Source organism: Enterovibrio norvegicus DSM 15893 (genome assembly GCF_900115495.1).
Classification (GTDB): domain Bacteria; phylum Pseudomonadota; class Gammaproteobacteria; order Enterobacterales; family Vibrionaceae; genus Enterovibrio; species Enterovibrio norvegicus.
The window spans coordinates 57,672-115,342 of sequence record NZ_FOWR01000008.1; the positions used below are offsets into that span (position 1 = coordinate 57,672).

Consider the following 57,671-nt stretch of genomic DNA (forward strand, 5'->3'; position numbering starts at 1 on the left):
ACACCAACCAAGCTGCCAACAGCGGCCGTTCGCAGGTTTCTCGCAACCGCACGCTCACCGAGCAGCTTTCCAGCAATATCAGTGAAGCGGTATCGAACACCCAGCAGTTGAACCATTACTCCAGTAACATTGGTTCAATTCTGCACGTGATCCAGGAAATCGCGGAGCAAACCAACTTGCTTGCCCTGAACGCAGCGATTGAAGCGGCACGTGCAGGCTCACATGGTCGAGGTTTCGCCGTGGTTGCTGATGAAGTGCGTGCCCTCGCGAACCGCACGCAGAGCTCGACAGAAGAAATTCAGCAGATGATCAATAACCTGCAAGGGAACGCATCGCGCATGGCAGAAACCATGAACGTGAGCCAGAAACAGATGGAAGAGTGTTTAACGCAAACCCGCCTGACAGATGAAACCTTGCAAGACATCGTGTCACGCATGGAAGCCATTCAAGAAATGGCAGTACATGTTGCACAAGCGACGGAAGAACAAATCAAGGTCAGTATCGACGTGGCTGAACACATCAACGGCATTGCGCACGTTGCGTATGAAGCGGAGAAAGAAGCGCGTGCTTCAGCGGCGAGCAGCGAATCTCTGGCTGACTTGGCGCAAGACCAGCAAAACCTGATTGCCAACTTCCGCGTGTGAGGACATGAACATGAAAAAATCGATACTTATGCCATTCGCGGCGGCAATGCTAGCCACTTCTGCTTTCGCTAGCGCACAAACCACGCTCGTGATTGATTCATGGCGTAGCGACGACGCGGTTTGGAATGAGAAAATCATTCCCGCGTTCAACAAGCATTACCCAAACATCAAAGTGGAATACCGCTCTCCGCCAGATTTAGATGCGTCTAAATGGAACAGCGACATGGAAGCCCGCTTTAAGAGCCAAACCGCCGGCGATTTGATTGCGTGCCGTCCGTTTGATGGGTCATTAGCGCTATTCAAACGTGGCATCTTTAAAGAAGTCACCGAAATGGAAGGCATGGAAAACTTCCCAAGCTTTGCGCAAGCACCTTGGCAAACCGACTCAGGCGCACAAACGTTCTGTTTGCCGATGGCGTCCGTGATCCATGGCTTTTTCTACAACAAAGATATCTTCAAAGAACTGGGCGTGAATGAGCCGGTGACAAATGCAGATTTCTATTGGGTGCTAGAAAAAGCCAAGCGCAGCGGTTACCTGCCCCTCGCCATGGGCACCAAAGACAAGTGGGAAGCGGCCACCATGGGCTTTCAAAACATAGGCCCAACCTATTGGAAAGGCGAAGATGGCCGTGGCGCTCTGCTTAACGGCGAAGAGCGCATGGACAGCAAACCTTACCGCGACACATTCCGCCAATTGGAAAAGTGGGCAAAGTACATGGGTGACGATTTCGACCAGCGCGGCTATAACGATGCCATCAGTCTTTTTGCAAATGGTAAAGCTGCGGTCTATCCCGCAGGATCATGGGACATCATGAGTTTCAACGGCAAGGTGAACATGGGGGTTTTCCCACCACCGGTCGAGAAAAAGGGGGACGCTTGTTATTTCAGTGACCATACCGATCTCGGCATGGGCATCAATGCCAATTCAAAGCACCCAGAAGCAGCAGAAGCCTTTCTGAAATGGATGACGACCGCAGAATTTGCAGAGTTGTTGACCAACGAGATCTCCGGTTTCTTCTCACTCTCAAACCATTTCTTTGACGTGAAAAACCCTATCGCGCAGGAAATGATGTCATGGCGTGATAAATGCGACTCCACCATTCGCTCTACTGCACAAGTGCTAACCCGCGGCAAGCCAGACCTTGAAATGGAAGTATGGGATACCACCACGTCCGTGATGGGTGGTTCCATGACACCCACACAAGCCGTGAACCAACTACAAAGTGGTTTAGAAAGCTGGTACCAGCCTCAAAAAGACAGCAAGAAATCTGCATCAAGCAGTGCCTTGTGCAATTGCTCACCCTTGATGCAATAACACATTAGCCTTTACCCAAAAAACGTCTAAGCCCGGCTCTCACGCCGGGCTTTCTTTTTTGCCAAGCATCGATACACATTCAACACCCATCAAGCGCACCGAACATCAAAAAGTGCGCGTTGAGATTCACCTACAACTTCCACCGCAAATTGTTACGTTTTGCCTCTTTCCCACAACAGATGACGCACGAAAATCCCCCTCCATTCACACCTTAATAACCACTAATTCCATATGGGAATATGATAGTTAGTTTTCATCTAGTCACTGCATACAAGTGTTGATCTCATTCACGTTTCGCTTTTCACAACGCCCTATAATCGCCGCGAATTCCCTCCTTACTCGATGAAGAAGTATGAACACAGAAGAAAACAAAGCAGGCCAAGCGCGCGTCGTCATCACGAGCGTACTTGCCGTTGCTGCACTGATTTTTGTTTCTCAGGCCCTGATCGGCACCCAAAAAATTGATCTTGGCTTCGCGACCATCTCTATCCTTCCAATGTTATTCGCGGTGATGTTCGGTATGGCACTTTCTGTCAACTGGACCAAGTCAAAAATCAAAGTATGGGGCAAAACCTTCACAGAAAAAGAAGAAGGTTTCTGCGGCAAGATGGTGGGCTACTGCCTACTTGTTCTGGGCACCCAATATGCGGGCATGATCATTCCTAACCTAGAAATGATTATCGACGCCGGTATTCCGCTTCTTTTCCAAGAGTTGGGTAACCTGCTTCCAATTTTGATTGCCGTTCCGCTGGCAGTGAAATTCCAATTCGGTCGTAAAGCCATCGGCGCATGTTCTTCTATCAGCCGTGAACCTTCCATTGCGGTTATCCAAGGTAAATTCGGTACGGGTAGCCCTGAGTATGTTGGCGTGCTGGCGATTTACCTGTGTGGTTCTGTTATCGGTACCTTGTGGTTCAGCGTACTGGGCAGTATCGCGCCGTTGACGGGCCTTCACCCATTGGCACTGGCTGCCGGTTCTGGCGTGGGCAGTGGTTCAATGCTAAGTGCGGCATCAGGCGCACTGGTATCCGGTCTTGAGCCAGAAATGGCAAAACAGGTACTGAGCATTGCAGCGGCATCCAACCTGCTTTCATCTGTACTTGGCGCATTGTCACTGACCTTCCTAGGTCTGCCACTTGCTGAACTCACTTACAAACTGTGCAACAAAGGTAAATAAGCCATGAAAGCCATTCTTACGGATATGAAGCTGGTCTCGCTTGCGATTGTACTGGCAGGTTTCACCCAATTTTTGACCAATGGCACCGCGCCGCTGGAGATGGTCGACAGCTTTATCGCAATGTCGGTTATCGTTTTCTTGTCACTGGTTGCGAAGAAGTTCCTTCCGTCTTCTCTGCCAACCTTTGCGTACGCGACCATCATCGGTATTTTGATTTGTCTGCCTGAAACAGCGGTTCGCACCTACTTCCTAGACTCTGTGGGTAAAATCCAGTTCTTATCCGTGTGTGTACCATTGCTCGCATTCGCAGGTTTGTCTGTGGGCGGCCAAATGGAAGAACTGAAGAAGATGTCTTGGAAAGTGATTGTCATCTTCCTGATTGTGGCAACAAGCTGTTTCTTCGGCGCGTCCATGATTGCGCAAATCGGTTTCCAAATGAAAGGGATTATCTAAATGTCTGACAAATACAGCCGCTTCAACCTAGACGGCAAACTGCTGGCGATGCACCAATTCAGCATCAAAACACGCCGTGATTTACACCAGATCCCAGAAGCATCGGGCGTAGAACTGAAAACCACGGCCTACTGTCAGGCATTGATGACTGAGATGGGTTACACCCTGACGACCTACGAGGGTTACACCGGTTTTATTGCTGATCTCACCATCAACGACAGTTGGGATCGCGTGGCGTTCCGTGCGGACATGGACGCACTGGAAATGGAAGACATGACAGAGAACGACTACCGCTCTCAACACGCGGGGTGTTCACACAACTGCGGTCATGACACCCACATGGCAATCATGCTGACCACGGCAAAATACTTGGCTGAAAACCAAGGCGAACTGAAACACAACGTGCGTTTCGCATTCCAAATGGCCGAAGAAGACATGCGCGTACCTGGTGCCAATAAAATGGTTGAGCTGGGTTGTATGGAAGGTGTGGCAGAAGTGTATGCACTGCATAACGACGCGGCGCTGGAATACGGCATGGTGAAGATCAACAACGGCATCATGTCGTCTTACGGTTCAGCATGGACGCTTGACGTGCACGGTGTTTCAGCGCACGGCTCTACGCCACAGAAAGGCCTCGATGCGATTCGCGAAGCCAGCCGTATCATCATGGACATGGACTACGTTGTTGCTAAACGCACCAACCCATTCAGCCCAGCGGTGTTTGGCTGTGGCATGTTCAATGGCGGCACCATTCCAAACGCGATCCCTGATTATGTGCAGGCGCGCGGTACCATTCGTGCGATGGACGCAGAAACGGATCAGATCCTGAAAGACAGCTTCAGCATGTTCGTGAAGGAAAGTGAAATCCGTGGCTTCAAGACCACCATGGAATGCGAAGGTTACCCTGCGGTCATCAACCACCCAGACGCGTACCAACGCGTGGTAGATGCAGCACGTGAAACCGTGCCAGCCGATCGCCTCGATCCAAACGGTAACCCAATGACGGGTTCTGAGGATTTCAGCTTGATGGTGAACGCGGCACAAAACAAAAAGGGCGCGATGTTCTTCCTTGGTAGTGGCAACAAAGAGGCGGACATTTGTAACTACCTGCACTCAAGTCCTTACTACGTGGATGACGACTTCCTGCTGATCGGCGCACAGATCTTCATTCGTATCGCTTGCCACTGAAGATTGTTTCCCTAAAAAACCAAACAACCTGAAGAGGCTGGATTCAGCAAGTTTGGGTATAAACACCAAAGGCCAGACGCTTTTCGCTCTGGCCTTTTCCTATTCTCAACAATTTCTTATACCTGAAGACATGGGAATCTGGACAATCCATCGTCTTTTCTTGTTTGTATCACTTTTGAGCTAGGCTCTAAATGGACGAACACAGTCTGATATTAAATAATCCGCCACCAAAACATATTTAAGTAAATTAGGGAAAAAGGATGACCTACTTCAGACATAAGAAAGGTGTATTTAAGCGCCAGAAGGGTTTTGCCCGCCGACGTGTGGCCTTCGTCATGCTTTTGGTCTCCGCACTTCTTATTACCGCCATTGCCGCCAGCACTGCGCTGCGCGCTTCTCCACCCACTTCAGCAGCAGTGACACCCTTGAATGTGCCGACACTCATTGACAGCAGAACGCAAAATGGCCCGATAGTCATCGATATTAAAGAAGGCGAGCACGCGTTTTACCCTGGGGTTAAGAGTAAAACCAGTGGCTACAATGGTGGATATCTCGGCCCAACAATAAAAATGTACAAAGGCGAAAGCACAGATATTTCATTCACCAACCATCTTGATGAACCAACGAACATTCACGGTCATGGCTTACACGTTGTAGGAAAAATTGATGGCGGGCCTCAAAACAAAATCCTACCCGGAGAAACATGGAACGTGACCATTCCGGTCTCGCAACAGGCATCGACCAACTGGTACCACCCTCACCTTAAAGGCTCCACTGCCAAGCAGGTTCATTCTGGACTGGCGGGTTTTTATCTGATTGAAGATGGTCATTCATTGTCTTTAGGTTTGCCAAACACCTATGGCATTGATGATATTCCATTGGTGATTCAGGACAGAAACTTTGTTGATGGAAAAATGACGCCATACCCCGCTGGTAACATGCCGGAAGACTTAAGAGAAGATACGCTTGTGGTCAATGGCACCATCAACCCCTATACGATGGTACCCAAATCTTTTGTCAGATTACGCTTACTCAACGGCTCCAACGCCCGCTCATATGAGTTCTATCTCGAAGGCGAACAACCTTTCTATAAAATAGCGACGGAAGGCGGATTACTCCCGTCGCCAGTGGAGATAACAACGCTGAAAATGGCGCCAGGAGAACGTAATGACATCGTCGTTGACATGTCAGTCATCGAAAACCAAAAGGTGTTAGCAAGGTTCCTGCCGATGAGCTACAACGGGTTCAACGCTGCTCTCATTCCATTCTCTGAAAGCCAACCTGTTCTTGAGCTAAGGGCTGATGGCTCTCTTGAAGCACTTGCATCCGAGCTGCCTACACAACTCAATACCATCACACCTTATCTTGAAAAGGATGTTGAGGTTGAACGCGTTTTTGAGCTGGATGACATGTCGATTAATGGTCAACAAATGAACATGAAGGTCATTAATCATGAATCCAAACTAGGGCAACTGGAAAAATGGACCATTGATTCAGGCAGACACCCCTTCCACATGCATGGCACGTCTTTTCTGATTCTGTCGATGAATGGAAACCCACCAGCCCCCGAAGACCAAGGCTGGAAAGACACCATTTATCCAAATGGTACCGCGGAAATTCTGCTGAAGTTCGACTATGAGGCTCCCGAACAATGGCCATACATGTACCACTGCCATATTCTGGAGCATGAGGATATGGGAATGATGGGACAATTTACCGTCAAATAACCTCGATTGAACAAGACAAGATAGGGGGAGCGATTCGCTCCCCTTTCTTTTTCTTTAAACCGACTTCACACACATGACGTGATACACGCCGTCATGCAGCTCAGTGCCTTCTGTTTCTTTCTCAAAGCCTGGGAATTCCTCATCCCACACTTCGAGCCCTTTCAGGTATTTAATCTGCGCACTGGTTTCGTCACCAAAGCTTTCGCCTGACATCAGCATTGGAATACCCGGTGGGTAAGGAATGACAGCATTCGCCGCTACACGCCCTTCAAGTTGATGCGAGGGCACCATTTCAACATTGTCAGCAACGATGGCTTGGAACGCTGCTCTCGGCGTGATGATGGCTTCAGGCAGGTTTTCATACGCTGCATTAAGCAACTCGCCCGGGTTGTGTTTTTGCAGGTATTTGAAGATCTTATCGCCTAAGTCTTTCATACCTAGGTCGCCATACACCTCAGGGAAATCCGCCACCAAATCAGGGAGTGACTCAGACAATGGCGTATTGGCATCATAATGACGCTTGAAACCCATTAAGGTGTTCACCAAGGTTGCCCACTTCCCTTTTGTTACACCCATTGAGAAGAGGAACATGACTTGGAAATCCGTGGTACGTGTTGGCACAATACCGAAGCGCCCAAGGTACAAAGTCACGAGTGCTGCTGGCACACCTGTGTCTAATAGGTTGCCATCATCCCCCATGCCCGGTGCAAGAATACTGACCTTGATTGGATCAAGCATACACCAGTCAGCAGGCATATCTTTGAAGCCATGCCAATCATCGTTTGGGTGCATTACCCATGCATCTTGGCTTTCACAAAGCAGGTCTGCCGGCGCATCTTCAAATGCGTAAGACTGGCCTGTTTCTGGGTCTTTGACTGATTCTGCATTCCACGGTTTGAAGAACCAATCTCCTGCATCATTGAACTCTCGGTTTAAGCGTCCCATCGCTTGACGGAAATCCACCGCTTCGCGGATCACTTCAAGTGTTAGCGAATGACCTCGGTTGCCATCCATCATCGACGCAGCAATGTCGTTCGATGCACAAATTGCGTACAAAGGTGACGTTGTCGCGTGCATCATGTACGCCTGATTAAAACGTTCGAAGCTGATCGCCCCTTTTCCGTTTCTTACATGAAGGAATGACGCTTGTGACAATGCGTTAAGTAGCTTGTGCGTGGAATGGGTGGCGAATACCGTCGGGCCATCAGGGTCTTCCACAGGTTCACCGCGCATGGCGTAATGATTTTCGTAAATGGGGTTAAAGCGTGCGTAACCGTACCATGCTTCATCAAAATGAATGCGGTCGCTGCTCTCTGCCAAAATGTCTTGCGCCTGCTTCGCGTTGTAACACAAGCCGTCATAGGTACAGTTCGTCAGTACCGAGTAAACCGCACGCTTGTGGGCATGATCTTTGGTTAATGCTGTGTCTTCTGCACGTTTTTGCAGAACAGGTTTGGCGAGTTGATCAGGATAAATCGGGCCAATGATGCCGTAGCGATTACGTGTCGGCAGCAGGTAAACCGGTCGTGCACCAGACAACATGAGCCCTTGTTCGATGGATTTGTGGCAATTGCGGTCACAAATCACAATGTCATCTTCGTTCATACAGGCAGACATGATGGTGCGGTTAGAGCCTGAGGTGCCTGTGACCAATGAGTAAGATTGATGCGCCCCAAAGACTTTGGCGGCATATTTCTCACTTTCACCAAACGCCCCTGTATGGTCGAGCAGTGAGCCTAGCGAACCACGCTCAATCCCCATGTCGGTGCGGAAAATACCTTCACCGTAGTAGTTGTAGAAGCGCTGTCCCGCTGGCGTTTTAGTGAAGCCCACGCCGCCTTGGTGTCCGGGTGCAGCCCATGAATATTCATGGATATCATCATATCGCATCAATGCTGCCATCAACGGAGGAAGCAATTTCGAACGATAGCGTGTCATCGCTGCAACGGCACGCCCTGCGATAAAGTCAGGGGTGTCTTCCATTATCCACGCGAACTCATCGACTTTCTCCATCATCTCACGGGTGACATGAAGGGTGATCTTTTTGCGCTCTGCCAATAGGAAAACAGGGACATTTTCTTGGCGTCGATTCAGCTTATCAATCAACACATAGAAGCGGTCGTTTTCCTCCGATTGCGAGCCACTCATGGCGGATGTCAGCATTAAACAATCGATAGCAGTATTCGTGAAAATGATCGAATAGCAATCATCAAAACTGGTCGCTACCGTCACGTTTGCACCACTCGCTTCAAGCTCTGATATGAGTCGTTCAATCGCGTTACCGACAATACCCTGTCGGTGGGCTTCCTCTAAAATTAAGACGTTGTATTTCTTTCCATATTTTTTCATAGCCCTGCTCCGGCACGGTTATTGTGAACAAGAAAAAGCGCTCTGAGTCCTGCATTTTCAGGCTGCTGGGTATATTCACCATAGAAGAGCACTCAGACAGAAAAAGTCGCAAAAAAGACATAAACGAAGAAAAACATCGTGAAAAAAATAGATAGTAAAAGTCTCAAAAACCAGACATCAGAAATGCATTATTTTTTATAGCACTCAATTTCATTTCCACATCCTTTCGCAACACTCACTTTAAAGTGCGCATGTCTTGGAAAAGAACCATTTCCCCTTAAGCGCAACATCTAAGTTCAATTCGACGACACGATACTTTTTCGATTTATCAGCCCTTGTACGCTCTCCACTTATAGAGTGAGTGCCTTGGGGGGTAAGTCTGTTTTCACTTAGGTTTTGGCGTTTTTATTTCGGCATGGTGCATGTACTAAAAAGCATGCAAAACGATGTGTTGCCGTTTAAGCAGGAAAAGGCCAAGCGAAGCGAAACCTACTGACATGACACCAGGATAAATGAGGTGGAGAATTAGCATGGCTTCAGAACAAAACAAAATGGGATTGGTTGGCCTCACGACCATAGTGACGGTCAACATGATGGGGTCAGGTATCATTATGCTGCCGGCCAGTTTGGCGCAAACAGGGGCAATTTCTCTGTTGTCATGGATCCTGACGGCGCTTGGGGCAATGTGTATCGCCTATGCCTTCGCAAAATGTGGGATGTACTGCAATAGAGATGGCGGCATGTCAGCGTATGCCGCAGAAGCACACGGTAAATCCTCGTTTTTTATCGCCTCTTATACCTACTACGTGTGTTTGGTGATCAGTGCCGTTGCCATTGCGGTGTCGGCTGCAGGTTATCTGGTTCCCTTTTTCCCTTGGATTAAGACCACACCGATACATACCTTTATCGCGGTGGTCGGCATTCTCGTCGTCACCATGGTCGCCAACTTTTGGGGGCCAAAAATCACAGGACAAATTTCTGCCATTACTGTCTGGGGGATCATTATTCCGGTGGTCGGTCTGTCGGTTGGTGGCTGGTTTTGGTTTCAACCAGAGTTGTTTTCAGAGGCGTGGAACCCCCATCAAGACACCACGGTCACGGCCATTTCTTCAGGGATTGCCTTAACGCTTTGGGCTTTCCTCGGCATTGAATCGGCGGGGGCAAACTCGGGGGCTGTTGAGAACCCCGAAAAGAACGTTCCCTTGGCCTGTATGCTCGCCACCAGCTTTACGGCGGTTGTGTACATCACCTCAACGTCTGTGATTCAAGGGATCATACCCAATGCGGAGCTGGCCAAATCTGATGCACCTTTTGGCCTTGTTTACACCTATATGTTCAATGAAACCGTCGGGCAAGTGATTACGGCGCTGGCGGTTATCGCCTGTATTGGTTCACTTCTAGGTTGGCAGTTCACCAATGCGCAAGTGTCTAAAGCTGCAGCAGACATTCGCCTGTTTCCGAAAGTCTTTGGTGATGTGAATAAATCCAATGCCCCCATCAAAGGCATGATGATCATGCTTGCCTTGGAACTCGGGTTGGCACTGATGACCATTTCGCCAAATCTGGTGAATCAATTCAACGTGCTGCTTAACCTTGCGGTGTTCATCAATATGGTGCCTTACATCCTATCCCTCACTGGCCTCGAAGTGATTCTGCGCAAGAAGAATGTGGGTAAGAAAGAGTACGAAACCAGCGCGGTGATCGGCACATTCGCGGTGGCTTACAGTATTTATGGCGTTTACGCCTGCGGGCAGTCTGCCGTTTTCTACGGCGCAATCGTGACCTTCATTGGCTACATTTTCTATGGTTTTGTCGCCGCACGAGACAACAACAATGGCGCTACCGCCTAGGAGGACAACATGTGCAACCATGCAGCACTTGATAGGTTGGTCTTTCGTTGTGTCTCTGTCGGCGCGAGTGTGTTGGTGCTCGCCATCAGCACGCCTGCATTTACGTCGGAAGAGATGGAAATCAATGAGGTCGTTGAGGTTGAAAATGTCAGCGAATCAAATCCCATGACGGCTATCGAGATCATTATTGGTAAGCGAATCCCTGAAACGGTCAAAAAGGGCGATCGCCCTCCCCATGTTTATCGGCCTCGCACGCCAATATTTCATCATCATCACCCAGAAAACACATCTGTCGAACCTGAAATCAGGAAACACTTACTGGTGGATCACCCTGAACTCAATAACAATCAGGGCCGTAAGGTCAGAACCCCAGTCAGTGTGAACGATACCAAGGTAGAGAGCGACTCAACCCCTTGAAACGGGGACGTCCGCATAAAAAACGCCAGCAGGAAAGCTGGCGTTTGTGTTTGGTCACTACATGTTTTGTGCGTCAGTAGACAGGCAGTTCTAAGCCATCAAACAGCTTATCGACTTTATCACTGCTGTTTTGCATCAACACATTTTCCATCAAGGTTTTCGTCAAATGCGGCGAAAACGACGTGAGGAAGTCATACATGTAATTCTGCAGCAGGATGTCTTTTGAGAAACAAATCCAGGCGTTAGATGGTGCAAACAGATGATCAAGATTGATGTACGTCAGGCCGCTGTTTTCAATATCTCGCGCCGCAAGCGTCGAAATAATGCCAATGCCGAAGCCCAATTGAACGTAACGCTTAATCACATCAGCATCCATCACGGTCATGAAGTAGTTCGGCGAAATACCAACACGCGCGAACGCTTCATCTTGCGTTTGTCGGCCCGTTGAACCCGGCTCATAACTCAGGATTGGGTATTCTGCCAATTGCTTGAGTGTCGGCATTTTCACGTCGGCCAATGGATGAGAATCAGGCACAACAAGGCCCAATGTCCAGAGGTATGCAGGCAATACGATCAAGTCGTTGTCTGCACCAATATCATGCGCAACAATAGAGAAATCTGAATGCCCTTTGCTGATCACTCCTTTGGTTTGGAGTGGTAACGTCGGCTGAAGATGGAAATTGATATTAGGATATTTCTGCGTGAAATAAGACACACTGTTTGGCAGCAAATAGCGCGCGATCGTGTGGGTGGTGTAAATATTGAGCGTCCCTACACTTGGGTCTAAATGCTCGTTGGCCAGCGCTTTGATTTTCTGTTCAAGCGCCAACATGCGCTCTACCTGCTCAAGGATACGTTCCCCAATTGGCGTAACGCCACTGAGGTTCTTACCGCGTCGCTCAAAAATCCGAACGCCTAATTCTTTTTCCAGCAAACCCACTTGCTTGCTGACGCCCGGTTGCGTTGTAAAAAGCGATTGCGAAGCCGCGGACACATTAAGATTGTTGTCCTTTATCGCTTTTAGGTATTTGAGCTGTTGAAGTTTCAATCCCTTACCTCACACATAGAATACAGCTATAGATCCTGAATTTATAAGAGCATTCCGCTTTAGACAAGTATAAGTGCGTGAAAATGACTGAAAGGATGCAATTATTGAATAAGCGAGCAATAGCGAAAGTGGTTGGCCGTGTCTTTGCTTACATCGCCATGCCCTGTCAATAAGGCTTGAGACAGACAAAAAATCCAACGTGCGATCACCTTAGATGTGTGGCAATCGGCGTTTATGTCTATTCGCGCGTCAACGCATCGCGAAGCTTGGCTTGGCTTGGCTTAAGAATAGGCGATCAGGCTTTGTCGAACACATCGAGAATGCTGTCGCTGGCTTCTTCAATCAAATCCAACACACGCTCAAATCCACGGCTTCCGCCAAAGTAAGGATCAGGGATCTCATTAAGGGCGACATCGCCATGACTGAGGAACAGAGACACTTTGTGTCGGTATTCAGGGGGGCAAATATCAATCAAATCGGCAAGGTTAGCTTTATCAGCCGCGAGCACGAGATCAAACGTCTCAAAGTCTTCGACAGCCACTTGTCGGGAGCGAATACCCGCGAAGCTATACCCTCTGGCCTCACCAGCTTGCTGACTGCGAGGATCAGGCTTGCTTCCCGTGTGATAGCCAATGGTGCCAGCCGAATCAATCTCTACGTCTATGCCCCTTTCAGCGGCTTTTGCCCGCAAGATAGCTTCACCTGTGGGTGAGCGACAAATGTTGCCCATACAAACAACGAGGATGCGAGGCGTGTTGTGTACAGCAGATTGGGATTGAAAGGACATTGGCTTTCCATGCAGCGATACAGTGAGTCCACACTCTAACGAAACACGCACTTTTGCGCAAAAAACATCCTTTAAATTGCCGACTTAACACAACACTCAGTGCCATGCGAAGTCGGCTATGTGCTCATTCTCAACCGCTACTTGCTGAAGTTATCATTCAAGAACGTGCCGAAGGTTTCCCAAGAGCGCGTGTCTGCGATCTCACGGTAGCGTGGCGATTCAAACACGGTGAACGCATGAGGTGCACCAGAGTAGACCTCAATCAGATAAGGCACTTTCGATCCTTCAAGCTGCTCAGACAGCATGGCAACGTCACCCATGGGAATACTGGTGTCTGCTCCGCCATGGGCGATAAAAATCGGCGCGGTATCTTCAGGGTAAGACTGTGCGTTAGGTGTTTTCAAACCACCGTGAAACGTTGCATAGCCCAACACACCGTCCCCTTTGCCAGAGCGGGCAAGTTCCAGTGTGGCTGCACCGCCAAAACAGTAACCGGCAACGACCACGTCATCCATCCCCATTTCTCTGGCTTTGTCTAAACCGGCGAGGATCAAGCTGCGCATCTTTTCTCTGTCTTTATACAGTTTGCCCACTTCCGCTTTTTTGGCGTTAGTGTCTGTTGGGCGGTTGCCCTTACCGTATAAATCGACTGCAAACGTGTTGTATCCCATTTCCGACAGCATGCTCACGCGCTTTTGCTCATAGCCAGTCAGACCATCCCAATCATGAATTAAGATCACTGAGCCTTTTGGTGTGCCTTGTGCCTTTGCGTAGTAGCCTTCCAATTCCATGCCATCTGCACTGTAATCCACGACTTGCCCTGCAAATGCATTAAATGACAACCCAAGAAGCGCTAATCCTAATCGTTTCATGTTCTTTCCCTCGTTTGCTTGTCGATGTTCATCGTGTCCGTTTTTGCTTTAGCAAGCCTTGAAGTGTAGTTACTCAATAGAGAAGCTTGCATGGTATTCCCATGGCTTTACGTAGCTTTACATAAAAGACGATGCGCGATGAATGCTTCCAAATAGAGAGAGTTTTGGTATGTTGTGATCCAATCTTCGAGGCTCACCATACCCTCCCGACTGAAATATACGCATTGGCACTGAAAAGGATCTGACATGAGCGACGAACGCTACAAAGCACGACAACAAAAAGTAAAAGAACAAGTGGATGAACGCGTCGCTGCCGCACAGGTCGAAAAAGGATTATTGCTGGTCATTACCGGCAATGGGAAAGGAAAGTCCACCGCAGGGTTTGGCGTCATTACTCGCGCGACGGGCCACGACCAGAAATGTGGCGTTGCTCAGTTTATTAAAGGCACGTGGGCGTGTGGTGAGCGCAATCTGCTGGAAAAATGCGGTGTTGAATTTCATGTCATGGCGACCGGTTTCACGTGGGACACGCAGGACAAAACCGGTGATACACAAGCCGCACAAGAGGTATGGCAAGAATGTAAACGCATGCTGGCAGACCCAAGCTATGACGTGGTGTTACTGGACGAAATGACCTACATGGTGACCTATGGCTACATTGCGCTGGATGAGGTTGTCACTGCGCTTGAAAATCGCCCCAGTGAGCAATCTGTTGTCATTACAGGGCGCGCAGCACACCGCACGCTGACTGACATGGCCGATACCGTGTCGGAAGTGCGCAATGTTAAGCATGCCTTTGAATCAGGCGTGAAAGTGCGTAAAGGCATCGACTGGTAATTGCTCCCGCAGATCCATTCGATAAAAAAACGCCCCGCTTTTTTGCGGGGTGTTTTTTTTTCTCGTCTTTGCCGTGTTATGGCTCGTCACGAAAACAATCATTTTCATTACACAGCATGGCGTCAATGTGCTGAGCGCCAAGCAATCGCAGCCAAAGTGCGGGAATGGTGCGAGGAAGAACAGGGCCTGGGTCAAGCTGAGTTGGCTCAGTAAGTGCCCAAACACCATTTTCTGATTGCATCGCCATAACGAAGCTAAACGGGTGATAGGTCGCCATGCCTAGGCGTAAGTCAGTGACAACCAAGTCATCATTTTGCTGCTCAAAGCTCACGAACCCCTTGGTGAATCGTTCCAAATCGATCAGCAATGGCGGCGGTGATGGAAACGGCCACTCCCCTCTCACCATCGGCATCCAATCAATCGCAGGGTCTTCATCCATCAAGGAGGCGAGCCCTTCCCAGTATTTGTCTCCGTCTAAGATAACAATGCGCCACAGCACGGTATTTAGTGGTGATGGCGCCATAAATACGGGCTGGCCTTCTAAATGCGTTCCCGCCACGTTTTCTTCAACACGATCTTTCATCATGCCAAGGGCGACCAAGGACCAAACCAGATACAAACTCGAGATCGTTAAACCCGCCGCACACAATTTGGCGGCTCGGCTACGCCAAATAAACGCAGCAAGAACAGGCACTAAAAGCGGTATGGTGTAAGCAGGATCAATAATGAACATGCTGGAAATGGCGACAGGTGGCACGGCAAAAGGCCAGAACAGTTGAGTGCCGTAGCTGGTAAAAGAGTCCAACAGTGGGTGCGTAATCAGCGACAGCCCAATCAATGCCATTAACTGCCAAAGCGGCCAATCTTTCGCGACAACACGTTTCCAAAGCACGGCAAGCACTGCTGCAAATGGCAGCAATACAAACAAAGAGTGACTAAAACCGCGATGCTTAACCATGTTTGAGATGGGGTCACCGTAGTCCAACAGAACATCGAGGTCAGGCAAGGTGCCAAGTGCCGCCCCAGCAAGCAATACTTTTGGTGTACAGCGTCTGCCTGCGACAGCACCTGCTACCGCTGCACCTAAAGCAGCTTGAGAAATTGAATCCATTAACGCGTTCCTTATTGCATCTCTATTGTATCTTTGCCGTGTCAGCCTATAGAAAGACACTCGCTGACAAAAGACTCGATTCTATCGATCAACATCAATTGTGAAAGTAATTCCCCGTTTTATTACAGAATTTTTCTGAAAGCGCCACAAAATTCCTAGGCATACCTCTCAGCATTAGTCCCTATTTTCTGTAGGTTTATAGGGAGACATGATGACGAAGAGGAGGGATCGTAAAGATGCCAGGAAAAGTTTCAGATTACATGACGCAAAAACTCATTACTGTTGCCCCACAAATCGGTGTCAGAGAGGCCTACTTCACCATGCGTGATGAGGAAATTCGCCACTTACCGGTGATGGATGGCGATGCACTCGTCGGCATTATCAGCGACCGCCAACTCCGCAGACCCAATTGGGCTGACGAATCCCCTGACATCGAACACCCCTATTTACTGTCCGACGATCTCACCGTGGGTGATGTGATGGAGCGAAGCGTCGTTACTTGCCGAACCTATGAAACCCTTTCCAAAGCAAACAAGGCCCTTTTAAGCGCCAATGTTGGCGCAATGCCTGTGCTTGATAAAACAGATACCCTTGTGGGCATTTTGTCCGCGGTGGATTTGCTCGGTGCGTTGCAAGACTTATTGAACAAAGAGAAGAGCCAGAAGAAACAGCGCGCGTAACCATCCCGTTCAATACATAAAGAAAAAGCCGCATTCAGCGGCTTTTTCATAAGTGAGTAACTCACTGCGCAAGCTTAGTTAAACAAGCCTTTGAGCAATTTGTCTGCCACTTGTTTTACGTTGTCGTCATCGGCTTTATCACCAAGCAGTTTCTTCAAACCACGCTCCGCTTCTTTACGTGCTTTCTCTTCCAATACTTTATTGTTTGAAAGCAGCGCTTTGACATCCAACTCGTACGTCGGTGCTTGCCATGTTCCGCCCAATGCGACAGGAATCGACACGTCGTTCAGCTCGTCAATGTCTTTACCGCCCTGTCCTTTACTGGTGCCCACAACCGATGTGACGATATCAAAGTCGATCGTTTCAGCAATCAGGTTTGTTGAACCTTCACCACGAACGCGAATCGCAGGCGCTTCGAGTTTCAAGTTACGCGTTGATGCATTGCCACCGCCCAGGTTAAAGGTCGCCGTAAGCGCGCTAAAGTCCGTTTTCTTGGTCTCTTCAACATACTCTGCACGCTTGCCTTTGAGCGTCGCTTTGGCTTCGCGGATCATTTCTGGAATGTTAATGCCATCCACAGAACCGTCTGCAAAGTTAATCGCGATCGTTCCCGTGATGCCTGCGCGCAAGCGCTTCTCAGACAGGCCAACACCGCTTAGGTTAGCGTCAATGTTACCTTTACCAGAAAGCATGTCTTCGTTCGCCGCCGCTTTAAGCAAAGGCTGAACATTGACGTTCTTAATCACTTTCTTCACTTGATAACGGGCAGGTGATGTGGTCGCATTCAACGAACCTGTCGCAGCGATGGTACCGTCATACAACTTCGCATCAAATTGCTTGAGCGTCGCTTTGCCTCGGTTTACCGCAAATGCCGTTGTCACGTCAGTCACTTCAACGTTATTCGCGATGAATTCTTCAATCAGGATTTTACCTGCAATGTCTAACCCTTTCAGGGCCGACAGATCAGGTTCAACATCGCTCAATGGGGCTTTCTTCGCAGGTACAGACGGTTTAGGTGCTTCGCCTTGTGATGCATTGTCATCAGAGGCAGGGGCTGACCCTTCTTTTCCGCCAAGGAACGCATCAACGTTAATCTTTTTGCTGTGAAGGTCAAAACGCACCGCAGGAATATCCGCCAATACAACAGATGCATTGCCATCAACCACAAGCTCATCCACGTTTGCAACAAGGTTCGCTAACGACACCTTCTGCACTGCGCCGTTATAGTCAACATCGCCTTTAAAGCCGACGTTCATTTTCGGACGAGGAAGCGCTGATCCCACCAATGCGGTTGCCACATCAATGCCTTTTACCGCAATTTGCTGCATGGTGTCATCAACCAACAATTCTGCGGTACCCGACGTATCAAACGCCAAGTCATTCGCTTTGCCTTTAACCGAAAAGCCAATGTTTGCAGGAATCGCAATACCCGCTTGGTCAGCGGTCACACTGACACTTTCAAGCGTCAGTTGCGGATCGTTCAAAGTGGCAGACACTGACAGTTTACGAAGCTGAGATTTAATGGCGTCTTTTGCCAGCATCGCTTCCGTTGTGCCACGGGCAGTAAATGCCATCGCGTTTTGCTTACCTTGCACATTGAATTCAATCGGCACCCAAAGGCCCGTTTCCAATTTACCTACATTCAGGTTCAATGTACTGATTTCACTCACTGTGCCAGCTTTGTCATCACGAACCGTTGCGCTTGCATCCACGAGATCCAACCCGCCAATCGCGATAGTCCATGCTGTTGCTGGATCAGCAGGCGTTGTGCCTTCTTGCGGTGTTTCTGATACTGGCGCTGTTGTGCCTGCGGCATCTGCTGGCGCGGCAGCTTCTTCGCCACCCGTTAGACCATCAAGGTTTGTGGTGCCGTTTGGCAGTGTTTGGATAAACACGTGCGCGCCATAAAGGCTAACAAGACCGATATCCAGAGTGTCTGACAGCAATGGCATCACGGAAACAGACATTTCCGCTTTATCCAAACTCACCAGATTCGGTTCCGCAAAACCTTCCGGGTTTTTAAATTGAAGCTTTTCGACAGACAAGCCAAGACTTGGCCAGAATCGCCAACTGATATCACCGTCGATGACCAATTCACGACCCGTCGTTTTCTTCACTTCTTCAGTGATCAGGGGCTTAAAGTCATTCGGGTTGATGACGGTGACAAGCACACCGATGGCAACCACAACGAGCAGTACCAAGCCAAGAAGTATGTAGAGGATTTTTTTCATAATAATGTGTCGTCCCTTTTTTAGAGCTTGCCTCTTCACCTTCGATGAGTGCCATGTTCTCAATGACATGAACGTCTCAAAGGCATAGCGCATATGAGGCGGTATAACGAGATGTGTGGAAGCCTAGCGAAATCTCTCTGCAATTGCTCTAGTAGACAATGCAGATTCAGCATAATTCCAACCTTCCTGCTGAACGTTGACGGAAAATCACTTTCGTCCGCTAGCGCCATTCATGGTTAATATTGTGTCGTTACCGTTGTATCTTTGTCGTTGTGTGGTTACACACCGTCATCTTCGATGCGTGATGCCACTGCACCTTGTTGGTTTTTGTATTTGGCATTTTCGCGCTTGTTATAAGGGCGATCAGCAGGCCCGCTCATTGTTTCAAAACTCAGCGCACCAATAGGCATACCTGGCCTTAACGCAAGGGGTAAACGCCCACTGTTGAAAAACTCTAATACGATACGGCCTTTCCAGCCAGGATCGATACGATGTGCGGTGACATGCACCATCAGCCCCAATCTCGCCAATGATGAACGGCCATCGAGCCAACCTACGATGTCATCCGGCAGCGTCACGATTTCCTGCGTAACAGCTAGCGCCAATTGCCCAGGGTGAAGGTAAAACGCTTCACCATCTGCAATGTGGATTTCTTCACTCATGATTTTATCGACTTGAGACGAGACTTCGTCTTTTGGCCCTGACAAATCAATATACGGTGCACCGTGATCACTGAAGACTCTAAATTTGTTCCCCAAGGTCACATCTGCTGTCACCCCAGAAATATCTTCATCGCTTGGACGCGGGTCGATCACTATCTTGCCTTCATCCAAATAATCGATGATGTGTTTATCGCTCAATCTCATCGCGCATTCCCTTTAGCAAGCTATTCAATGGTGTGACGTGTTCTCTGTCTTTGCAATTCTTAGCCCAAACACCCTTCTTCGAGGTTTCCAACCCTCATATTAAAGCCGTTGGACGTACACACGCACTCGCCCGAGCGAAACCTCAGGTGCTGGGTATTTTATCGAAGGACAGATAGAAAAAAAGCCGGACTCAGCCGGCTTTTTATTAATCTTTCAGTAGTTTGGCGATATGCGCCTTGAGAACATCAATCGCGATGCGGTTTTTACCGCCGCGAGGGACAATGATGTCTGCATACTGTTTGGATGGTTCAATGAACTGCATGAACATTGGGCGAACCGTGTTTTGGTACTGTTGAAGCACAGATTCCATTGTACGGCCACGCTCTGCTACATCGCGTTTAACACGACGAAGCAAACAGATATCTAGTGGCGTATCCATAAAGATACTCGCGTGCATCAAGTCACGTAGACGCGGGTCGGTAAGCAACAAAATACCTTCAAGGATGATCACCTTCTTCGGTGTCAACTTGGTGGTTTCCGTCATGCGGGTATGTTCGGCGTAGCTGTACTGAGGCACATCTACTGCCTTACCTTCCGTTAGCGCTTGAAGATGTTGGCAAAGTAAATCGTGGTCTAGCGCCTGCGGGTGGTCATAGTTCGTTTTGACACGCTCATCCATGCTGAGGTGACCTTGATCGCGATAGTAGCGGTCTTCCGTGATAACACCGATCTGGTGATCGCCAACTTTCTCTTTTAGTTCCTGATAAATCGTACTGGCGATCAGACTTTTACCGGATGCAGATGCGCCTGCGATACCGATAATGACACATTGGTTGTTGTCACTCATAAATGAATACCCGGAAATTTGGCGAGAAATAAACCGCCTGATTATAGGGAGTTGAGCTCTCAGGTGCCAACTAAAATTAGGAAAAGCGCCCATTTGAAACGCAAAGCGGACAAAGCTTCATCAATGTGACGTTACTTTATCCGCTTTTTCTCTGCGCTTCAGGCTTGTGACGTAGATCACCCTACTGTTGTAATGGAAATTTGAGCAGGTGCAGCCTCACCATTCCAGAACAATTTACTCGCCACACCCAACGCCATCTGGCGATAAATCACCGAATGCTCGCTATCGGGTTGACTCGCCACCGTCGGTGCGCCGGCATCAATGTCTTCACGAATGCGAATATGAAGCGGCACTTGACCTAGTAAAGACAATCCATATTGCGCAGCCATTTTTTGTGCGCCACCTTCACCAAAAATGGCTTCTTGGTGTCCGCATTGGCTACAAATATGGTAGCTCATGTTCTCCACCACACCGAGCACAGGAACCGCGACTTTCTCAAACATAGCGACACCTTTTATGGCATCAGCGAGCGCAAGATCTTGCGGTGTTGTCACAACGATCGCTGCCGTCACGGGAAATTGCTGCGCCAAGCTCAGCTGAATGTCACCTGTGCCCGGTGGCATGTCCACCACCAAATAATCCAAGTCAGGCCAGCGCGTTTCATTCACTAATTGCGCGAACGCTTTGGATGCCATTGGCCCTCGCCACACCATCGCATTTTCATCAGGCACGAGATACCCGATCGAGTTACTGAACAGCCCATGGGCTTCAATCGGTTCCATGGTTTTGCCATCGAGTGAATGCGGCTGCTTGCCTTTGGTTCCTAACATGAGTGGTAACGAAGGCCCGTAGATGTCGGCATCAAGCACGCCCACTTTCGCACCTTGTGCTCGCAATGCCAGCGCAAGGTTTACCGACGTGGTCGATTTGCCCACGCCCCCTTTTGCAGAACTCACGACAATCAGATTCTTCACGCCTTTCAATAACGCTTTGTCGCCCGCTTTTAACGGCACAACGCTTTGCGTTACTTTGAAACGAGGGAGCGAAATGTCTCGTTCAATCTGCACTTCAATCCACGCATCAAGCTCAGACGCCAGTTCACTGGCCGCAAACGGAAACGTCACGGTAAACGCCTTATCGCCAGATTGCGCCACCAGGCCATGTTGACTCGCCCAGTCACCAATAAGTGCAGGATGTTCAAATTGATTCAAGAAGGCTATCGCGGCAGATAAATCCGCATCCTTATTTTTACTACGACCAAATATCATGGTGAGCACCGTCTCCTCGTGCGAATACTATTGCTGTTTTACTTAGCCTAATGAAAATGACACCAATTCACACGGTTTTTACACGCTTTGAATAACCAAGTAACGAGAATCCATGAAAGTGAGTGATTCACACCACATGCTAGGCAATCCAGCGTCTATCAGGTAAGATTTGCGGCATTCTTCCGATTCATTCTGTCAAAAGCGAACGATCTAGATTATGGCTGCAAACCAACGAAAAATTCTGGTTACCTGTGCCCTGCCTTACGCAAATGGTTCTATTCATTTGGGTCATATGCTCGAGCATATTCAGGCAGACGTGTGGGTGCGTTATCAGCGCCTGCGTGGCAACACGGTTAACTTCATCTGTGCAGACGATGCGCACGGTACGCCGATCATGCTGAAAGCTCAGCAGTTGGGTATTGAACCGGAAGCCATGATTGCGGAAATGCAAAAAGAGCATGAAACAGATTTCGCAGGCTTCGATATCAGTTTTGACAACTACCACAGCACCCACAGTGATGAGAACCGTGAACTTGCGTCGCACATCTATACGCAACTAAAAAACAATGGTTTCATCAACAGCCGCAGCATTTCTCAACTGTTTGACCCAGAAAAAGAAATGTTCTTGCCAGACCGTTTCGTGAAAGGCACTTGCCCGAACTGTAAGTCTGAAGACCAATACGGCGACAACTGTGATAACTGTGGCGCAACCTACAGCCCTACCGAACTGATCAACCCTAAATCAGCGGTAAGCGGTGCGACGCCAGTCATGAAAGACTCCGTCCACTTCTTCTTTGACTTGCCACAATTCGCGGGCATGTTGAAAGACTGGACCACCTCTGGTGCGCTTCAAGAAGAAACCGCAAACAAAATGGCAGAGTGGTTCGAAACAGGTCTGCAACAGTGGGATATTTCTCGCGATGCCCCTTACTTTGGTTTCGAAATCCCAGGTGAGCCAGGCAAGTACTTCTACGTATGGCTAGATGCACCGATTGGCTACATGGGTTCATTCAAGAACTTCTGTGACAAAAACAGCCACGTTGATTTTGACGAATACTGGAAAAAAGATTCAACGACCGAGCTTTACCACTTCATCGGTAAAGACATCGTGTATTTCCACAGTCTGTTCTGGCCTGCAATGCTTGAAGGATCAGGTTTCCGCAAACCTACCAATGTGTTCGTTCATGGTTATGTGACCGTTAACGGTGCGAAAATGTCGAAATCAAAAGGCACTTTCGTTAAAGCAAGCACTTACCTGAAACACCTAGACCCTGAATGCCTGCGTTATTACTACGCGGCGAAGCTCAACAACCGCATCGACGATCTGGATTTGAATCTTGAAGATTTCGTTCAGCGTGTAAACTCTGACATCGTGAACAAGGTGGTTAACCTTGCATCACGTAACGCAGGTTTCATTGCGAAGCGTTTCGAAGGAAAACTGTCTGCTGAATGTGCAGAGCCTGCACTGTATGCAGAATTTGCTGACGCAGCAGATCGCATTGGTAACATGTTCGAGAAGCGCGAGTTTAGCCGTGCGATTCGTGAAATCATGGCGCTGGCAGACAAAGCCAACCAATACGTTGACGAAAAAGCCCCATGGGTTGTTGCAAAAGAAGAAGGCAAAGATGCTGAACTTCAATCGATCTGTTCAATGGGCATCAACCTGTTCCGAGTGTTAATGGCTTACCTAAAACCAGTAATGCCAGAACTAGCAAAACGCACAGAAGCGTTCTTGAATGAAACCCTAACGTGGGAAGGCATCGCGCAGCCGCTGACCGATCACACAGTTAGCCCGTTCAAAGCCTTGTTCAGCCGTATTGATCCTAAACACGTTGAAGCAATGGTTGAATCATCGAAAGAAGATGCAGCCGCTGAAAAAGCGCTGGCGGATAAAGCGAACGCAAACACGAGTCCATTGGCTGCAGAGCCAATCGCCGCAGAAATCGAATTCGACGACTTTGCAAAAGTTGATCTTCGTATCGCGAAAATCATTTCATGTGAAGAAGTGCCAAAAGCTAACAAGTTACTTAAGTTCCAGTTGGACATCGGCGGCGAAACACGCCAAGTGTTCTCTGGCATTAAATCCGCTTACAAAGCGGAAGACCTTGTTGGTAAGTACACCGTTGTTGTTGCTAACTTGAAGCCACGCAAAATGAAGTTCGGCATGTCTGAAGGCATGATCCTAGCGGCTGGCCCTGGTGGTAAAGACCTTTGGTTACTTGAGCCACATGAAGGCGCACAAGCGGGCATGCGTGTCATGTAATTTGGCACTCGCCAATACATAGCCTTATCGCGCTAACACCATTGAAAAGAGAGCTCCGGCTCTCTTTTTTATTGCTTGTTTTTCTCTCGCCTATTTCTCGTCATTTCTGCTTAACAGCCCCCTAACTTGCACCACGTTAGGTCATGTTTGCATCAACACGCATCACTGGTTGCATATGAATTTTGTAAACCATTGAAATGTCGTCTATAAAAATTGGCACAACCCCTGCAATTGTTATACAGGCTCTCTTATCGAGGAAAATGTTATGACAATGCTAACGTCCATCACGCCAAACTGGTTTCGTCAGTTCGCTAAAAGCTTTACGCGCTCACGTGATTTAAGGCAGGAGCACTACCGCTCTCAGATCTCTTCACTGCGCACGCTACTCTGGATGCTGCATGAACACAACTCACGCTTTGTACTTGCACCTCAGTCGCCAAAAGCATCAGAGGCGCGTTCAGACATCTATAAACATTGCCTAAAAATGCAACGTGAATGCGCCGCGCCTCAACGCCCGCTTTTTCGCGTGCTCAACAGCCGAATGGAGGACGCACTCGCAGCCTTGCCTAACCAATCAAAAGCCGCATGGTATGCGATTCATGCGCGTGCATCCGATCATCTCGTTTATATTATTGATGAAGTGACCCGTGCATATTTCAGCGAAAACATGGCGGACACATCTTACGAGGAGTATCAGGCGTTCTGGCAGATTTGGATTGATACCAAAGAAGCGCAACTGCGCTTTGAACAAGCCACCATGCGTTTTTCAGAAGGGAAGACGACAGCATGGCAATCGGTGAACCTTCAAAGCCGCATACTGCAAAAACGTATGCACCAGCTTTCGTTGATGACATCTTCAGAAGCATCAATGGCGTTTGAGCGCATCGACAGTCGCTTTGATTCCATCATTCACGCAGAAGATGGACAAATTCCCGCCGAATCTCTGACAAAGATCAGCACAGACCTGAGCGTAGTATTGCTTCACCTCTTCGACCAAGAGCTATCAATACGCACCGCCGCAACCAACGAATACAAAGTGACCAGGGTTGCTTTGGCTTCTCAATAGGATGGCCTAAGCCTCACAATGCATAGAGAGAATGCATCACGTTGAACACCAAATAGAAAAAGAAAAACCGCCAGTGACGGCGGTTTTTTTGTCTCAAACAATGTATTCCAAACACAAGGGCACTAGCCAGTTCGACGGAACTGCTTAACCAAGCGTTTTTGCTCTTGAAGGGCTTGATAGAGTGTTTCCGCTTCATCGACTGACTCACGGGCAATGTTGATCGTTTCTTGAGATACCTCAGAAACAGACTGGATATTGCCGTTCATTTCATTAGACACCGCGGCTTGCTCTTGAACAGCTGTCGCGATTTGGTGATTTCTATCATTGATGTCTGTCACCAACTCTTGAGAACGTCTCAACACCTCACCGGCTTGCTCAGCGCTTGATACACAATCAACAGACAATGCCGTGCCGCGTTCCATAGATTCAACCGCTTGCTTAGTGCCGTTCTGGATCTGCGAGATAACGTCTTGGATTTCAGAGGTTGATTCTTGAGTTCGTTGAGCCAGAGCCCGAACTTCATCAGCAACCACCGCAAAACCACGCCCTTGTTCACCGGCTCGTGCAGCCTCAATCGCGGCGTTCAACGCCAGCAAGTTAGTTTGCTCAGCAATACCTTGGATGACATCAGACACAGCACCAATGCGCTTACCGTGTTCTTCTAGTTCAGAAATAACACTCGATGCCGTATCCAATTGTTTAGCAAGGTGTTGAATGGCATCAACCGTTTTACCGACGGTTTCCATCCCTGCAAGGGTCGCTTCTTGGGCTTCCATCGCCGCGTCAGAGGCACTCTGTGTGTTCCCTGACATATCATTGGCAGTTGCAGACATTTGATTAATCGCTGCTGCAATTTGATCGGTTTCTGCATTTTGTCGGTCTAGGTTCGACGATGTACGTTGACCGTTCTCTTTCGCAAGGTTTGCAGCTGCAAGCACCTGATCACTGCCATCCATGATACGACCAACAACAGCATTCAATTCAGCTTCACGCATTTTCAGCGCCAACTCGATTTCAGACACATCATCAATTGCGCCGTTGTAGATGAATTCCATTAACGGGTTGTCATAAGCACTTCTTGCTCTCGACGTCACTCGCTCAAGACGACGCGTCAGCATGTATATCGCAACAATTGAAACGACAAGCTGTACGGCGACAGAGGCGATAAAACCACCGAAGAACCCTGCACCGCCAGCAAGTACAGCAGAAAGAACAAACCACATTGACGCACGCTGCCACAGTCGACTTCTTGGCATTTTCAAAGCTGATGGTGTCTTGCCGGCTAAAAGCTGCGGATACAATTTTTCTGCGCGGTCTACCGCTTTCCTGTCAGGAACCATACGCACTGATTGATACTCAACAATCTGTCCGTTCGATTTAATCGGTGATGCAAACGCATTTACCCAGTAGTGATCACCATTTTGGGAACGGTTTTTAACCATGCCCATCCACGACTTGCCGGACTTTATGAAGTCCCACATATTCTGGAATGCGGCTGGCGGCATAGACGGGTGACGGACCATGTTATGTGGCTGTCCAATCAATTCGTCGCGCGTGTAACCTGCTACTTCGCAGAATTCATCACTCACGTATTTGATGATCCCGCGTGTATCCGTCGTGGATAGTAAGTTGTAATCGACCGGAAATCGGATTTCCTTGTCCGTTACAGGATTATTGACTCGCATACGGCACTACCCTTTGTTTAGTGAGACATATTTCTTGTAATTAATACTAGACGAAATATTTCATCTGTAAGAGCAAGGTTCTGATTAATTAATCACTTACGTGCTAAAAATGAGATTTTCCTTTTTATTCAATAGAATAGCTGTCAATAACTTTATCAGTTGTGCATTGCCGCATCGATACAGCTCGCTAAGAGGACGGCGGCAAAAGCATCAGATTTTCTGCAATCTCTGAGGTTTAACGTGTGACGTAGATTTGACGTTTTACAGATAAAAGACATAAAAAAACCGGCCAATGAGGGCCGGTTTTCAATATCGTGTCTTACATGCTTAGCCGATGTGAGCAAGGCCACCCATGTACGGACGAAGTACTTCAGGCACTTCAATACGTCCATCTTCAAGCTGGTAGTTTTCTAGGATTGCTACCATAGTACGGCCAACAGCCAAACCAGAGCCGTTCAGCGTATGAAGAAGCTCAGGCTTCTTCTCTGATTTACGACGGAAGCGAGCTTGCATACGACGCGCTTGGAAGTCTGTCATGTTCGAACATGAAGAAATCTCGCGATACGTCGCTTGCGCTGGAACCCATACTTCTAGGTCATACGTTTTCGCTGCGCCGAAGCCCATGTCACCGGTACACAGGATCACTTTACGGTATGGCAGGTTCAGCAGTTGCAGAACTTTCTCAGCATGGCCCGTCAATTCTTCCAGTGCTGCCATTGAATCTTCTGGCTTCACGATTTGAACCAATTCAACTTTATCGAACTGGTGCATACGGATAAGACCGCGTGTATCACGACCGTAAGAACCCGCTTCTGAGCGGAAGCATGGTGTATGAGCAGTCATGCGAATTGGCAGATCAGCTTCATCGACGATGGTATCGCGAACCATGTTGGTCAACGGTACTTCAGCCGTTGGGATCAACGACATGCCAACGCCTTCTTCCGTCGCTGGTTGCGTGTGGAACAAATCCTCACCGAACTTCGGCAATTGACCTGTACCAAACAAGCTGTCAGCGTTCACCAAGTAAGGCACATACATTTCTGTGTAGCCGTGCTCAGTGGTGTGAAGATCTAGCATGAACTGTGCAATTGCACGGTGCAGACGCGCCATTTGGCCTTTCATCACGATGAAACGTGAACCAGACAATTTAACGGCGCTTGCGAAATCCAGGCCGCCAGAAAGCTCGCCAAGATCAACGTGGTCTTTCACGTCGAAATCGTAAGATTTAGGTTCACCCCAAACAGAGATTTCAACGTTTTCAGATTCGTCTTTACCAACCGGCACTGCATCATCAGCGACGTTTGGCACAGATTGAACAATGGCGTTCAATTCGTTTTGAAGATCAGCCAATTCTGCTTTTGCTTTGTTCAGCTCGTCGCCAAGGTTTTCAACTTCTGCCAGCAGTGGCTGGATGTCTTCGCCTTTCGCTTTCGCTTGACCGATGGACTTGGAACGAGAGTTACGCTCTGCTTGCAGCTCTTCTGTGCAAACTTGTAGCGATTTGCGTTTTTCTTCAAGGTCGCGAAGTGTATCGACGTCAAGCTTAAAGCCACGACGCGCCAGTTTTTCAGCTGTTGCGTCCAGCTCGGTACGAAGTAGTTTAGAATCCAGCATGTTAATCCTGTGAATCGTTATCTAACAGTGCCTGAAAAAGACTTAACGCTGCCACGCACTAATATGACAGCGCCAATATGAAAGGATCTGTACCCGCTAAATCGAGAGATATTTGTATCGCAGACAGTGGGTATTTATGGGTTTAAACAATACCCAAAATACCCCTTTTTTCCTAGCGTTTTTGAGGGCTATTTGCGTCCAATTGTTCAAGAAATGCCAACTTCTCAGCGATTTTAATTTCCAGTCCACGATTTACGGGTTCGTAATACCGCGTTCCTTTCATTTCAGCTGGGAAATAGCTTTCTCCTGCCGCATAAGCGTTTGGTTCGTCATGGGCATAGCGATACCCATCACCGTACCCCATTTCTTTCATCAATGTGGTCGGGGCGTTACGAAGATGGTTCGGCACGTCAAAATCAGGGTGCATCTGAGCATCACGTAAGGCTTGTTTCCATGCGGTATAAACAGCGTTGCTTTTGGGAGCACACGCGAGGTAAACCGTTGCCTGTGCGATGGCGCGTTCGCCTTCAGAAGGGCCAACACGTGTAAAGCAATCCCACGCGTTGATCGCGATTTCCATCGCACGGGGATCGGCATTCCCAATATCTTCGGAGGCAATGGCTAATAATCGTCTTGCCACATAAAGTGGATCACCACCTGCGGTGATAATGCGTGCATACCAATAAAGGGCAGCATCAGGGTCTGAACCACGCACTGATTTATGGAAGGCAGAAATCAAGTCGTACCAAAGATCGCCCTTGTTATCGAAGCGCGCGATTTTTTCACCCGCGACTTCCGCCAACAATTCGAGTGAAATGTTCTTCTGGCCTTTGCTATCTGGTTCTGCCATGTCTGACAGTAGCTCAAGATAGTTCAACGTCATGCGTGCATCACCAGACGTGAAGTTCGCCAGTTGTTCTTTGACACCCTCAAGGAAATGGAGCTTCTCCGCGCCAAGACCTCGAGTTTCATCCGTCAGCGCTTGCTCGATAACGTCAAGGATGTCGTCTTTGTCTAGCGATGTCAGCTTGTAAACACGCGCTCGAGACAACAGTGCGTTGTTTAATTCAAAGGAAGGGTTTTCTGTCGTCGCACCGATAAACGTGATGGTGCCATCTTCGATATGCGGCAAGAACGCGTCTTGCTGGCTTTTGTTGAAGCGATGCACCTCATCCACAAACAGGATAGTACGGCGTCCTACCAGCTGGTTCTCTCGCGCTTTTTCAATGGCAAGACGAATGTCTTTCACCCCTGAGGTAACCGCAGACACGCGTTCAATTTCCGCGTTCGAATAACCCGCAGCGACTTCCGCTAACGTGGTTTTCCCTGTTCCCGGTGGCCCCCATAAAATCATGGAATGCAGTTGGCCACTTTCTAACGCGCGTCGAAGCGGTTTGCCTTCACTCAACAGGTGTTTTTGTCCGATGTATTCGGCCAAGTTCGTTGGCCGCATACGCGCGGCCAATGGACGAAAGTCATCGGCGAAATCGAGACTTAAATTGCTCAAGAGGAAATACTCGTTTTACTGTCGTTGGTCGTCCAGCTCTACGCCTTCAGGAACAGTAAAGCTGAAAAGTGATGCGCTTGGCGACGCATTTTTGACATTGTCGAGGGCAAAACGGCTCATTTGGCCATCTTGTTCAACCACTGCAAAATCAGAAATGCGGCCATCAGGACGAACAGTCACAACGAACTCACCCAAGTTAGACGCTTGCTTTGGCGACAACACAAACTTGTCACCGTCTTGGCTCACATTGTAGTTCTGCCAATCCGCAGGGTCATTACGCGTTAGCAACACAAACGGGGTCTGAGACGTTGCATCGTCTAACCACATCGCGGTGACTTGCTCAATAAACGGACTGTAATACCACAAGGTTTTACCGTCTGAGATCAGTAGGTTCTCATCAGGCGTTACCGTTTCCCAGTTAAACAAGTTTGGACGCTTCATTGCGAGGGTGCCTTCACCTTCACTGATCACCTCGCCCTCAGGGCTGGTTACCGTTTGGTTGAACGCAGCGGTAAAGCTGTTCAGCTTATCAAGACGCGTATTCAACTCTTGCTGAGGAGACGCAAACACAGCAGGTGCAATCAGCAGCAGAGACAACAACATCTTCTTCATTCGTATCATTCCAATCAATCTCTCGAAGGAGGTGGCGGTGCCAACACTTCGCGATTTGAGTTATGCCCGGGTGGACTCACTATGCCCTGCACTTCGAGTTGTTCAACAATTCGTGCAGCGCGGTTATAACCAATTTTAAATCGGCGCTGTACGCCGGAGACTGACGCTCTGCGCGATTCAGTCACAAATTCAACGACCTGATCAAACAGCTGATCCAGCTCATCACCATCTGCACCTTCGGCGGCTTCGCCCGGTAACAGACCTTCAGAGCCTTGGTCGCCATTCGTAATGTCGGTGATGTACTGCGGCTTACCACGCGCTTTCCAGTTACTGACTACGCGGTGAACTTCGTCATCGTTTACAAACGCACCATGCACACGTGCAGGATGGTTAGAGCCATTCGGCATGAACAACATATCACCCATACCCAGCAGCGACTCTGCGCCACCTTGGTCAAGAATGGTGCGGGAGTCGGTTTTGGTGGATACCGTGAACGCCATTCGGGTTGGGATGTTCGCTTTGATCAAACCAGTAATTACATCAACCGATGGGCGTTGTGTTGCCAGTACAAGGTGAATACCTGCCGCACGCGCTTTTTGCGCCAAGCGAGCAATCAATTCTTCGACCTTCTTACCTACGACCATCATTAAGTCAGCAAATTCATCGACAATGACAACAATGTAGGGAAGTTTTTCTAAAACAGGGGCTGTTTCATCCATGCTGTCGCCCGGTTTCCAGAGCGGATCAGGAATAGGATGGTTCGCGTCATTGGCTTCTTTAACCTTGTCATTAAAGCCTGCGATGTTACGTACACCAAGGGCTGACATCAGTTTATAACGACGTTCCATTTCGGCCACACACCAACGTAGCGCGTTACCGGCATCTTTCATGTCGGTCACCACTTCGGTAAGAAGGTGTGGAATACCTTCATAAACCGACAATTCCAACATTTTCGGGTCAATCATGATGAAGCGAACATCTTCTGGGCCCGCTTTGTACAGCATGCTGACAATCATGACGTTTACGCCCACGGATTTACCCGAACCTGTCGTACCTGCCACCAGCATGTGCGGGGCTTTCGCTAGGTCTGTCACAACCGCTTCACCGGCGATGTCTTTACCCAGCACCACAGAAAGCGGCGACTTAGAGGTTTGGAAGCGTTCACTCGCGACGACTTCTGACATAAAGACGGTTTCACGGCTCGTGTTTGGAAGCTCAAGACCGATGTAAGGCTTACCAGGGATCACGTCTACAACGCGCACCGCACTGGTAGACAGCGAACGTGCGATGTCTTTCGACAAGCCCATGATGCGGCTTACTTTCACTCCAGGCGCAAGCTCTAGCTCGAAGCGTGTAATGACGGGACCAGGGAAGATACCTTTTACGGTGACCTTGATTTTGTAATCTTCAAGACGCGTTTCAATCAGCCTCGCTTGGTATTGCAACTCTTCGTCAGAAGCACGTGTCGCTGTTTTGCGCGCCGGATCGAGCAAATCCAACGTAGGTAGAGGCTCAGCCGGTTTTGGTAGGTTTGGCTCGTCTTTAATCAAAAATGGGTGTGTTGCACCTGCGGCATTTTTTTGTGCTTCACGAATGGTTTCGAGGAAAGGGTCTTCCTCATCAGGGATCACAGATTGTGCTTGGGCACGATCAAGCTCGGATAACCCATCGGTATTACCAATCGCAATCTCTCTCGCTTCAGCTTCACTTTGTGACTCTTCAACGACGTCCCATTCTGCTTGCGCGTCGACCGACTCGTTGTTTGCACTCTCTTTTGTCGTACGAACATCATCGTCGTCTTGCTCAAGTGTATCGTTCAACGCTGCGTTCTGAGAAACGCTTTGCGGCACGGCATCAACACTTGGTGCTAAATTCGGTGTGAAGCCTTCGTTTTCATCAATAGCGAACGGCGGTTCATCGCGATCATTCATTTCAAATGATGCTGCGGTATCACCTAGCACACTGTCGTCCGAGACTGGTCCTTGTTCAACCACCGACGAAGACGGTGACAGCAAGAAATCATCCTCAACCTGGGCATCGTCAAAGCTGATAGTCGGTTCTTTTCGTTCAGCGGATTCACCCGCCAATGCTGCACCAGAAACGGTGGCGGCAATGGCTGCTGTTACAGGTATCGGGCGCTCGGGGCTAAGCGACGTTGTCGAAGTAGCATGGATAATAGGCGCAGGCGCGCCCTCTTGCGGTTCAACGCGTTGCACCTTGTTCAGTGCCGTCAGATCGGCGAGTTCACGGCCATCCGTTTTGGTTTGTTGCACGAACAATGGATCGTCTTTATCGGCATCCGACAGTTCAACGCTTTCTGAGGTATCAACCGTTGAGCCAAGCATCTGCGGTTTATCGCCACGCACGCGGTTAACAACCCAAGTCGCCGCAAATAACGTCTTTTCGCCCAAGGTATCCACAATGGTCAACCATGAAATACCCGTGAACAGCGTGAAACCCGCTGCCCATAAGAACAGAAACACGAGCGTTGTTCCCAGAATATTAAACAGAGGCAGCGCGATGCCTGACAGCACATCCCCCACTACCCCACCGGATGAGAAATACCAAAAATCATCGAAATTCAGATCGGCAAGGCCACAACTGGTCAAGAACAACAGCACCACACCGAGGATGCGTGTGGCGAGGATGGTATAGTTTAAAGGTTCAGACTCTCCACGACGGCGGAAGAACACCCATCCACCGAGAACAAGCAACAGCGGAAGTGGGTACGCTAACGTGCCAAGAGAGAAAAAGAAGGTATCTGCCACCCAAGCACCAAATGTGCCTGCGGCGTTCTGAACAGGCCCATCCCACGCGGTTTGAGACCAAGATGGATCTGCTGAGTCATAACTGAGGAGAGAAACTAGGATAAACACGGCTGACAGCAAAGCGAGAATGAGCGCGGTTTCTTTCAAGCGCTGCCTTCCGTTTAATCGACGCGGGGTCTCTGTCTGTTTGTGCTCCTGACGCAAGGAAAACTCCATTATCACCTATCTATTTAATCTTATTCCGATCTGCGTATGTTGGCTTCGTTATTCTACGTTTTTGCCATCCCATACCATCGGTGAAGGGTTACGATTGTTTATGTTGGTGAATTGTTGAGTTACAAAGCATAAATCACTCAACACATCAGCCTTTTGCAAAAGTGTACACCAAACAAAAAAACAAACCGAGCAGCAAGCTACTCGGTTTGTAGAATATAACACTCTTCTAAGCCCAATGTGTCCGAGCGGTGTGAGGTTACTAACGCGTTTTAATGACCAAATGATTGGTCTGCTTAACCTCTTCCATCACCACGTAGGTACGGGTGTCATTAACACCTGGAAGACGAAGCAATGTTTCGCCTAACAACTTACGGTATGCAGACATATCAGAAACGCGGGTTTTCAAAAGGTAATCGAAGTCACCGGATACAAGGTGACACTCCTGAATGTCTTCTAACTGCTGAACGGCTTTGTTGAATTGCTCGAAAACATCCGGCGCACCACGGTTAAGCGTAATTTCAACGAAAACTAACAGAGAAGCGTCAAGGAACTGAGGGTTAAGTAACGCGGTATACCCGCTGATGTAACCTTGTCTCTCTAGACGTCTAACACGCTCTAGACACGGTGTTGGCGACAGGCCTACACGCTTCGACAACTCGACGTTAGATACACGCCCATCCTTTTGTAGCTCATTAAGAATATTTCTATCTATACGGTCCAATTCCTTGGAGGGTTTCTTTTTGGCGTCAACCATTTTTTATTCCACCTTCTTACGTCCTTGCAATGTTAAATGCCATTTTTCCTAACATAACTTTAATATTTAGCATCAAATCTGGCTTTTTGCGAACTATACTAGCTCTAAATACAACAATAACACAAAACACTAGCTAATAACTCTACAAAGAATCGAGGAATCAGGATGATCATTGGTGTACCTAAAGAAATCAAAAACCACGAGTACCGTGTAGGCATGGTCCCTGCTAGCGTTCGAGAACTCACTTCCCGTGGCCACTCAGTTAACGTCCAGTCACAGGCAGGCATGGGGATCGGCTTCAGCGACGATGACTATGTTCAAGCAGGCGCAACAATATTGCCCACGGCTGAAGACGTCTTCGCGATCGCCGAAATGATTGTAAAAGTTAAAGAGCCGCAGGCTGTTGAACGTGCCATGCTTCGCGAAGGGCAAATTTTGTTTACTTATTTGCACCTTGCACCAGATTTTCCACAGACACAAGACCTTATCAAGAGCAAAGCTGTCTGTATAGCCTATGAAACCGTAACAGATTCTAAGGGTAGATTGCCACTCCTTGCCCCTATGTCCGAAGTTGCTGGTCGAATGTCGATCCAAGCAGGTGCGCAGGCACTTGAAAAATCCCGTGGCGGTGCAGGAATGCTGCTAGGCGGCGTTCCTGGCGTTGAACCCGCGAAAATCGTCGTGTTGGGTGGTGGTGTAGTTGGTTCAAATGCTGCAAGAATGGCCGTTGGCATGCGTGCTGATGTAACCATCTTAGATCGCAACATTGATACACTGCGTGCCCTCGATGAAGAGTTCCAAGGACGCGCTAAAGTGCTCTACTCAACAGAAGAAATTCTCGAAAAGCACGTTCTCGCCGCAGATTTGGTCATCGGAGCAGTACTCATCCCTGGTGCGGCAGCACCAAAATTGGTAAACGCTGGTCATATCAAGCGTATGAAACCGGGCGCAGCCGTGGTGGATGTCGCCATTGATCAAGGCGGTTGTTTCGAAACGTCTCACGCTACCACCCACGCCGATCCAACCTACATCGTTGATGATGTTGTTCACTACTGTGTCGCAAACATGCCTGGCGCTGTAGCACGAACGTCTACTTTTGCCCTCAATAACGCGACACTTCCTTATATCGTTAAGCTGGCAAACCAAGGCTACCGCGAGGCATTATTAACTGACGATAACCTGCTAAATGGCTTGAACGTCATCGATGGGAAAGTGACCATTAAAGAGGTCGCAGAATCTTTCGACTTAGAATTTGTTGATCCGCGAGCGGCGCTTGCGTAGTAGATAAGTAATAAGTGATAACATTTTTAGATTAAGGGCACCGCACGGTGCCCTTTCTTTAGCTTCTTATTTTCCCTACAATCAGCTTCAATATAAATACAAAATCCACCCGGAGAAATAATGAGCAACGTAAAGCATGCAAGCCTTCTTATCTTAGGTTCTGGTCCTGCTGGTTACACCGCCGCAGTTTATGCTGCGCGGGCAAACCTTAACCCGGTAATGGTAACGGGTATTCAACAGGGCGGTCAGCTAACGACCACGACTGATGTTGAGAACTGGCCGGGTGATGCAGAAGGACTAACAGGCCCTGCATTGATGGATCGCATGAAAGAACATGCAGAGAAGTTCGACACAGAAATCCTGTTCGACCACATCAACGAAACCGACCTGACGCAACGTCCTTTTCGTTTGAAAGGTGATAACGGCGAATACACATGTGATGCATTGATCATTGCTACTGGCGCGTCTGCACAATACTTAGGTATGGAATCAGAAGAAAACTTCAAAGGTCGCGGCGTATCAGCGTGTGCGACATGTGATGGTTTCTTCTACCGCAACCAAAAAGTGGCGGTTATCGGTGGTGGTAACACCGCAGTAGAAGAAGCATTGTACCTTGCAAACATTGCCTCTGAAGTTCACCTTATCCACCGTCGTGACACATTCCGTGCTGAGAAAATTTTGATCAGCCGTCTAATGGACAAAGTAGAGAACGGCAACATCGTTCTGCACACAGATCGTGTTCTTGATGAAGTGCTGGGTGACGACATGGGCGTGACAGGCGTTCGTATTAAAGACACGCAATCTGATGCGACAGAAGAAGTCGACGTAATGGGTCTGTTCGTGGCGATTGGTCACAAACCAAATACTGGCATTTTTGAAGGCCAACTCGACATGCACAATGGTTACATTAAAGTGCAGTCAGGCCTTGAAGGTAACGCGACACAAACCAGCATTGAAGGTGTCTTCGCGGCGGGTGACGTCATGGATCACATCTACCGTCAGGCTATCACGTCTGCGGGCACAGGTTGTATGGCAGCACTTGATGCTGAGCGCTTCCTTGATGCAAAAGAAAAAACCAAGTAAAACACGACTTCTAGGCCTGCTCACTTGCAGGCCTTTGCTTTGCCATACCCGCCTTCCCATACCTATACCAATGAAGTTTTATGGATAAAAAGAAACAGCGCTCTCTCGCCCAATGGCTTAAGGGGCAGAGCAAGCTAGGCAAAACATGGCTCATGACAGCAATCGGCTTGGCATTTTTGTCAGGTTTGTTTTTAGTCGCACAAGCGGCTCTGCTAGCCAATATTCTGCATGAACTTATTATTGAACATACCGACAAAGCCGATCTTTGGCTCTCTTTCGTCGGTCTCGCCGTTATCGTTTGCCTTCGCGCCGTTTGTAGCTGGGGCAAAGAACAAGCCGGCTACCGTGCGGGTGAAGCAGTTCGCTTGCACATCCGTCATCTCATTATGGATAAGTTAGAAACCCTAGGTCCTGCGACAATCCAAGGAAAACCCGCCGGTACGTGGGCAAGTCTAGTGCTTGAACAAGTTGAGGAGATGCAGGATTTCTTTGCTCGCTATCTGCCTCAAATGGCCATTGCCGTTCTTATTCCGTTTGTGATTCTTATCGTCGTGTTCCCGCTTAACTGGGCGGCAGGATTGATCTTCCTTGTTACGGCCCCTCTGGTGCCCTTCTTTATGGCACTGGTCGGCATGGGTGCAGCAGATGCAAACCGCCGTAACTTTAAAGCGTTACAACGCCTGTCTGGGCATTTCTACGATCGCCTTCGCGGCTTATCAACCATCCGTTTATTTGACCAAGCGGAAGCAGAAAGCAAACACCTTCGCGTAGCCTCTGAAGATTTTCGCAAACGCACTATGGAAGTGTTGCGCCTCGCATTCTTGTCGTCCGCGGTGCTTGAATTCTTCACAGCGTTGTCGATTGCGGTGACCGCCGTGTACTTCGGTTTTAGTTACATTGGTGAACTAAACTTCGGCCATTATGGTATCGGCATCACGCTCTTTATTGGTGTGTTTGTCTTGGTGCTTGCTCCTGAGTTCTATCAACCACTGCGGGATCTGGGCACCTATTACCACGCAAAAGCCCAAGCCATTGGTGCGGCAGAATCCATCGTAAACTTCTTAGACTCAACGCCTGAACATCAGTCTTCGGGAGATGCAAAGATTGCGTCTGACGTCATCACGCTTGAAGCAACAGACCTCGAAGTACTGAGCCCCGATGGTGCCGTGCTAGCCGGCCCTCTTAGCTTCTCAATTCAAGCCGGACAAAAAGTGGCTCTCGTTGGACAAAGCGGTGCAGGAAAAACCAGCTTAATCAATGCCCTACTTGGTTTCCTGCCTTACCGGGGCAGTCTTAAAATGAATGATATTGAGCTAAACTCTGCCGATCTTTCACATTGGCGCAAGCAGGTCAGTTGGGTTGGGCAAAACCCACAACTGTTCCACGGGACCATTCGAGACAATATCTGCTTATCATCAACGCTCACCTCAGACGCTGACATGCACACAATGGCGAAAGCCGCCTACGCTGACGAATTTATTTCTAAGCTTGAAAACGGCTACGACCACCATGTAGGCGATCGCGCCGCAGGTCTTTCCGTTGGTCAGGCACAGCGCATCGCCGTTGCACGCGCATTGCTGCAGAACGGCAAATTCTGGGTACTTGATGAACCGACAGCGAGCCTTGACGCTGCTAGCGAAAAATTGGTGATGGCGAGCTTGAGCCAAGCAACAAAAGACGCAACAACCTTGTTGATCACTCATCGCATTGACCAACTGGGAGAGAGCGATCAAATCCTCGTGATGGACAAGGGTAAACTGGTTCAACAAGGCACCTTCGATACGCTCAAAGATGTCGGCGTATTTGCAGAAATGATCCATGCCGTAGACAGGAGTGACTTAGATGCGTGATCTCATTCCTTTTCTAAAACTCTATAAAAAGCATTGGTTCGGCCTGTCTTTGGGCATGTTGTTGTCATTCGCTACCCTCGCCGCCGCAATTGGTTTGCTGACCCTGTCAGGCTGGTTCATTGCTGCGTCGGCTGTTGCAGGTCTTGCTGCAACACAAAACTTCAATTACATGCTTCCTGCCGCAGGTGTTCGTGGTTTCTCCATTGCGCGAACTGCTGGACGTTGGGGTGAGCGCGTGGTGAGTCACAACGCAACATTCAAGTTGCTTGCTGATCTCCGTATTTTCTTCTTTGAGAAACTCACACCGTTGATCCCAGGAAAAGTCGGCAACCTACGTGATGCCGATATCCTCAACCGATTAGTGGCCGATGTTGATGCCATGGACCACGTTTACTTGCGTCTCGTCAGCCCGATGATTGTGGGCGTGTTAGGCATTCTCAGCATCAGTGGTTTTCTGTATTGGTTCGACCCTGCTATCGGTTTAACACTCGGCAGCATACTTTTTGCACTGATGTTTATCTTGCCTGTGGTGTTCTTCGTTCTTGGTCGTCCACACGGCGCTGAAATGACCCAGGCAAAATCGCGTTTGCGTACCTCCTTGCTTGATTGGCTTCAAGGCCATGCCGAGCTGCAGATTTTTGGTGCCGCAGAACGTTACCGCCAACAAGCGCATAGCGATGAGAAGTGTTTGCTCAACGCACAACGCCAAATGGCCGGGATAACAGGCCTCGCGAACGGAGTGCTCTTAGCGGCAAATGGCTTAACACTGGTGCTAATGCTTTGGCTAGCCGCTGATGGGGTCGGAGGGGATTATCCCAACCCAATGGTCGCTATGGTTGCCTTTGCCACCATGGCAAGCTTTGAGTTAATGATGCCTGTCGCGGGTGCCTTCCAGTACCTAAGCCAGACAGTGACATCAGCCAAACGCTTGAATGAAATCATTGAAGCGACACCCGAAACACCGTTTGACCCGTTGGGCTATAACAACACCGCAAAGGGCGACATCACGTTTGAATCGGTGACGTATCGCTATCACGGTGCAGACCAAACCGCCGTTGAAAACGTCTCTCTTCACATCAAAGCCGGTGAGAAAGTCGCGCTGCTTGGGCGAACAGGCTGTGGTAAATCAACCCTACTGCAATTGATTACCCGCGCTTGGGATCCATCTGAAGGTGAAATACGCGTCGATAACGTGCCACTTTCAACGTGGCGAGAATCTGCGCTGCGTTCGTCCGTGGCTGTCGTCAGTCAACGCGTGGATCTTTTTAATGGTGCGTTGCGCAGCAACCTCGCCATGGCAAAGCCTGCGGCTACTGACGAAGAACTGCTCGACGTCATCCATAAAGTAGGCCTATCAGCCTTGCTTGAGGGGCCAGGGCTGAATACCTGGTTGGGAGATGGTGGTCGTCAGCTTTCAGGTGGTGAGCGACGTCGTCTTGGCATTGCGCGTGCGTTGTTGCGTGATGCGCCAATTTTGTTGCTGGATGAACCTACCGAAGGGCTAGACGTGAAAACCGAACAACAGATCTTATCTTTACTGCTTGAACACAGCGAAGGTAAAACCGTGTTGTTCATTACACACAGACTGGTTGGCCTAAAAGACATGGATACCATTTGTCTGATGGACGAAGGTGGCATTATCGAGCAAGGTTCACACTGTGATTTGAAAGCTGCTGGCGGACGTTACACAAGTTTGTTGCAACGTATTCAGTAATGCGTTTCAGATTGTATACTTAAGGGAGCTTCGGCTCCCTTTTTGTTGGCGTCTTCGCCGCTTCTCTGTCTCATTTTTCACCTCGGAACATCGGATCATTGAATGACCATTTATTTACCGCCATTAGATGACAACAAGCCTGAGCATTTTCCGCCCATTTCATCAGCGCTCGATGATCCTGATGGATTACTTGCAATAGGCGGCGATCTTTCTCCTCGTCGATTAGCATCGGCTTACCACCAAGGGATCTTTCCATGGTTTGGCGTCGATGAACCCATTTTGTGGTGGTCTCCCTCTGAACGAGCAGTCATTCACCCAACACGTTTCTCACCTCAGAAAAGCCTGCGAAAATTTGTGCGTAAAAATGGGTATCGCGTATCGATTAATCATCGTTTTGATGACGTCATCCAACATTGCGCCTTGATCCGAGGCGAAGACATGGTGTGGATTACCCCTGAAATGCGCAGCGCCTACAAAGCACTTCATCGTCAAGGTAGTGCCCACAGCGTAGAGGTATGGCAAGGTGATGAACTCGTTGGTGGGCTTTATGGGGTCAGTGTCGGTGCGATGTTTTGTGGTGAGTCGATGTTTTCGCTCAAACCCAATGCCTCTAAAACGGCGCTGTGGTTCTTCTGTGAGCATTTTCGCCGCCATGGCGGTCTATGGGTGGATTGTCAGATGATGACCGAGCATTTAGCGTCTATGGGCGCTCAGGCCATATCACGAGATGCCTTCTTGACTGAATTAGAGGCACTCAAGAAAGTTAAGCTTGATGAATCCGTGTATACACCGCAATGTCTAGGAGTGCAGGATGATTAAACATGCCATTAAACTCGGTGTCATGGCGGCATCACCTTGCAATTACCTGCCCTCAGAGAAAGAATCCATTGCCATTGTGATGGATGATGATGTGCTCTCAAGCGAAGGCTATAACGCTCTCGTGCAAGCGGGTTTTCGACGCAGTGGCAATAACATTTATCGGCCGCATTGTGGTGCTTGCACCGCGTGCCATTCACTGCGCGTGTCGGCGGAGCACTTCCAACCATCCAAGAGCCAGAAAAGACAGCTCAATCAATTGAAACGACTCGACCTTCAACTGAAGGACACACTCGATGACAATTGGTTTGAACTCTATGACCGATATATTTCTGCTCGCCATCGTGATGGCTCTATGTTCCCCGCACGCAAAGACGACTTTCTGTCGTTCGTGCAAAGTGACTGGCTCAGGGTACGTTACCTTCATGTCTATGACCAAAACCAATTAATCGCCATCGCTGTCACAGATGACATTGACGCAGGTTACAGTGCCATTTACAGCTTCTTCGACCCTGACCACTCATGGTCGTTGGGTTCACTTTGTGTGCTCGCCCAATTGACATTGGCAAGCGAAAATCAGAAACCTTGGCTCTATCTTGGCTTCCAAATCGATGCGTGCAGTGCAATGCGCTACAAAGAAAAATTCAAACCTAACCAACGTTACATTGCGGGTGAATGGGTTTCTTTAGAGAAATAACCACATTCCAATCTGAGCCACCCTTTGTGCATCAGATATTATATACGCTTGATTTATCATCATTGATTTCGCCAATACGCCATAAATTCTGGCCTGAATCACGCCAAACTTAGACCTCTGGCGGATTTTTGCTGGTCACTGTGAATACAAAGGGGTAAAATTTCGGCCCTGAACTTTACAGACTCAAACAATCAAGGCATTATCTGCCAGTCAAAAAATGGCTGAGAGATAGCCTAAGAGGATTAAATGGCAAAAGAAGACGTAATTGAACTGCAAGGTACCGTATTGGACACCCTGCCAAACACTATGTTTCGCGTAGAACTTGAGAACGGCCACGTAGTTACTGCTCACATCTCTGGTAAGATGCGTAAGAACTATATCCGCATCCTAACGGGTGACAAAGTTACTGTTGAAATGACACCTTACGATTTGTCGAAAGGTCGCATTATCTTCCGCGCGCGTTAATCCTCACGTCTCGCGAACACAAAAAAAACCCGGCGCATGCGCCGGTTTTTTTGGTTCCTGCTTTTTAATGGATCAAGCAGGTTCCATCTCATCGCTAAAACTAAACGTAAGCGTGTCGTTTTTCAGACCCACTTTCACTGTACCGCCATTCACCAAACAACCGAACAATAGCTCGTTCGCCAAGTTCTTCTTCACATGCTCCTGCATGACACGCGCCATTGGGCGTGCACCCATTGATTTGTCGTACCCTTTCTCTGCCAGCCACAATTTCGCTTTGTCTGTGACTTCAAGAGAAACGCCACGCGCATCCAATTGAGCTTGAAGCTCGACAACAAACTTGTCCACAACTTGAAGAATGACGTCTTTATCCAAGTTGTTAAACCAAATGATGTTATCAAGACGGTTTCGGAACTCAGGTGCAAATACCTTCTTAATCTCAGCCATCGCATCGTGGCTGTGATCTTGTTGGATCAAACCGATCGATTTACGAATGGTTTCCGTTACGCCCGCGTTGGTTGTCATCACGAGGATCACGTTTCTGAAATCAGCCTTACGACCATTGTTGTCCGTCAGTGTCCCGTTATCCATTACCTGAAGAAGCAGGTTGAAGACATCAGGGTGTGCTTTTTCGATTTCATCGAGCAGCACCACACTGTGTGGATGTTTAATCACAGCATCCGTCAGCAAACCACCTTGGTCATAACCCACATAGCCAGGAGGCGCACCAATCAAACGGCTGACGGTATGGCGCTCCATGTACTCTGACATATCGAAGCGTTGCAGCTCGATACCCATCGCACGGGCAAGTTGAACGGTGACCTCGGTTTTACCCACGCCCGTTGGACCTGCAAACAAGAACGAACCTACAGGTTTATTCTCTGCGCCCAAGCCTGCGCGGCTAAGCTTAATCGCCTCACACAATGCACCAATGGCATCGTCTTGTCCGAAGACCAGCATCTTGAGTTTCTGCTCAAGCGACTGAAGCACTTCGCGGTCAGTTGACGACACTGACTTCTCAGGGATACGCGCCATCTTCGCAATCATGGCTTCAATATCACCAACACCAACGGTTTTCTTACGCTTGTTTGCTGGCGCAAGGCGGCAGCGCGCACCGGCTTCATCAATCACATCAATGGCTTTATCTGGTAGATGACGGTCATTAATGTATTTGGCTGAAAGCTCAACCGCAGCTCGGATGGCTTTATTGGTATAGCGAACTTCGTGGTGAGCTTCGTACTTAGGTTTCAACCCCATCAGGATCTTCGTGGTGTCATCAATAGATGGCTCCACAACATCGATTTTTTGGAAGCGACGCGCCAGCGCGCGCTCTTTTTCAAAGATGCTGCTGTATTCCTGATAGGTGGTAGAACCGATACAGCGGAGTTTGCCGCTCGAAAGTAACGGTTTGATTAAGTTAGCGGCGTCTACTTGGCCGCCTGATGCCGCACCTGCACCAATGATGGTATGAATTTCATCAATGAACAGAACCGCATGCTCTTCTTTCTCAAGCTGCTTTAGAATGGTCTTGAAGCGCTTCTCAAAATCACCACGGTATTTGGTTCCCGCAAGAAGCGAACCAATATCGAGAGAGTAAATCACGCAGTTTTGAATGATTTCTGGCACTTGGCCTTCAACGATGCGCCACGCGAGGCCTTCTGCAATCGCTGTTTTACCGACCCCAGCTTCGCCAACCAAAAGTGGGTTGTTCTTACGACGACGACAAAGCACTTGGATTGTACGCTCAAGCTCTTTGTCACGGCCGATAAGTGGGTCAATACCACCAACACGAGCCAGTTGGTTAAGGTTGGTTGCGAAGTTCTCTAAGCGCTCTTCACCACCTTCAACGGCCGCTTCTTCAGAAGAAAGGTCCGCACCCGGCAGTTCTTCATCGCTACTTGCAGATTTGGTTGTACCGTGTGAAATGTAGTTAACGACATCAAGACGGCTAATATCATTTTTCTTAAGCAGGTAAGCCGCGTGGGATTCTTGCTCACTAAAAATGGCCACCAGCACGTTAGCGCCACTTACTTCACTACGACCCGATGATTGGACGTGGAAGACGGCACGTTGAAGTACTCGCTGAAAACTCAGCGTTGGTTGGGTTTCTCGATTGTCATCATCAACAGGAATCAACGGCGTTGTTTGTTCGATGAATGCTTCCAATTCTTTGCGCAAGGCATCAAGATCGGCGCGGCAAGCGAGTAGCGCTTCTCGAGCGGCAACGTTTTCTAACAACGCGAGTAGCAGGTGTTCCACAGTCATAAACTCATGACGTTTCTCACGTGCTCTTGCGAACGCCCCGTTCAGGCTCGCTTCAAGTTCTTTGTTTAGCATAAGGCACCTCCCTCAATAACCACATTCTGGTGTGCCGGAGAAATCCTTTTTCTATCGCTTAGGCTTTCTCCATTGTGCACAGTAGTGGGTGCTGATGTTCTTTTGCATACATCATTACCTGTGCGACTTTCATCTCGGCAACTTCCGAGGAATAAATGCCACAGACAGCCTTTCCTTCATAGTGAACAGCTAGCATCAACTGTGTCGCTTTTTCCAAATCCATGGAAAAGAATCGCTGTAACACCTCCACTACAAACTCCATGGGGGTGTAATCATCATTATTCAATAGCACTTTGTATAATGATGGCGGTTTTACTTTGGTTTCTTCCGCTTCTTTAACGTCAGAATCCGGAACTATCCATTCGTACATTTTGCTCATAACTGCTTACAATCTTTAAGGTAGCTCAAGTGTTCCTTACAAAACAATTATTTATCTAGGTGTTTTGTATATTGGGATATCATACACAAGAAACGCTACCGATACTTAAAACGTAATTCACAGATTGTATTCCAGCAACCGTGACAATGCTATGTTGAGCGATCTTTACGATGCAGAAATAGTGCCATAGTTCACCAATCCTTCCTCGCCATTTCAATCTCAAATCACTTTGTCAATCAATCAGACCGTCAAAACACCCTGCGTATTACAGACAGAACCCACAATGTAAGAATATCCATACACTTGTTTGGATTACCACAACCATCATCTTACTTTCACTTTGTTGAACAGCACAAAAACTTAATTCTCTTCGTTAATATTCATTCATTAACTATTCACCAATCAAATACCTTGGAATACGTGTATTAATACACTGACAAGCGTAAAAAAAAAACGGCTTCTCAAACCTTAATTATCATGATGTTACAATTGGAGCCTTGATAACAGGGATTAACAGCTTTGAAGCTATTTTTTAAGAACCCTTAAAATCAACTTAACACATCCGACCTTTGATATTGATTCGACTGACTTATTTATGAAACAAAATGACACATAATGGTACATACATCATCCTTCGCGAACATCTTCAGTTATTTTTATTAAAATGTTGTTATATGGCTTCTAAGGGGCTTGACTGCCTAAATCTTTCTACTAGAGTGTGAATTGAAGTAAAAACATACAGCATCAATTACCAATGAGTAACGTGATTGCAGATGTTGGTTTTACTCATAGTTATGCAATTTGAATGCAAGAGGGATGTTTCGCATGGCAAGTGGTACAGTTAAATGGTTTAACAACGCTAAAGGGTTTGGCTTCATATGCCCTGATGAAGGTGATGGCGATATTTTTGCTCATTACTCTACGATTCAAATGGATGGTTACCGGACATTGAAAGCCGGACAGACCGTGAATTATGAAGTGCTGGAAGGTCCTAAGGGTTACCATGCTAGCCAGATTGTTCCAATAGAAAGCGAAGCCTTAAAATAATTAGTGTTGTTACAAATCTTTTTGCTGCCGTAAGGTCGAAGTTTGAAAGAGCGAACATTTTGTTCGCTCTTTTGTTTTATACGCTCCAGCCCAGATTCTAAAAGGCGTCCAGCCTCCTCAACCCCACAAAAAAACATCCTGGATTATCAATACTGAGAACGTGCACCCTCACGTAAAAGTCTAATTTCACCTTAGGGCGAGACCAATTTTTCATACACATCGCTCAGACAAACGCTCAAGCAGTTTGAAGATGCAGGATTCCGTGAGATTTACAACGATACGCAAAGGCTCTCTTTCAGACAGTGCTCTCATCACTCAGCACTATTCGCCAAAAGCACACCGCTCTCATCGTTCGTAATCGCTACCGAAGCAAGGCCATCTCATTGTTTGGGCATATACCCGAGCCTTTTCATAGTGTTCGGGACTACATATCTGTTAGACAAAGGGCTATTCGATGAAAATATCCGACTTATGGTTGGCGGGATTTCTATTCCTTTTTTCCATCCCAACCAACGCCAGTACCCTCAATTTCACGTCCGATGCCGAGCTGGATGCAGCGCTCCGACAACGAATTTCTCAACTGAGCCTCACAGGAGACCCGCTATCGCCGCGCTCACTCCCCTCCATCAACACCACCAAAGCACAACTCGGGAAACTGCTGTTTTTCAGTAAAATCCAAAGCGGTAATTTCGACACGGCATGCGTGTCTTGCCATCATCCCATGTTAGGCGGCGCCGATGCGCTCTCGATCGCCATAGGCGTTGATACCCTCAACCCTAACTTGCTCGGTCCAGGTCGCGAACACCGATCAACCGCGCCTTTCTACGATGGCGGCCCCACAATGCCCCGAAATGTCCCAACCAGTTTCAACCTTGGCTTTTGGGATAAGCATATTTTTCACGATGGGCGGGTGGAAGCCTTGTTGCCGCTTCCCTTCCAACATGGTGCCATTGGCGGCATAAGTACGCCGGATTCAGGCAAAGACTTGCCAGATCCCGATGCCGGCAACAACCTCAGCACCGCACAAGCTGCCTTCCCACAAATCACGCTTGAAGAGATGCGAGGGTTTACCTTTGCAGAAGGGTTATCAAATCAAGAAACACGGGAGCGGGTTGCGGCGAGAATGCGGGGAGAACTTGAGCCTTTGGCATTGAATCAATGGCCAGCGCTTTTTCGTGAAACGTTTAACCTTCCCGACGTCCCACTCAACGAAGTGATCACGCCTGCTGCCATCCGAGAAGTGCTGGCGGCATACATGCGCTCTCAGGTCTTTGTCGATAACCCATGGTTTGATTACGTTCAGGGCAACACCCTCGCGCTCACGCCACAGGAAAAACGCGGTGCTTTTAAATTTCTTTCTCGTGAAAATGTCGGCGGGTTTAATTGTCAAAACTGCCACAGCGGCAATCTGATGACGGATGAAGGCTTTCATAACCTCGCCATGCCACAGCTAGGACGAGGTAAAGGTGATAGCTATACACGTACAAATGATTTTGGACGTTACCGAGAGACCTACCGTTTTAACGATTTATTCGCCTTCAGGACGCCGTCACTGCTCAATGTAGAGATCACTGGCCCCTATGGTCATGCAGGTGCATATAGCACCTTAGAGGACACCATACGCCATCATATGAACCCTACGGTAGCCATAGCACGTTATCAATATGACGGCACACAGCCTTCTGTTCAGCAAAGTGATATGCAAAACAATTCGCAAGAAGCAATAAACATCTTGTTTGTTCAGCAAATTGTTGGTGTCAGTAAACTCAACAATCACGCTTACAATGAGGAAGATATTCAAGACTTGGCCGCTTTTCTTCGCACCTTGAGCGATCCATGTGTGAAAGATCGCCAGTGTATGGCGCCATGGCTCGTCGATAACGACATCGACCCTGATGGCTTGCGCATTGAAGCCGTCGATATCAACTTGCAACCGCTCTAAACTAAACAACGCTGTTGACGTCGAACTGACGGTTTTACTCTGGCCAAAAAGTGTTTAATTGGGCTGGATAACTGCGTCAGGACAGCGAAACCCTAGGCATAAAAAAGCCCGGCGATTGCCGGGCTTAGAAACAAGTGAATCCTATGGATTACATTTGTTGAATCATGTCTTCTGCAAACTCAGAACACTTACGTAGCGTTGCGCCGTCCATGAGACGTTCGAAATCGTAGGTTACTGTCTTGTTAGCGATCGCTTTTTCCATAGAAGAAATGATCAGGTCTGCTGCTTCAGTCCAACCTAGGTGACGAAGCATCATTTCTGCAGAAAGGATCAGTGAACCAGGGTTAACCTTGTCCTGACCTGCATACTTAGGTGCAGTACCGTGCGTTGCTTCAAACAGTGCAATGCCGTCACCGATGTTTGCACCCGGTGCGATACCGATACCACCAACCTGTGCCGCAAGTGCATCAGACACATAGTCACCGTTAAGGTTCATGGTGGCAATCACATCGTACTCAGCAGGACGAAGAAGGATTTGCTGAAGGAATGCATCAGCAATGACATCTTTGATGATGATTTCTTTGCCCGTGTTCGGGTTTTTCAACGTCATCCATGGACCACCGTCCAACAACTCAGCACCGAACTCTTCTTTTGCTACTTCATAGCCCCAATCTTTGAAGGCACCTTCGGTGAACTTCATGATGTTGCCTTTGTGAACCAGTGTCATTGAGTCACGATCGTTGTCGATAGTGTACTGGATTGCCGCGCGAACAAGACGCTTAGTACCTTGCTCAGAAACAGGCTTGATACCGATACCACATTCCTCGTCGAAACGGATTTTGGTTGCGCCCATTTCTTCTTTTAGGAATTTGATGATTTTGTCTGCTTCAGCAGTGCCTGCTTTGAATTCAACACCTGCGTAGATATCTTCTGAGTTTTCACGGTAGATAACCATGTCAGTCAGTTCAGGTTGTTTTAGCGGGCTTGGAACCCCCTCAAAATAACGAACAGGGCGAGCACAGATATACAGGTCAAGCTCTTGACGAAGGGCTACGTTCAAAGAACGGATACCGCCGCCTACTGGCGTCGTTAGAGGACCTTTAATTGCTACTTTGTAATCACGGATAAAATCGAGGGTTTCAGTAGGTAACCACTCATCTTCGCCGTAGATCTGGGTTGATTTCTCACCGGTATAGATTTCCATCCAGGAGATCTTACGGTCACCGCCGTAAGCCTTTTCAACCGCAGCATCAACAACTTTGATCATCGCAGGGCTAACATCAACGCCAATACCGTCACCTTCAATGTAAGGAATGACAGGGTTATTAGGAACGACCAGCTTGCCGTTTTCTACTGCAATTTTCTGACCATCAGCTGGCACGACTACTTTACTTTCCATTTAATTCTCCTAGCGTCCATTTGTTATCTTTTGCTCACCAAACAGAGCAATTTTCTGGCACACCGGAAACGTCCATTTGTTCCAAATTGGTGCAACAGGTAATTGTTCTGTTTGGTATAACATGCGGGCAAAAGAATACTGTAAATCATGCAACACGCCAATCACATTATTCCATGTATAATACGGAGGTCTCATTTGTTACCTGACCTGATTGACAGTATTTAATGACGTTTAAAACCACCCCAAAAAGAAGCGCAAAAACATCCGCTTCAATGCAAAATTCTCGACGCACTTCACGCTTGCGTTCCAATAAACCTGCGCGCCCGAAAGGTCCGACGAAAATCATCCTTTTCAACAAGCCGTTCAACACCTTGACGCAGTTCACAGGTGAACTGGGAGATTCGACGTTAGCCGACTTTATTCCTGTGAAGGATGTCTATGCCGCCGGTCGCCTCGACAAAGACAGCGAAGGGCTTTTAGTGCTGACCAATGACGGCATTCTTCAAGCACGATTAACGCAGCCAAAGTCTAAATCACCAAAAACCTACTGGGTACAAGTTGAAGGTATCCCAAGTGAGGATTCTCTCAACCGCCTGCGCGACGGTGTCGAGTTAAACGATGGGTGGACATTGCCAGCAAGCATCGAACTCATGCAAGAACCGACCATTTGGGATCGCAATCCGCCGATCCGCCACCGCCCTTCCATCCCCACAAGTTGGATCGCAATTACCTTGGAAGAGGGCCGTAACCGCCAAGTACGCAGAATGACAGCAGCCGTTGGCCACCCTACTCTGCGCCTGATTCGTCATCGGATGGGAGAATGGACGGTCGACGATATGCAGCCGGGCGAATGGAAAGAGGTTTCTCTTCCTCAAAAACAATGAAAATGTGATTGAGTTCTCATCTGTAACAGCGCAAAGGTTTCTGGTAAACTCTGCCACCGATTTAATTGGAGCTTGAAATTTCGTCATGTCAGATAACAGCAGCAAAAAAGTTATCGTCGGTATGTCCGGCGGCGTCGATTCCTCAGTATCAGCTTATCTACTGAAGCAGCAAGGCTATCAGGTAGAAGGCCTTTTCATGAAAAACTGGGAAGAAGACGATAACGACGAGTACTGTTCGGCAGCGGAAGATCTGGCCGATGCACAGGCCGTCTGCGACAAGCTTGGTATTGAGATGCACACCATTAACTTTGCAGCTGAATACTGGGACAACGTCTTTGAACACTTTCTTAAAGAGTACAAAGCGGGTCGTACGCCTAATCCAGACATTCTTTGTAACAAAGAAATCAAGTTTAAAGCTTTCTTAGAATTTGCTGATGAAGTGCTTGAAGCTGACTACATCGCCATGGGTCACTATGTACGTCGTACTTTCCCAACTCAGGAAGGCGAAAAAGCGCAAATGCTGCGCGGCGTGGATAACAACAAAGACCAAAGCTACTTCTTGTACACCCTGAGCCACGAGCAAGTTGCCCGCAGCCTGTTTCCTGTGGGTGAGTTAGAAAAACCAGAAGTGCGCCGTATCGCAGAAGAACAAGACCTGATCACCGCGAAGAAGAAAGATTCGACCGGCATTTGCTTCATCGGTGAACGTAAATTCACTGATTTCTTGTCAAAATACCTGCCAGCACAACCAGGTGTGATTGAAACCACCGAAGGTGACGCTATTGGCGAACACCAAGGCTTGATGTACCACACACTGGGTCAACGTAAAGGCCTACACATCGGTGGTCAAAAAGGCGGTGGCGGCCTAGAAGCTGCTTGGTATGTGGTTGATAAAGATGTTGAACGCAATGTGTTGATTGTTGCTCAAGGCCATGATCACCCACGTCTATTCTCAAAAGGTTTGATCGCCGCTCAACTTCATTGGGTTGATCGCGCAACAATGACAGAACCATTGAAGTGCACCGTAAAAACGCGATACCGCCAAACAGACATATCATGTACCATCGAGCCAATTGATGGAGACCAGATCAAAGTCATCTTTGATGAACCGCAAGCCGCGGTTACCCCTGGTCAATCAGCCGTATTTTATTCCGGTGATGTGTGTCTAGGCGGCGGCATCATCGAAGCGCGTATTTAAGGAGCAATCGTCAGTGGCTAATACTTTGTTTGATCGTACCATCGCTTTCGCGAGTATCTGTCAATCTGTCAAACTTGTTCAAGAGGTCGCTCGCACAGGCACCTGTGATCGCGATACGCTCAGCGCAAGCTTAAACAGTATTATCGTCACCAACCCTGCTTCGACGATTGAGGTTTTCGGCAAAGAAGAAAACCTTAATCTTGGTTTGACTACCCTCATTAACGAGTTAGACAACAGCCCTGGTGGCAGTGAACTCACTCGTTATCTGATCAATATTCTGGCTTTGGAACGTAAGCTAGCAGGCCGTCGCGACAGCCTCGCACAGCTTGGTGATCGCTTAGACACCATCCAACGTCAGGTTCAACACTTTGACCTGCTTGATGAACAAATGGTAAGCAACCTTGCCAGTGTTTACTTGGATACTATTAGCCCGCTGGGGCCAAGGATCCAAGTGACAGGCACACCAGCACAGCTTCAAATAACTGGCGTACAACATAAAGTACGTGCGTTATTGCTTTCGGGTATCCGAAGCGCCGTGCTTTGGCGTCAGGTTGGCGGCAAACGCCGTCATCTTATCTTTGGTCGCAAACAAATGATCGAGCAGGCCAAAATCATCTTAGCCCGAAATTCGTAATTTTAATTCAGGAGAGAGACCATGGAACTGTCAGCACTGACAGCTGTTTCACCGGTGGATGGCCGTTACGGAACGAAAACGATTGCGTTGCGTTCAATCTTCAGTGAGTTTGGCTTATTGAAGTACCGCACGATCGTTGAAGTTCGTTGGTTGCAAAAACTGGCAGCAACAGATGCTATCAAGGAAGTACCTGCGTTCAGCGCAGAAGCAAACGCGCTTTTAGACCAAATCGCAGCTGAGTTTAGCGAAGCTGATGCACAACGCATCAAAGACATCGAGCGCACCACCAACCACGACGTTAAAGCGGTTGAGTATTTCCTGAAAGAAAAAGTCGCTGGCAATGCCGAGCTGAACGCTGTTAATGAGTTCATCCACTTTGCATGTACTTCAGAAGACATCAACAACACCTCACACGCATTGATGCTTAAAGAAGCACGTGATGAAGTGATCCTGCCAGAAATTCGCAACGTTATTGATGCGATCAAAGCACTGGCTGTTGAATATCGTGAAGTGCCTCTTCTGTCTCGTACACACGGTCAACCAGCGTCTCCTTCTACCATGGGTAAAGAGATGGCTAACGTTGCATACCGCATGGAACGTCAGTACAAGCAAATCAAAAACGTTGAAATCCTAGCGAAAATCAACGGTGCTGTAGGTAACTACAACGCACACATCTCTGCTTACCCTGAAGTGGATTGGCACGGTTTCAGCGAAGAATTCATCACTGAATCGCTTGGTGTAACGTGGAACCCTTACACAACGCAAATCGAACCGCATGATTACATTGCTGAGTTGTTCGATGCGATTGCGCGTTTCAACACCATCTTGATCGACTTCGATCGTGATGTATGGGGTTACATCGCACTGGGTCACTTCAAGCAAAAAACCATTGCTGGCGAAATCGGTTCTTCAACCATGCCGCACAAAGTGAACCCAATCGACTTCGAAAACTCTGAAGGTAACTTGGGCCTAGCAAACGCAGTGTTTGGCCACTTGGCGCAAAAACTGCCAATCTCTCGCTGGCAGCGCGACCTGACTGACTCAACGGTGCTTCGTAACCTTGGCGTTGGCGTAGGTTACGCAATCATTGCATACACCTCGACCCTAAAAGGCATCAGCAAGCTGGAAGTGAACCAAGCAGCGCTTGAAGCTGAACTCGACAGAAACTGGGAAGTATTGGCAGAGCCAGTACAAACCGTGATGCGTCGCTACGGTATCGAGAAACCCTACGAGAAGCTGAAAGAGCTAACGCGCGGCAAGCGTGTTGATGGCGAAGGCATGCGTGCATTCATCGATGGTCTGGACCTGCCAGAAGACGAGAAAGTACGTCTGAAGCAAATGACCCCAGCAAACTACATCGGTGACGCAATCAAGCTGACCGATCAGCTGTAAGCGATTGTTCTTTCTGCCACTTCGTGCAGAATGATTGAAGCCCGGTTCTGCCGGGCTTTTTATTTCTTTCGCGTCTCTGCATATTCACCATGCTTGGGTATGTACCCAATCAAGCTGAAGATGCTCGATTTCAGAGGGCCTCCCTTCGGGCGAGTTTACTGACGCCATGCTCGGTGTTATCTCTTTTTGATGGAGATCACCACATCGGCAAAGGGACGCCTAGATCATAACGTCAGTAAACCTCGCTGAATCCTGCATCTTCAGGTTGTTTGGGTATATACTTGAGCCCATTCTTAGAAAACTGCACCCCCTTATGTATCAATTAAATTTCGACCTAAACAGCTTCCTTTCTACGCATTGGCATAGAAAGCCAACCATCATTCGCAATGGCTTCGTTGAATTTGATGATCCAATCACGCCAGATGAATTGGCGGGATTGGCGATGGAAGAAGAAATTGATTCTCGCTTCGTCACGAACCTGGATGGCAACTGGCAAGCCCAGCATGGCCCTTTCGAAAATTTCGACGACTTCCCTGACACCCACTCTCAACTGGTTATTCAAGCGGCAAACCACTGGCACCCAGGGTTACGCGAATTGGCAGAACCCTTCCGTGTTCTACCAAATTGGTTGTTTGATGATGTGATGATCTGCCTATCTATGCCAAATGGCGGCGTAGGCCCACATATCGACCAATACGATGTGTTTATCATTCAAGGGATGGGTAAACGTCGTTGGCGCGTGGGTGACAAAGGCGATTACAAAGACGCTAACCACCACACGGGCTTGCGTCAAATTGAAGGCTTTGATCCGATCATTGATGAAGTACTCGAGCCGGGCGATATTTTGTATATCCCACCAGGTTTCCCGCATGAAGGGAACACCATCGATGTGTCGATGAGCTACTCTATTGGTTACCGTTCTCCGAAGAAGCTAGAACTACTGAGCGGCTTTGCAGACTACGTGCTGACGAATGAGTTGGGTGACATTCACTACTACGATCCCAACCTGCAAACCCGTGAAGAACACGGTATGATCCCAACCGCTGAGTTTGACGCGCTGAACAACATGCTGATGAAGTTGTTGAACGATCCGAAAGCGAAATCACGCTGGATGGGCGAGCAACTAAGCCAGTCACGCCATGAGTTAGACATCATGCCAGCAGAGCCGCCATGGGCAGCGGATGAGCTTTTCCAATTCATGGAAGAAAACTTGGTACTGGAGAAAGTCTCTGGCCTAAAAGCGCTTTACCACGAAGACGACCTGTCGGTGATTTTCCTGAACGGTGAATCGATCGAACTGCCTGAAGGTTGTGAAGCTGCGGCGCGTGTGTTGTGTGACCAAGAAGCCTTTACCGGTGAAGATTTAGGCCCGATTGCCAACAACCCTGCATTGCTTGCATTGTTGCTTGAACTTTGCAACCAAGGTTATTGGTATCCGCAGGCTTAACAGACTGTATTGAGTGACATACTCGAATGGTATAAACAGCAAAAAGCCTTCCAGATGGAAGGCTTTTTTGTTTTCCTAGCGTGGAAAAATGACGCTTACAAGGTCACTTGAAGACACGACACTGAGTGGTGATCTGTCCCTTCCAATGCAGGCTTTCTTTGCGCACACGCGTCATTCGCTTGCGGACAACGTGTTCGGAAAACACAACCTGACGGCGGATTCATCGGAGAGGGCAATTCACCTTCTAGCAGTTGAATCTCTTTGTTTCGTTCTTTGTCAGGGTCAGGAATCGGCACCGCCGACATCAACGCTTTAGTGTATGGGTGTTGAGGGTTATCAAACAGCGCTTTGCTCTCAGCAAGCTCTACCGAGTTACCCAAATACATCACAAGTACACGATCAGAAATGTGCTTCACCACCGAAAGGTCGTGTGCAATAAAGATAAGGCTCAAGCCCATCTCTTTTTGCAGTTCTTTCAGAAGGTTTACCACCTGCGCTTGGATAGACACATCCAATGCCGACACTGGCTCATCACAAATCACCAGCTTTGGCTTTAAAATCAAAGCACGGGCAATACCGATGCGCTGACACTGACCGCCTGAAAATTCATGCGGGTAGCGGTTTATCACGTTAGGCAATAAACCGACGCGTGTCATCATGGCTTGAACTTGGGCTTTTACCTCGTCTTTAGACAACTCAGGGTAGAAGGTTTTCAGCGGCTCAGCAATGATGTCCCCAACGGTCATTCGTGGGTTCAACGACGCCAACGGATCCTGAAATATCATCTGGATTTCTTTGCGTTTCTCACGCATTTCGTTGCCATGCAGCTTGGTTAAGTCTTTGCCTAGCCAAACCACTTGCCCGTCAGTGGCTTCTACAAGCCCAATGACTGCGCGCGCAAAGGTGGATTTACCACAACCCGACTCGCCCACAACGCCGAGCGTTTCCCCTTCATAAAGGCGAATATTGACGCCATCAACCGCTTTCAACACCGCAGGTTTCGCCCAAGGCCACATTGATTTGGAAGCGATATTGAAATGCACTTTCAGGTCTTCAATATCCAATAAGAGTTTTTTGTCCATCACGCCCATTACCACGCCTCCTGATCAGAAAAACACGCACGAAGGCGGCCATCACCAAACGGTGTCAGAATCGGAGATTCTTGCTTACAGTGATCATTCACACGGTGACAACGATCTTGATACGGACAGCCCGGTGGCAGTTTCAGTAAGTTCGGTGGATTCCCTGGAATGGTTGGCAACACCTCACCTTCCGTGTCCAAACGTGGAATCGCCTTCAACAATCCCTCAGTGTAAGGGTGGCTTGGCGTGTAGAAAATTTCGTTTACACTGCCGTACTCCATCGTTCGGCCAGCATACATCACCAACACTTTGTCACACGAGCCGGCAACAACGCCCAAGTCATGGGTAATCATGATAATGGCGGTATTGAACTCAGATTTCAGCTCGTTCAATAGCTGCATGATTTGTGCTTGTATCGTGACATCTAATGCGGTGGTGGGTTCATCCGCGATCAACAGTTTTGGTCGACACAACAGTGCCATCGCAATCATGACTCGCTGGCGCATACCGCCTGAGAACTCATGAGGATACATATGAATGCGTTTTCGCGCTTCCGGGATTTTCACCGCTTCAAGCATACGAATGGATTCTTCAAATGCCTCCGTTTTCCCCATTCCCTTGTGCAACATAAGCACTTCGGTTAACTGGTCACTGACTTTCATGTAAGGGTTCAATGACGTCATTGGGTCTTGGAAAATCATCGCGATCTGCTCAGCGCGGATCTTATTCAGTTCCTTCTCAGGCAAATTCAGAATCTCATTGCCTTCGAACTTGGCACTGCCTTTAACAATGCCGTTTTTCGCCAATAGACCCATGATGGAAAACACGGTTTGGCTCTTACCTGAACCAGACTCACCAACAATACCCAGCGTTTCGCCGCGATCGAGGGAGAAGTTCAAGTCATTCACTGCGGTGACAAACCCATCTTGAGTTTTAAATTCCACGCGCAGATCTTTTACATCTAATAGGCTCATACTTCCTCCTTATCGATCCTTCGGATCCAGCGCGTCACGCAAACCATCACCCACGTAGTTGAAGCACAACAAGGTGGTGACCATGAACAATGTTGGGAAAATGAGCTGCCAAATGGCCAACTCCATGGTTTGCGACCCTTCTTGCAGCAATGCACCCCAACTTGTCATCGGCTCTTGCACACCCAAGCCAAGGAAGCTCAGAAAAGACTCAATCAAGATCATGCTTGGAATCAGCAGCGTTGAGTAAACCGCAACAATACCCAGCACGTTTGGCACGATATGTCGGAGAATGATGTTTCGCGTGCTCACGCCACTGACGTGTGCCGCTTCGATAAATTCTTTATTACGTAAACTCAAGGTTTGACCACGCACAATCCTCGCCATGTCTAGCCAAGCAATGGCACCGATGGCAACGAAAATTAGAACAATGTTTCGGCCAAAGAAGGTGACTAATACGATCACCAAGAACATGAAAGGAATGGCGTTCAGAATTTCCAGAATACGCATCATCACACGGTCAGTGCGGCCACCGATATAGCCCGACGTCGCACCATAAACGGTACCAATAATGACGGCCACGAAAGCCCCCATCAAACCCACCATCAGTGATATCTGGCCACCCACAAGGGTACGAACATAGATGTCACGGCCAAGTGCATCAGTACCAAAAATGTGTCCGTCAGCGCCCAGCGAAGGCGCTGCATGCATGGCATACCAATCCGTATCATCAAAAGCATAGGTGGCAAACAATGGCCCTACGATCACCCAGAGGGTAATGACCGCAAGAATAAACAAGCTCGTCATTGCCGCTTTGTTTCGCATAAAGCGCAGGCGAGCGTCTTGCCAAAGGCTTCGGCCCTCGACTTCCAGCTGAGCAGAGAAGTTATCGATCGCTTCGTTA

At 48.5% G+C, this 57,671-nt stretch carries 47 protein-coding genes (2 of these 47 cut by a window edge); 26 read left to right on the plus strand and 21 right to left on the minus strand.

Going from position 1 to position 57,671, the window contains the following annotated elements:
- The 6 genes from BM082_RS06740 to BM082_RS06765 all read left to right on the plus strand — a co-directional run.
- Window positions 1-644, plus strand: partial view of a methyl-accepting chemotaxis protein gene (locus tag BM082_RS06740; protein WP_017012836.1) — the 3' end only. The gene continues 1,330 nt to the left of window position 1, outside the view; 644 of the gene's 1,974 nt are visible here — the last part of the coding sequence; the start codon falls outside the window, past its left edge; it ends in the stop codon at window positions 642-644.
- A 10-nt stretch (window positions 645-654) separates the two neighbouring features.
- Window positions 655-1,959 carry an ABC transporter substrate-binding protein gene (locus tag BM082_RS06745; RefSeq protein ID WP_017011596.1) on the plus strand — a complete coding sequence of 435 codons (1,305 nt, stop codon included), beginning with the start codon at window positions 655-657 and terminating at the stop codon, window positions 1,957-1,959.
- A 352-nt stretch (window positions 1,960-2,311) separates the two neighbouring features.
- Entirely contained in the window at window positions 2,312-3,136 is an 825-nt protein-coding gene (locus BM082_RS06750; protein WP_017011597.1) for a DUF3100 domain-containing protein, read from the plus strand.
- Between the two features lie 3 nt (window positions 3,137-3,139).
- Window positions 3,140-3,589 carry a hypothetical protein gene (locus BM082_RS06755; protein WP_017011598.1) on the plus strand — a complete coding sequence of 150 codons (450 nt, stop codon included), beginning with the start codon at window positions 3,140-3,142 and terminating at the stop codon, window positions 3,587-3,589.
- The gene (locus BM082_RS06760; protein ID WP_074926077.1) at window positions 3,590-4,777 is read left to right on the plus strand and encodes a M20 metallopeptidase family protein; all 1,188 of its coding nucleotides are present in this window, start codon (window positions 3,590-3,592) and stop codon (window positions 4,775-4,777) included.
- Between the two features lie 260 nt (window positions 4,778-5,037).
- The gene (locus BM082_RS06765; RefSeq protein WP_074926082.1) at window positions 5,038-6,504 is read left to right on the plus strand and encodes a multicopper oxidase domain-containing protein; all 1,467 of its coding nucleotides are present in this window, start codon (window positions 5,038-5,040) and stop codon (window positions 6,502-6,504) included.
- A 54-nt stretch (window positions 6,505-6,558) separates the two neighbouring features.
- Here the strand turns inward: BM082_RS06765 and adiA are convergent, their stop codons facing one another.
- Window positions 6,559-8,853 carry an arginine decarboxylase gene (gene adiA, locus BM082_RS06770; RefSeq protein ID WP_017012833.1) on the minus strand — a complete coding sequence of 765 codons (2,295 nt, stop codon included), beginning with the start codon at window positions 8,851-8,853 and terminating at the stop codon, window positions 6,559-6,561.
- Window positions 8,854-9,383: 530 nt separating this feature from the next.
- On the opposite strand from adiA, the gene potE reads away from it, so the two are divergent.
- Together potE and BM082_RS06780 are read left to right on the plus strand one after the other, a co-directional pair.
- A complete protein-coding gene (gene potE, locus BM082_RS06775; protein ID WP_074926085.1) occupies window positions 9,384-10,703 on the plus strand; it encodes a putrescine-ornithine antiporter in 1,320 nt (439 codons plus the stop codon).
- A 9-nt stretch (window positions 10,704-10,712) separates the two neighbouring features.
- On the plus strand, window positions 10,713-11,120 hold the full coding sequence (locus BM082_RS06780) for a hypothetical protein (RefSeq protein ID WP_017011602.1): 408 nt from the start codon (window positions 10,713-10,715) through the stop codon (window positions 11,118-11,120).
- Window positions 11,121-11,193: 73 nt separating this feature from the next.
- Here the strand turns inward: BM082_RS06780 and BM082_RS06785 are convergent, their stop codons facing one another.
- The 3 genes from BM082_RS06785 to BM082_RS06795 form a co-directional block, all read right to left on the minus strand.
- A complete protein-coding gene (locus BM082_RS06785; RefSeq protein WP_017011603.1) occupies window positions 11,194-12,168 on the minus strand; it encodes a LysR substrate-binding domain-containing protein in 975 nt (324 codons plus the stop codon).
- 295 nt (window positions 12,169-12,463) lie between these two features.
- Window positions 12,464-12,955, minus strand: coding sequence for a low molecular weight protein-tyrosine-phosphatase (locus BM082_RS06790; RefSeq protein WP_017012831.1), 492 nt, complete (start codon window positions 12,953-12,955; stop codon window positions 12,464-12,466).
- 137 nt (window positions 12,956-13,092) lie between these two features.
- Entirely contained in the window at window positions 13,093-13,827 is a 735-nt protein-coding gene (locus BM082_RS06795) for a dienelactone hydrolase family protein (RefSeq protein ID WP_017012830.1), read from the minus strand.
- 246 nt (window positions 13,828-14,073) lie between these two features.
- Here BM082_RS06795 and cobO point away from each other — a divergent pair, with 246 nt between their 5' ends.
- Window positions 14,074-14,664, plus strand: a complete 591-nt coding sequence (cobO, locus tag BM082_RS06800) for a cob(I)yrinic acid a,c-diamide adenosyltransferase (protein ID WP_017012829.1) — start codon at window positions 14,074-14,076, stop codon at window positions 14,662-14,664.
- Window positions 14,665-14,740: 76 nt separating this feature from the next.
- Here cobO and BM082_RS06805 read toward each other — a convergent pair whose 3' ends face one another.
- A complete protein-coding gene (locus tag BM082_RS06805; protein ID WP_017012828.1) occupies window positions 14,741-15,775 on the minus strand; it encodes a metal-dependent hydrolase in 1,035 nt (344 codons plus the stop codon).
- 236 nt (window positions 15,776-16,011) lie between these two features.
- On the opposite strand from BM082_RS06805, the gene BM082_RS06810 reads away from it, so the two are divergent.
- On the plus strand, window positions 16,012-16,455 hold the full coding sequence (locus BM082_RS06810) for a CBS domain-containing protein (RefSeq protein ID WP_017012827.1): 444 nt from the start codon (window positions 16,012-16,014) through the stop codon (window positions 16,453-16,455).
- Window positions 16,456-16,529: 74 nt separating this feature from the next.
- Here the strand turns inward: BM082_RS06810 and BM082_RS06815 are convergent, their stop codons facing one another.
- The 4 genes from BM082_RS06815 to apbC form a co-directional block, all read right to left on the minus strand.
- A complete protein-coding gene (locus tag BM082_RS06815) occupies window positions 16,530-18,686 on the minus strand; it encodes an AsmA family protein (protein WP_074926089.1) in 2,157 nt (718 codons plus the stop codon).
- A gap of 278 nt (window positions 18,687-18,964) precedes the next feature.
- Window positions 18,965-19,552, minus strand: coding sequence for a dCTP deaminase (gene dcd / locus BM082_RS06820; protein WP_017011610.1), 588 nt, complete (start codon window positions 19,550-19,552; stop codon window positions 18,965-18,967).
- Window positions 19,553-19,757: 205 nt separating this feature from the next.
- Window positions 19,758-20,399, minus strand: coding sequence for a uridine kinase (gene udk, locus BM082_RS06825; protein WP_017011611.1), 642 nt, complete (start codon window positions 20,397-20,399; stop codon window positions 19,758-19,760).
- A 176-nt stretch (window positions 20,400-20,575) separates the two neighbouring features.
- On the minus strand, window positions 20,576-21,667 hold the full coding sequence (gene apbC / locus BM082_RS06830) for an iron-sulfur cluster carrier protein ApbC (protein ID WP_017011612.1): 1,092 nt from the start codon (window positions 21,665-21,667) through the stop codon (window positions 20,576-20,578).
- 217 nt (window positions 21,668-21,884) lie between these two features.
- Between apbC and metG the strand changes: the two genes are divergently transcribed.
- Together metG and BM082_RS06840 are read left to right on the plus strand one after the other, a co-directional pair.
- Complete coding sequence (metG, locus tag BM082_RS06835; RefSeq protein WP_074926093.1) at window positions 21,885-23,930, plus strand: methionine--tRNA ligase; 2,046 nt, start codon at window positions 21,885-21,887, stop codon at window positions 23,928-23,930.
- Between the two features lie 265 nt (window positions 23,931-24,195).
- A complete protein-coding gene (locus BM082_RS06840; protein ID WP_074926097.1) occupies window positions 24,196-24,996 on the plus strand; it encodes a hypothetical protein in 801 nt (266 codons plus the stop codon).
- A gap of 122 nt (window positions 24,997-25,118) precedes the next feature.
- Here the strand turns inward: BM082_RS06840 and BM082_RS06845 are convergent, their stop codons facing one another.
- From BM082_RS06845 to lrp, 6 genes are all read right to left on the minus strand, one after another.
- A complete protein-coding gene (locus BM082_RS06845) occupies window positions 25,119-26,681 on the minus strand; it encodes a methyl-accepting chemotaxis protein (RefSeq protein WP_017012824.1) in 1,563 nt (520 codons plus the stop codon).
- Between the two features lie 327 nt (window positions 26,682-27,008).
- Entirely contained in the window at window positions 27,009-28,295 is a 1,287-nt protein-coding gene (gene serS, locus BM082_RS06850; protein ID WP_074926102.1) for a serine--tRNA ligase, read from the minus strand.
- 172 nt (window positions 28,296-28,467) lie between these two features.
- On the minus strand, window positions 28,468-29,802 hold the full coding sequence (locus BM082_RS06855) for a replication-associated recombination protein A (RefSeq protein WP_017012109.1): 1,335 nt from the start codon (window positions 29,800-29,802) through the stop codon (window positions 28,468-28,470).
- A gap of 15 nt (window positions 29,803-29,817) precedes the next feature.
- Window positions 29,818-30,414 (minus strand): outer membrane lipoprotein periplasmic chaperone LolA, encoded by a 597-nt coding sequence (gene lolA / locus BM082_RS06860; RefSeq protein ID WP_017012110.1) that lies wholly within the window; start codon window positions 30,412-30,414, stop codon window positions 29,818-29,820.
- A gap of 14 nt (window positions 30,415-30,428) precedes the next feature.
- On the minus strand, window positions 30,429-33,398 hold the full coding sequence (locus BM082_RS06865) for a DNA translocase FtsK (RefSeq protein ID WP_017012823.1): 2,970 nt from the start codon (window positions 33,396-33,398) through the stop codon (window positions 30,429-30,431).
- A gap of 259 nt (window positions 33,399-33,657) precedes the next feature.
- Window positions 33,658-34,152 (minus strand): leucine-responsive transcriptional regulator Lrp, encoded by a 495-nt coding sequence (gene lrp, locus BM082_RS06870; RefSeq protein WP_016961524.1) that lies wholly within the window; start codon window positions 34,150-34,152, stop codon window positions 33,658-33,660.
- Between the two features lie 165 nt (window positions 34,153-34,317).
- Here lrp and ald point away from each other — a divergent pair, with 165 nt between their 5' ends.
- From ald to infA, 7 genes are all read left to right on the plus strand, one after another.
- Window positions 34,318-35,433: an alanine dehydrogenase gene (gene ald, locus BM082_RS06875; RefSeq protein ID WP_017015938.1), complete on the plus strand. Its 1,116-nt coding sequence runs from the start codon at window positions 34,318-34,320 to the stop codon at window positions 35,431-35,433.
- 120 nt (window positions 35,434-35,553) lie between these two features.
- Entirely contained in the window at window positions 35,554-36,516 is a 963-nt protein-coding gene (gene trxB / locus BM082_RS06880) for a thioredoxin-disulfide reductase (protein ID WP_017012820.1), read from the plus strand.
- A gap of 80 nt (window positions 36,517-36,596) precedes the next feature.
- Window positions 36,597-38,366, plus strand: coding sequence for a heme ABC transporter permease/ATP-binding protein CydD (gene cydD, locus BM082_RS06885; RefSeq protein ID WP_074926106.1), 1,770 nt, complete (start codon window positions 36,597-36,599; stop codon window positions 38,364-38,366).
- Window positions 38,359-40,080 carry a heme ABC transporter ATP-binding protein/permease CydC gene (gene cydC / locus BM082_RS06890; protein WP_074926111.1) on the plus strand — a complete coding sequence of 574 codons (1,722 nt, stop codon included), beginning with the start codon at window positions 38,359-38,361 and terminating at the stop codon, window positions 40,078-40,080. The genes cydD and cydC overlap by 8 nt, the downstream gene beginning before the upstream one ends.
- Before the next feature lie 102 nt (window positions 40,081-40,182).
- On the plus strand, window positions 40,183-40,899 hold the full coding sequence (gene aat, locus BM082_RS06895) for a leucyl/phenylalanyl-tRNA--protein transferase (RefSeq protein ID WP_017012818.1): 717 nt from the start codon (window positions 40,183-40,185) through the stop codon (window positions 40,897-40,899).
- Window positions 40,892-41,593: an arginyltransferase gene (locus tag BM082_RS06900; protein WP_074926116.1), complete on the plus strand. Its 702-nt coding sequence runs from the start codon at window positions 40,892-40,894 to the stop codon at window positions 41,591-41,593. The genes aat and BM082_RS06900 overlap by 8 nt, the downstream gene beginning before the upstream one ends.
- Window positions 41,594-41,839: 246 nt before the next feature.
- Complete coding sequence (gene infA / locus BM082_RS06905) at window positions 41,840-42,058, plus strand: translation initiation factor IF-1 (RefSeq protein WP_016961517.1); 219 nt, start codon at window positions 41,840-41,842, stop codon at window positions 42,056-42,058.
- 72 nt (window positions 42,059-42,130) lie between these two features.
- Here infA and clpA read toward each other — a convergent pair whose 3' ends face one another.
- Together clpA and clpS are read right to left on the minus strand one after the other, a co-directional pair.
- Window positions 42,131-44,392 (minus strand): ATP-dependent Clp protease ATP-binding subunit ClpA, encoded by a 2,262-nt coding sequence (clpA, locus tag BM082_RS06910; RefSeq protein ID WP_017012118.1) that lies wholly within the window; start codon window positions 44,390-44,392, stop codon window positions 42,131-42,133.
- Between the two features lie 58 nt (window positions 44,393-44,450).
- The gene (clpS, locus tag BM082_RS06915; protein WP_017012119.1) at window positions 44,451-44,771 is read right to left on the minus strand and encodes an ATP-dependent Clp protease adapter ClpS; all 321 of its coding nucleotides are present in this window, start codon (window positions 44,769-44,771) and stop codon (window positions 44,451-44,453) included.
- Between the two features lie 825 nt (window positions 44,772-45,596).
- Here clpS and cspD point away from each other — a divergent pair.
- Complete coding sequence (gene cspD, locus BM082_RS06920) at window positions 45,597-45,818, plus strand: cold shock domain-containing protein CspD (RefSeq protein WP_017012120.1); 222 nt, start codon at window positions 45,597-45,599, stop codon at window positions 45,816-45,818.
- Window positions 45,819-46,272: 454 nt separating this feature from the next.
- On the plus strand, window positions 46,273-47,760 hold the full coding sequence (locus tag BM082_RS06925) for a cytochrome-c peroxidase (protein ID WP_074926120.1): 1,488 nt from the start codon (window positions 46,273-46,275) through the stop codon (window positions 47,758-47,760).
- 148 nt (window positions 47,761-47,908) lie between these two features.
- Here BM082_RS06925 and icd read toward each other — a convergent pair whose 3' ends face one another.
- Complete coding sequence (icd, locus tag BM082_RS06930) at window positions 47,909-49,159, minus strand: NADP-dependent isocitrate dehydrogenase (RefSeq protein ID WP_017012122.1); 1,251 nt, start codon at window positions 49,157-49,159, stop codon at window positions 47,909-47,911.
- Window positions 49,160-49,383: 224 nt separating this feature from the next.
- Between icd and BM082_RS06935 the strand changes: the two genes are divergently transcribed.
- From BM082_RS06935 to BM082_RS06955, 5 genes are all read left to right on the plus strand, one after another.
- Window positions 49,384-50,043: a pseudouridine synthase gene (locus BM082_RS06935; protein ID WP_017012815.1), complete on the plus strand. Its 660-nt coding sequence runs from the start codon at window positions 49,384-49,386 to the stop codon at window positions 50,041-50,043.
- Window positions 50,044-50,128: 85 nt separating this feature from the next.
- Window positions 50,129-51,241, plus strand: coding sequence for a tRNA 2-thiouridine(34) synthase MnmA (mnmA, locus tag BM082_RS06940; RefSeq protein WP_017012125.1), 1,113 nt, complete (start codon window positions 50,129-50,131; stop codon window positions 51,239-51,241).
- A 13-nt stretch (window positions 51,242-51,254) separates the two neighbouring features.
- Entirely contained in the window at window positions 51,255-51,875 is a 621-nt protein-coding gene (gene hflD / locus BM082_RS06945) for a high frequency lysogenization protein HflD (RefSeq protein WP_017012126.1), read from the plus strand.
- Between the two features lie 21 nt (window positions 51,876-51,896).
- The gene (gene purB / locus BM082_RS06950) at window positions 51,897-53,267 is read left to right on the plus strand and encodes an adenylosuccinate lyase (protein ID WP_017012127.1); all 1,371 of its coding nucleotides are present in this window, start codon (window positions 51,897-51,899) and stop codon (window positions 53,265-53,267) included.
- 313 nt (window positions 53,268-53,580) lie between these two features.
- Complete coding sequence (locus BM082_RS06955) at window positions 53,581-54,714, plus strand: ribosomal protein uL16 3-hydroxylase (protein ID WP_017012814.1); 1,134 nt, start codon at window positions 53,581-53,583, stop codon at window positions 54,712-54,714.
- A 95-nt stretch (window positions 54,715-54,809) separates the two neighbouring features.
- Here BM082_RS06955 and oppF read toward each other — a convergent pair whose 3' ends face one another.
- The 3 genes in view from oppF to oppC are tightly spaced (at most 9 nt apart) and all read right to left on the minus strand, a layout consistent with a single transcriptional unit that may run on beyond the window.
- On the minus strand, window positions 54,810-55,805 hold the full coding sequence (gene oppF, locus BM082_RS06960) for a murein tripeptide/oligopeptide ABC transporter ATP binding protein OppF (RefSeq protein WP_017012129.1): 996 nt from the start codon (window positions 55,803-55,805) through the stop codon (window positions 54,810-54,812).
- Window positions 55,805-56,770 carry an ABC transporter ATP-binding protein gene (gene oppD, locus BM082_RS06965; protein WP_017012130.1) on the minus strand — a complete coding sequence of 322 codons (966 nt, stop codon included), beginning with the start codon at window positions 56,768-56,770 and terminating at the stop codon, window positions 55,805-55,807. The genes oppF and oppD overlap by 1 nt, the downstream gene beginning before the upstream one ends.
- Before the next feature lie 9 nt (window positions 56,771-56,779).
- A protein-coding gene (gene oppC, locus BM082_RS06970; protein WP_017012813.1) for an oligopeptide ABC transporter permease OppC crosses the window boundary here: on the minus strand, window positions 56,780-57,671 show its 3' portion. 23 nt of this gene lie beyond the right edge of the window; the window shows 892 of its 915 coding nt (coding positions 24-915); its start codon lies off the right edge, out of view; the stop codon is at window positions 56,780-56,782.

Excerpts from the sequence above, each read along its gene's own strand:
- BM082_RS06795 (WP_017012830.1), bottom strand. The coding sequence starts at position 13,827 with ATGAAACGATTAGGATTAGCGCTTCTTGGGTTGTCATTTAATGCATTT.
- mnmA (WP_017012125.1), top strand. The coding sequence starts at position 50,129 with ATGTCAGATAACAGCAGCAAAAAAGTTATCGTCGGTATGTCCGGCGGC.
- BM082_RS06810 (WP_017012827.1), top strand. The coding sequence starts at position 16,012 with ATGCCAGGAAAAGTTTCAGATTACATGACGCAAAAACTCATTACTGTT.
- BM082_RS06865 (WP_017012823.1), bottom strand. The coding sequence starts at position 33,398 with ATGGAGTTTTCCTTGCGTCAGGAGCACAAACAGACAGAGACCCCGCGT.
- cydC (WP_074926111.1), top strand. The coding sequence starts at position 38,359 with ATGCGTGATCTCATTCCTTTTCTAAAACTCTATAAAAAGCATTGGTTC.
- potE (WP_074926085.1), top strand. The coding sequence starts at position 9,384 with ATGGCTTCAGAACAAAACAAAATGGGATTGGTTGGCCTCACGACCATA.
- BM082_RS06765 (WP_074926082.1), top strand. The coding sequence starts at position 5,038 with ATGACCTACTTCAGACATAAGAAAGGTGTATTTAAGCGCCAGAAGGGT.
- BM082_RS06925 (WP_074926120.1), top strand. The coding sequence starts at position 46,273 with ATGAAAATATCCGACTTATGGTTGGCGGGATTTCTATTCCTTTTTTCC.
- BM082_RS06815 (WP_074926089.1), bottom strand. The coding sequence starts at position 18,686 with ATGAAAAAAATCCTCTACATACTTCTTGGCTTGGTACTGCTCGTTGTG.
- BM082_RS06790 (WP_017012831.1), bottom strand. The coding sequence starts at position 12,955 with ATGTCCTTTCAATCCCAATCTGCTGTACACAACACGCCTCGCATCCTC.
- lolA (WP_017012110.1), bottom strand. The coding sequence starts at position 30,414 with ATGAAGAAGATGTTGTTGTCTCTGCTGCTGATTGCACCTGCTGTGTTT.
- ald (WP_017015938.1), top strand. The coding sequence starts at position 34,318 with ATGATCATTGGTGTACCTAAAGAAATCAAAAACCACGAGTACCGTGTA.
- infA (WP_016961517.1), top strand. The coding sequence starts at position 41,840 with ATGGCAAAAGAAGACGTAATTGAACTGCAAGGTACCGTATTGGACACC.
- oppD (WP_017012130.1), bottom strand. The coding sequence starts at position 56,770 with ATGAGCCTATTAGATGTAAAAGATCTGCGCGTGGAATTTAAAACTCAA.
- BM082_RS06805 (WP_017012828.1), bottom strand. The coding sequence starts at position 15,775 with ATGGATTCAATTTCTCAAGCTGCTTTAGGTGCAGCGGTAGCAGGTGCT.
- apbC (WP_017011612.1), bottom strand. The coding sequence starts at position 21,667 with ATGATATTTGGTCGTAGTAAAAATAAGGATGCGGATTTATCTGCCGCG.
- adiA (WP_017012833.1), bottom strand. The coding sequence starts at position 8,853 with ATGAAAAAATATGGAAAGAAATACAACGTCTTAATTTTAGAGGAAGCC.
- dcd (WP_017011610.1), bottom strand. The coding sequence starts at position 19,552 with ATGAGATTGAGCGATAAACACATCATCGATTATTTGGATGAAGGCAAG.
- BM082_RS06780 (WP_017011602.1), top strand. The coding sequence starts at position 10,713 with ATGTGCAACCATGCAGCACTTGATAGGTTGGTCTTTCGTTGTGTCTCT.
- cspD (WP_017012120.1), top strand. The coding sequence starts at position 45,597 with ATGGCAAGTGGTACAGTTAAATGGTTTAACAACGCTAAAGGGTTTGGC.
- BM082_RS06750 (WP_017011597.1), top strand. The coding sequence starts at position 2,312 with ATGAACACAGAAGAAAACAAAGCAGGCCAAGCGCGCGTCGTCATCACG.
- BM082_RS06955 (WP_017012814.1), top strand. The coding sequence starts at position 53,581 with ATGTATCAATTAAATTTCGACCTAAACAGCTTCCTTTCTACGCATTGG.
- serS (WP_074926102.1), bottom strand. The coding sequence starts at position 28,295 with ATGCTGGATTCTAAACTACTTCGTACCGAGCTGGACGCAACAGCTGAA.
- purB (WP_017012127.1), top strand. The coding sequence starts at position 51,897 with ATGGAACTGTCAGCACTGACAGCTGTTTCACCGGTGGATGGCCGTTAC.
- clpA (WP_017012118.1), bottom strand. The coding sequence starts at position 44,392 with ATGCTAAACAAAGAACTTGAAGCGAGCCTGAACGGGGCGTTCGCAAGA.
- cobO (WP_017012829.1), top strand. The coding sequence starts at position 14,074 with ATGAGCGACGAACGCTACAAAGCACGACAACAAAAAGTAAAAGAACAA.
- udk (WP_017011611.1), bottom strand. The coding sequence starts at position 20,399 with ATGAGTGACAACAACCAATGTGTCATTATCGGTATCGCAGGCGCATCT.
- BM082_RS06845 (WP_017012824.1), bottom strand. The coding sequence starts at position 26,681 with ATGCGAGTCAATAATCCTGTAACGGACAAGGAAATCCGATTTCCGGTC.
- BM082_RS06840 (WP_074926097.1), top strand. The coding sequence starts at position 24,196 with ATGACAATGCTAACGTCCATCACGCCAAACTGGTTTCGTCAGTTCGCT.
- cydD (WP_074926106.1), top strand. The coding sequence starts at position 36,597 with ATGGATAAAAAGAAACAGCGCTCTCTCGCCCAATGGCTTAAGGGGCAG.
- lrp (WP_016961524.1), bottom strand. The coding sequence starts at position 34,152 with ATGGTTGACGCCAAAAAGAAACCCTCCAAGGAATTGGACCGTATAGAT.
- BM082_RS06900 (WP_074926116.1), top strand. The coding sequence starts at position 40,892 with ATGATTAAACATGCCATTAAACTCGGTGTCATGGCGGCATCACCTTGC.
- clpS (WP_017012119.1), bottom strand. The coding sequence starts at position 44,771 with ATGAGCAAAATGTACGAATGGATAGTTCCGGATTCTGACGTTAAAGAA.
- aat (WP_017012818.1), top strand. The coding sequence starts at position 40,183 with ATGACCATTTATTTACCGCCATTAGATGACAACAAGCCTGAGCATTTT.
- trxB (WP_017012820.1), top strand. The coding sequence starts at position 35,554 with ATGAGCAACGTAAAGCATGCAAGCCTTCTTATCTTAGGTTCTGGTCCT.
- BM082_RS06745 (WP_017011596.1), top strand. The coding sequence starts at position 655 with ATGAAAAAATCGATACTTATGCCATTCGCGGCGGCAATGCTAGCCACT.
- icd (WP_017012122.1), bottom strand. The coding sequence starts at position 49,159 with ATGGAAAGTAAAGTAGTCGTGCCAGCTGATGGTCAGAAAATTGCAGTA.
- BM082_RS06935 (WP_017012815.1), top strand. The coding sequence starts at position 49,384 with ATGACGTTTAAAACCACCCCAAAAAGAAGCGCAAAAACATCCGCTTCA.
- BM082_RS06760 (WP_074926077.1), top strand. The coding sequence starts at position 3,590 with ATGTCTGACAAATACAGCCGCTTCAACCTAGACGGCAAACTGCTGGCG.
- BM082_RS06755 (WP_017011598.1), top strand. The coding sequence starts at position 3,140 with ATGAAAGCCATTCTTACGGATATGAAGCTGGTCTCGCTTGCGATTGTA.
- metG (WP_074926093.1), top strand. The coding sequence starts at position 21,885 with ATGGCTGCAAACCAACGAAAAATTCTGGTTACCTGTGCCCTGCCTTAC.
- oppF (WP_017012129.1), bottom strand. The coding sequence starts at position 55,805 with ATGGGCGTGATGGACAAAAAACTCTTATTGGATATTGAAGACCTGAAA.